The sequence below is a fragment of the Thermomonas sp. genome (genome assembly GCF_020850895.1).
GTDB lineage: Bacteria > Pseudomonadota > Gammaproteobacteria > Xanthomonadales > Xanthomonadaceae > Thermomonas.
Map to the genome: position 1 here is coordinate 1 of NZ_JADZDS010000022.1, position 56,868 is coordinate 56,868.

A 56,868-nucleotide genomic window follows, 5' to 3' on the forward strand; every position below is an offset into this window, starting at 1 on the left:
CCGCTGCAGGCTGGCCCGCCCTGAATGCTTCCGTTTATCGCGAGGAGCACGGAATCGAGGACACCCGCCGAGTTGAGCCGCACCGAGTTGAGCCGCCTGGGCATGCGACGAACCGCCGATCCGGCCAGGTGCTTGCACGGCACGGAGATGGCGGCTTGAACCGGTACGCACTCGGTGCCCGCCCTGCCCAAGCTCATCGGTCATTGGAAGAGGCTGTTCCTTGCCCGCAACCCCGGCGGTTGCTACGCTACCCGGTCTTTGGCAGTGCGGCGGCCCGCCCGCCCGCTGCCCGCGCATTCTGCGCATTCCCCCTCGCCTTCCCCCTATCCGGCGCACGCGTTCATGTTCAAGTTCCTTCGGGGCTACTTTTCCAGCGACCTGTCGATCGACCTCGGCACCGCCAACACCCTCATCTACGTCCGCGGCCAGGGCATCGTCCTCAACGAGCCGTCGGTGGTCGCGGTGCGCCAGGACCGCGGCGGCGGTGGCCGTTCGGTCGCGGCGGTGGGCAGCGAGGCCAAGCAGATGCTGGGCCGCACGCCCGGCCACATGACCACGGTGCGACCGATGAAGGATGGCGTGATCGCCGACTTCAGCTACACCGAGGAGATGCTCAAATACTTCATCCGCAAGGTGCACAAGAGCCGCGTGCTGCGGCCCAGCCCGCGGGTGCTGGTGTGCGTGCCGGCGGGCAGCACCCAGGTCGAGCGCCGCGCGATCAAGGAATCGGCGGAAGAAGCCGGCGCGCGCGAGGTCTACCTGATCGAGGAGCCGATGGCGGCGGCGATCGGTGCCGGCATGCCGGTGACCGAGGCGCGCGGCTCGATGGTGGTCGACATCGGCGGCGGCACCACCGAAGTGGCGGTGATCGCACTCAACGGCATCGTTTACTCGCAGTCGGTGCGGATCGGCGGAGACCGTTTCGACGAGGCGATCATTGCGTATGTGCGTCGCCACCACGGCATGCTGATCGGCGATGCCACTGCCGAGCGGATCAAGCTGGAACTGGGCAACGCCTACAAGCAGGACAACGTCCGCGAAATCGAGATCTCCGGCCGCCACTTGGCCGAGGGCGTGCCCAAGATCATCTCGATCAATTCCAATGAAGTGCTCGAAGCGCTGCGCGAGCCGCTGGCCGGCATCGTGTCGGCGATCCGGCTGGCGCTGGAGCAGACCCCGCCGGAATTGTGCGCCGACGTCGCCGAGCGTGGCATCGTGCTCACCGGCGGCGGCGCACTGCTGCGCGATCTGGACAAGCTGATCAGCGTGGAGACGGGTTTGCACGTGCAGGTGGCCGACGATCCGCTGACCTGCGTCGCGCGCGGCGGCGGGCGGGCACTGGAGTTGGTGGACATGCACGGCAACGAGTTCTTTGCGCCTGATTGAGCCGGCTGCGCTCGCCTGGCTCGGGCGCATGCGGTGCGCGCAATTGTCATTGAGCAGCAGTCAACTGCGGTTGCTGTGCTCCGCCTGCACCCGATCCGGCTTCGCTCTCAACGGCTCGGCAGCTGCGTTGTAAAGTCCTTCCGGTCCTGGGCCAAACTGTCGAAAGTCATGTCCATTCAACCGCCCTGCTGAGCCACTGCCGTGCCCAGTCCCGCCAGCACTTCCTCAGTCCGTCCCGGCGAAGTCGCCGGCGTGCTGCGGCTGCTGGCCTTCATCATCCTGGCCGTTGCCCTGATGGTGCTCGATCATCGCGGTGGTTGGCTGCACGCCACCCGTGCCCGGGCCGAGGCGCTGGTGCAGCCACTGTGGTGGCTGGCGGGGCAACCGGCGCGGATCGGGACCGCGCTGAGCGAAAACGCCACCACCCGCGTGCAGTTGGCGCGGGACAACGAACGCCTGCGCCACGAGCTGCTGCTCGCTTCCGCGCGCTATGCGCGCCTGCGCACGGCGGCTGCCGAGAACGACCGCTTGCGCGGGCTGCTGGATACCGCGCAACGGCGGCGGCTCGACGTCCAGCTGGCAGCCGTCATCGACATCGACCAGGATCCGACCCGCCAGCGCCTGTTGCTGGATCTCGGGAGCAGCAGCGGGGTGCATTCCGGGCAGACCGTGATCGATGCCGGTGGGCTGATGGGGCAGGTCATTGCAACCACGGCCACGACCGCGACCGTGCTGTTGCTGACCGATCCGGACCACGCGGTGCCGGTGCTGGTGGCACGTTCCGGGGTGCGGCTGGTCGTCTATGGCGTCGGTCGCAGCAACGAGCTGAAGGTGGGCGATGTCCCACGCTCCGCCGACGTGCGGGTGGGTGATGAGCTGCTCACGTCGGGATTGGGCGGACGGTTCCCCCCGGGACTCGCCGTGGGGCGGATCGGCGCGTTGCACGTGGGCGAGGCCCATGCGTTCCTCGAGGGCGATGTGATTCCGGCGGCGCAATTCGATCGAGGACTCGACGTGCTCCTGCTGCGCGGCTACCGTGCGCCGGAAAGCCCGCCGGTTGCCACGGTGGCCGGGGTGCCTGCAACTGCGACTGCATCAGGCCAGCAAGGACGCACGCCATGACCCGGTTGCGCAACGGCTGGGTGCTCCCGGTCAGCCTGCTGCTGGCGATCCTGCTGGAGCTGTTGCCGTTGCCCGGCGTGTTGCAGCCGCTGCGGCCTTACTGGCTGGCCTTGGTGCTGGCGTACTGGCTGCTGGAGGCGCCGGAGCGGGTTGGTCCCGGGGTGGCGTTTGCAGTGGGTCTGGCGGGCGATCTTGCCTACGGCAGCCTGCTTGGCGAACAGGCGCTGCGATTGGTGATCCTTGCGTTCATCATCGAACGCTTCCGTGCGCGCATGCGCTTCTTCCCGATGTCACAGCAGGCGCTTTCGATGGGCATCCTGCTGTTCAATGACAAGGTGGTCGTGTCTGCGGTCCACCTCGTTTTGGGTGTCCCGCCACCGCCGTGGGAAGCGTGGTTGGCGCCGTTGGTCGGTCTGTTGCTGTGGCCTCCGCTGCACCTCATGATGGACCTCGTGCGCTTGCGCCGGAGGGCCTGAGGCATGGTCCGCGGCGCGCGCCCGATGCGGGACCAGGCTGCCGAGGCAGCGTTGTTCCGCAATCGAGCTCTGGTGGGATTCCTGATCGCCGCGCTCGGCCTGCTGGCCTTGGCCGGCTGGTATTTCAAGCTGCAGGTGCTGGAGCACGACACCTTCGCGACCCGTTCGGAAGCCAACCGGATGCGACTGGTCCCTGTGGCACCCGCGCGCGGACTGATCTATGACCGCAACGGCAAGATCCTAGCCGACAACGTCGCCGCATGGCGCTTGGAGGCAACCCCGGAACGCGCCGGAGACGGAGTGGTGCTGTTGGCCAGGCTGCGCGGCGTGGTTCAACTTGATCCCGAGCAGCAGCGTCGCTTCCTCAGCGACTACCGTGCTAGCCGGCCGTTCCGCCCGGTGACGATCAAGCTGCGGATTTCCGATGCGGAGGCGGCGAGATTCGTGGTCGACCGTTGGCGCCTGCCCGGCGTCGAACTGGTGCCCTATCTTGAGCGCGTGTATCCCTATGGTGCATTGCTGGCGCACGTGGTTGGCTATGTCGGGCGCGTCGATGAACGCGATCAGTCTGAAATGGGGGATGTGGCAGGCGTCTTCACCCACGCCGGCAAGACCGGGATCGAGCGCTACTACGAGACGCAGCTGCGCGGGCGCCCCGGCTATCGGCGAATGGAGACCAATGTTGCCGGACGCACGGTACGCACGTTGGGCATCGTGCCGGCCGTGGCGGGCACCGATCTGAAGTTGTCGATCGACATTGACCTGCAGCGGGCGATGACCGAGGCCTTTGGTGATCTGGAAGGCTCGGCGGTGGCGATCGATCCACGCACCGGTGAGATCCTGGCCATGGTCAGCCTGCCCAGCTTCGATCCGAACCTGTTCGTCAACGGCATCAGCCACGCCGATTTCAAGGCGCTCAACGACAATCCCTCGCGTCCGCAGTTCAACCGCGTCGTTCTCGGCGGCGTCGCACCCGGATCGACAATCAAGCCGATCCTTGGCCTTGCTGGCCTCGACAGCGGCGTGCGTCGACCCGAGGACCGGACCCTGTCGACCGGAATGTTCTTCTTGCCCGGGCAACGGCGCGGGTATGGTGATTCCCATCGCGGTGGCCACGGTTGGACCGATTTGCGCAAGTCGATCTCGCAGTCGGTCAATACCTACTACTACAAGCTGGCGCTGGACATGGGCATTGGCCGTGTCGATGACTACCTGGGGCGCTATGGGTTCGGTCGTCCGACTGGGGTGGATCTTGCCGGCGAAACCGGGGGCATCCTGCCTTCGCCAGCGTGGAAGGCGAAGAACGCACCCAGCCAGGGCAGGTGGTATCCCGGGGATACGGTCATCACCGGGATCGGCCAGGGGTTCTGGAAGGTGACGCCACTGCAACTGGTGAAGGCCACCGGAGGGCTGGCCACCGGCTGGCTGCGCACTCCGCATCTGGTCATCGACACCCGCGATCGGTTCGATGCCCCATGGCAGCGCGCACCGGTGCGTCCGGCCGAACGCATGAGTACCAATCCGGCGCACTTGCAAGCGGTGCGCGAGGGCATGATCGATACCGTCCACGGGTACGGCACCGCCACCAATATTCGCCCTGGCCTGACCTATCTGATCGCCGGCAAGACCGGCACCGCGCAGGTGGTCAGCCGCCGCGGTGCGGCGGCGATCAATCCGCGCAGCCTGCCGATGCACCTGCGCCATCGCGCGTTGTTCATCGCCTTCGCGCCGGCCGATGCGCCGCGTATAGCAATTGCGGTGTCGATCGAAGGTGGTGGCTACGGCGCTTCGACGGCGGCACCGATCGCGCGCAAGGTGTTTGATGCCTGGCTGGTCGGCAAACCGGTGGAGCCCGCGCAGCCGGGGGCGGCGGAGGTGCGGGTGGATCGCCCGGATTTCTCCGGAGTCCAAGGTAGCCCGGACGCACTGCCAGGGCCGTCGCCGGAGGACGTGCGATGAAGCTTCTGCTGCGGCTGTTCACGGATGTCTTCGAACGCGTGGCGCGCAGCCTCGACCTGCCGTTGCTGGCGGCCTTGCTGGCATTGATGGGGGTTGGTCTGGTGACCCAGTACAGCGCCAGCGGCGAATCGTTGCGTGGCGTCGCCATGCAAGGTGCGTTCTACTGCATCGGCACGGTGGCGCTGTGGCTGGCGTCGCGGACGCCGTCGCACCTGCTCAAGCAGGCGACCCCGGCGCTGTTCCTGCTGTCGCTGGTCCCGATGGTGCTGGTGCTGTTCATCGGTGGCGGCAAGTACGGCAACCACTGGATCAAACTTGGCTTCTTCAACGTCCAGCCAGCCGAACTGTGCAAGCTCAGCCTGCCGCTGATGCTGGCCTGGCATTTCAATCGCCATGCGCTTCCGCCACGGTTCACGGTCTTGCTCAAGGCGCTGGCGATCATCGCGTTGCCGGTCGGCCTGACCCTGCTGCAGCGCGACCTTGGCACTGCGGTCCTGATCCTGGCCACCGGCGTGTTCGTGTTGTTTCTTGCCGGCACCTCATGGTGGTGGTGGTGCAGTGGTGCCGCGATGGGCGGCAGCCTGTTTGCGCTGGTGATGCTGGCGCCGATCGAGTGGTTCTCCTTCCTGCGCCCCTACCAGCAGAACCGCATCCTGACCTTCCGTGACCCGGACAACGACCCGATGGGTGCTGGCTGGAACATCCTGCAATCGCAGATCGCGATCGGTGGCGGCGGCTTGACCGGGAAGGGTTGGGGGCAGGGCACCCAGTCGCACCTGAACTATCTGCCCGAACACACCACCGATTTCGCGTTCTCGGTGCTGTCGGAAGAATTTGGTTGGCTGGGCGTCGCCTTCGTGCTGGCGCTGTACCTGTTTGTCGTTGCACGCTGCCTGTGGATTGCGATGGACGCCCGCGATCCCTTTTCGCGTCTGGCTGCCGGCACGATCGGGCTGTCGTTGTTTGCCTATGTGGTGGTCAACGGCGGCATGATCTCCGGCCTGCTGCCGGTGGTGGGCGTGCCGATGCCACTGCTCAGCTACGGCGGCACCTCGGCAGTCACCTTGCTGCTGGGATTCGGCTTGGTGATGGCGCTCAAGTCGCGGCGCCCCGGGCAGCGCGGTTGAGGCTTCCGGGAAGCCGGAACCTGAATGCAGCAGTCTTACGAACCGCCCGCTGCGTGCTACCCTGCGCGCGGATGATCCGCCGCGCCCTGCCCTGTGTCGCTGCGCTCGCGTTGGTTGCGTGCGCCGCGCCCCCGCCCAAGCCGGCCCCCGTGGCTGCGGCGCGGGGAATCTCGCCTCCTGTGGCCACCGCGCCCGCAGTTGCCGGAACCCAGCAGCCCCCTGCAGCCAGCATGCACATCCGTGAATTGGACGCCGCGCGCGCGGAGTTCATCCGCAATACCTCACAGCGCTTTGGCATTCCGGCGGCACAGATCGAGGTGGTTCTCGCGGGCGCGCAGATTCGCGATTCCATCATCAAGGCGATGTCGCGTCCGGCTGAAGCCAAGCCGTGGCGCGACTATCGCCCGATCTTCCTGCAGCCTGCGCGGATCGACGCCGGACGCGCTTTCCTCGCCGCCCATCGCGAAGATCTGCAACGCGCCGAAGACAAATACGGCGTGCCGAAGGAAATCATCGCCGCCATCCTCGGCGTGGAAACCGGTTACGGCGGCAACAAGGGCAGCTATCCGGTAGTGGATGCCTTGTACACGCTGGCCTTCGCCTATCCGCGCAGCGGCGATCCGGCCAAGCTCGCCTACGAGGATCGACGGGAAGCGTTCTTCCGCGATGAGTTGGCGCAATTGTTTGCGCTGGGCAAGGAAGAACACCTCGACATCACCAGCCTCAAGGGCAGCTATGCCGGCGCGATGGGTTGGGGCCAGTTCATGCCGTCGAGCTATCGCCAATTCGCGGTCGATGGTGATGGCGATGGCAAGCGCGACCTGTTCAATGACCTCGATGACGTGTTCGCGTCGGTGGCCAACTACTTTGCGCAAAAGGGACAGTGGCAGCGTGGTGGGCTGGTGATGGTGCGTGCCGTCCGTGGTGCCGACGCGCAGGATTTCGTCAATCCGGGCAACGCCGTCACCTTGGACCAGACCCTGGCGGGGCTGGCCGCGTTGGATTATCGACCGGCGAGTCCGGTGACCTTGGCGCCGGCCACGCCGCTGACCCTGATCACCCTCGACGGTGCCGCCGGACCCGAATACTGGATCGTCTTCAACGACTTCAAGGCGATCACCACCTACAACATCTCGCGCCACTACGCGACCGCGGTCTACCAACTGTCCGAACTGATCGCCGGCCGCAGCGGAGACGCCGGGTGAGCTTGCGCCGGCTGCTGCTGGCCACGCTGCCGCTGGTGCTGGCGGCCTGCGCCACGACCGGCAACCGGACGGCATCCGCCCCGGCTCCTGCACCGGCCCCGAACGTGCCGGACGCCGCGGCGACAGCGCCGCCAGAGGCGCTCCGGACGTCGCCGTATGCGCCAGCCCAGGAAGACCCGACCAAGCGCGGTGATTATGTGGCAGGTGGTTTGTTCCAGCCGGGCGTGCCGGACACCGTGCCGACCGACATCCCCGATGTCGACGCGATTCCCGAACCGGTGGTACGCGACGAACCGCGGGCGCGCACGGGCAACCGCGACTACGTCGTCCTTGGCAGGAAATATCGGGTGTTGGACGATGCCGAAGGCTATGTCGAGGAAGGCAATGCCTCCTACTACGGCAGGAAGTTCCACGGTCGTCGCACCTCCAGTTCGGAGGTGTACGACATGTACGCCTTCACCGCGGCGCACCGCACCCTGCCGCTGCCAAGTTACGTTCGGGTGACCAATCTCGCCAACGGCCGTTCGGTCATCGTGCGGGTCAATGACCGCGGACCGTTCCATGCCAACCGGATCATCGACTTGAGCTATGCCGCCGCGGTCAAGCTCGGCTATCGCGAACGCGGCACCGCGCGGGTGCGGGTGGAAGCACTGACGCCCGAGGATGGGGAGAGCGTCGAGGCGGCACGCGCGGAAACGCTGGCAACGCCGAGCGGGATGGATCGTTTGGTGGCTGGGTTGCCGCAGGCGTCGGCAACAGGTGCGACATCCCCTCCCCCCATGCCCCCGGGGGCACGGGGTGCCGCCGCCGCAGGTCCTTTGCCGGCCGCATCCCAGGCACCGCGTGCTGCCCCTGCACCCACCGCTGCTGCCAACGGAAATCGGTTTTACATGCAGCAGGGCGGACGCAACATGACCGCCGGCGAATTCGACGCTTGGATGGCCACGCGCGGCATCCGTGTGGCCACCGGCCGACCAGAGTCGGTGCGATCCACGCCTGCTGTCACCGAATCACGGCCTGACGCGCCACCAGCGGTTGCCGGAGTCGCGTTGGCCTCGGCTCCCGCCGCCGCAGTCCAGACTGGCTCCGTCGCCCATGCTGCGACCACGCAAGCCTCCGGACCGGCAACCGTCGCGACCGGCGTGACGTCACCCGCTGCGCCGTTGCCTACGAGCGGAAGCGATGCCGTCGTGCTCCAGGTCGCCAGCTTCAGCAACGAGGACAACGCCCGACAGGCGTTGTCGGTGTTGCAGCACGCGGCGGTCACGCAGGCCCGGCTGCTGGTCGCAGAGGTGGGGGGCCGCCAAGTCTGGCGGCTGCGGGTGGGGCCGGTCGAGCCGGAGTCCGTGTCGGAACTTGCGTCCCGGATCGAAGGTCTAGGCATGGGTCGACCGCAGCGCGTGATCGACTGAGCCATGGTGGGCACGTGTCCCCGCCGGCAGGGACGCATGGCGTTTTGGCTTCCTGCTGCAGTCAGCGGTCGGAGCGATCCGAGGAGATTCAGCCCGGATTCGCTGCAACCATCACTAGAATAGGCCTTCCGTTCGTCGTACCTGCCGGTCTGTCCCCGGCCCCCTGAGGAGAATTCCCGGATGCGGTTGCGTTCGCTGTCGTTGATCGTGCTGGCCAGCGCCGGCCTCGTTATTGGAGCAGGCCTGCTGCCCGCTCCCGGTTTTGCCCAGTCGCCGCCAGCGACCGCCCCCGCGGCGCTCAGCGACAGCCTGCCGATCCCCGCCGCACCGGCACCCAAGTCCAGCAAGGCCTGGCTGGTCATGGATTACCAGACCGGGGAAATCCTTGCAGGCGAGAACATCGATGCCCAACTCGAGCCGGCAAGCATCACCAAGGTGATGACCAGCTATGTGCTCGCAGCCGAGATCGCCGCCGGCAAGATCCATCGCAATGATCCGGTCATGATGAGCGAGCACGCCTGGCGCGCAGGCGGCGCGGGCACCGATGGCAGCTACAGCGGATTCGAGGTCAACAAGACTGCCCCGCTGGAGCAGATGGAGATCGGCATGGTGGTGCAGTCGGGCAATGATGCCGCGATCGCGCTGGCCGAACACGCCGCCGGCAGCGAAGAGGCCTTCGCACAGCTGATGAATGCCTATGCGAAGAGGATCGGCATGGCCCGCTCGCACTTCGTCAATCCGCATGGGCTCTCGGCGCAGGGCCACGTCAGCACCGCGCGCGACCTGGCCTTGCTCGGGCGTGCGCTGATCCATGATTTCCCGGAAGCCTACGCCTACAACAGGATCAAGGAATTCACCGTCGGCCCGATCACCCAGCCCAACCGCAACCTGCTGCTGTGGCGCGATCCTTCCGTGGATGGCATCAAGACCGGACACACCGCGAACGCTGGTTATTGCCTGATGGCCTCGGCCCAGCGCGGTGACCAGCGCCTGATCACCGTGGTGCTGGGGGACACCAGCGAGAACCAGCGCGCGGTGGATTCGTTGGCCCTGCTCAACTGGGGCTTCCGCTTCTACGAAACGCACCGACTCTACGAAGCCAATCGTCCGCTGGCGACGCCGAAGGTATGGAAGGGCGAGGCCGACTTGGTCCGGGTTGGCGTTGCGGCACCACTGCTGGTGACTGCGCAGCGTGGCAAGTACGCGCAACTCAAGGCCAGCATGGACCTGCCGCGTTCGCTCATCGCCCCGATAGCAAAAGGCCAGCGGATCGGCACGGTCAAGGTGATGCTGGACGGCCGGGTGGTTGCGCAGGCGCCGCTGGTGGCGCTGGCTGCGGTGGAGGAAGCGGGCTTCTTCAAGCGCCTCTGGCACGACCTGCTGATGTGGTGGGAAAGCTGATCGCGGTGGCGGCATGCGCGGACAGGTGCTTGCCTGAAGCGCGGGCCATCCCCATTTTCCTGGCATGAACAACATCCATTCCGACAGTCCCGAGCACGGCTTCCAGTTCCCCGGCGTCTTCGAGCTGTCGGCGATGGGCCGTGCCGACAGGCAGCTTGAATCCGAACTGCCGCGGCACCTGCTGGCGGCCGGCATCGAGGTCCTGCACGAAACCGTCAACTGGCGGTATTCCGCCAACGGCAACTATGTCTCCGTGCGTATCTGCTTCCGCGCCGCCTCGCGCGAAGATTACGAGCGTGCCCACCGCGCGCTGCGCGAACACCCGGAAGTGAAGTGGACGCTGTGAGCCCCGTATGCCTGCTCGCCGGTGCGCGGGGGAATGCCGGCGAACGCATGACAGTCCGGAACCCTCGCCCTGCCGTCCTGCGTGATCTCGGCTACCAAGCCTATGCGCCGGTCTGGCATGCGATGCAGGCCTTCACCGATGCGCGTGATGCGGACACAGTCGACGAGTTGTGGCTGGTCGAGCACGAGCCGGTGTTCACCCTCGGCCAGGCCGGGAAACCCGAGCATGTGCTGATGGCGGGCGATATCCCCGTCATCCATGTCGATCGCGGCGGCCAGGTGACCTACCACGGCCCCGGCCAGATCGTCGCCTATCCCTTGCTCGATTTGAAACGTCTGAAGATCGGGGTGCGTGATTACGTCTGCAAGATCGAACAGGCCGTCATCGACACCCTCGCGGAATGGAATGTGGTTGGCGTTCGGCGTGCCGGTGCGCCCGGGGTCTACGTGGGCGATGCCAAGATCGCCGCGCTCGGCATCCGGGTCCGCCGCGGCTGTGCCTTCCACGGTCTTGCCTTCAACATCACCGGCGAGAGCACGCCACCGTTTGCGCGCATCAACCCCTGTGGCTATGCCGGGCTGCAGGTGGTGGCGCTGCAGGACATCGGAGGCCCGACTTCGCTGGACGTGGTGAAACCGGTGCTGGTGGATCAGTTGTCGCGTCAGTTCGGGCTGGCATGGCGGAAAGCCGAGACGCCCCCGGAGGTGCCTGTCTGATGGGGCCGCTGAAGTCCGGGCTTGCCGCCACCTGGGGACGGCGGGTGGCCCCGGGACATGGCCAGCGTTCACATTCGTTGATGCGCGCAAGCTACAGTGAAGGCACGAAGAGGGTGCGGACTTCCGGCACTGGCCGGGCGCCTGCATCTGTTGCAATTTTCCACGATCCCTTGGCAGCGGCGCCCTGCGTCGCGGAGACACGATGATCCACTTCGATTCACGGTCCTTGCGTTCCTTGATGCTTGGTTTGGCTCTTGCCTTGCCGCTGGCACTGACCACTGCTGGAAGTGCTTCCGGTCAGGAATCGGACGTTGGCAACGGTCCGAGCGCGGCGCAGGAGACCACTTCGCGGATGGTCTATGGGCTGCTGTCGGACAGCCGGTATGCCTACCGGCCGCGTGCGCTGGACGCCGCGTTGTCAAGGCAGATCTTCGATGGATACCTGAAGTCACTGGATCCGAACAAGTACTTCCTCACCGCCCAGGACGTGGACGGGTTCCGGCCGTATGTCGGAACGCTGGGCGATGCGATCCGCAGTGGGCAGGTGGAACCGGCCTGGGCGATCTTCGCTGTGTATCGGGATCGGGTCCGCCAACGGGTGGCCTATGCGCGCAACCTGCTGAAGGGTGAATTCGATTTCAGCGGCAACGAAAGCTACGCCTATGACCGCAAGGATGCGCCGTGGGCCGACGCGGCCGGACTGGATGCGCTGTGGCGGAAGTCGGTGATGAACGACTGGTTGCGGCTCAAACTCGCTGGCAAGAAGCCGGACGAGATCCGCAAGACCCTTGACCGGCGCTACGCCAACATGCTCGACAGCGTCAACGAACTCAAGGGCGACGACGTCTTCCAGACCTTCATGAATGCCTATGCGGAGTCCATCGATCCGCACACCGAGTACATGAATCCGCGCAGCGCGGCCAATTTTGCGATCACGATGTCCAATTCGCTCGAGGGTATCGGCGCCGTGCTGTTCCGTCAGGACGACGTCATCGTCGTGCGCGAATTGGTGCCCGGCGGACCGGCTGCGCGCAGTGGCCGGATCAAGTCCGGCGACCGCATCGTCGGCGTCGCGCAGGGTCCGAGAGGTGAAATGAAGGACGTCATCGGCTGGCGTACCGATGATGTCGTGCAGTTGATCCGTGGCAAGTCTGGCACCCAGGTTCGGCTTGACGTGGTCCCGGCCGAAGCGCCGCTGGACAGCAAGCCGGTGGAAATCCTGTTGTCGCGGGCGCGGGTGCGCATCGAGGATGCCCGCGCCCATGCCGAGACCATCGTTGTCCCGGCCAGCGCGGATGCGCCGGCGCGTAAGATCGGCGTGATCAAGCTGCCTGGGTTCTACCAAGACTTCGAAGCGCGCCGGCGCGGTGATGCCAACTACGCGTCGGCAACCCGCGACATTGCCAGAATGCTGGCCGACTTCCGCAACCAGAGGGTCGACGGCGTGGTCCTGGATTTGCGCGGGAACGGTGGTGGTTCGCTCAACGAGGCGGTGGAGTTGACCGGCCTGTTCATTGACCAGGGCCCGGTGGTGCAGGTGCGTGAGGCGGGCGGCAAGGTGACCGTGCAGCACGACCGCAACAGCGGTGTGGCCTGGGATGGCCCACTTGCAGTGCTGATCAATCGTGGCTCGGCCTCGGCATCCGAGATCGTCGCCGGTGCCATCCAGGACTATGGACGTGGCCTGATCATCGGCGAGACCAGTTTCGGCAAGGGCACGGTGCAAACCATGCTCGACCTCGACCGCTGGCCCTCCAAGGATGATGCCAACTTCGGCGAACTCAAACTGACCATTGCCCAGTTCTTCCGGCCCGACGGCAGCAGCACCCAGAACAAGGGCGTGGTGCCGGACGTGAGCTTCCCGGTCAGCGTGGATGCCAACGAGTACGGCGAGAGCACTTATCCGAATGCGCTGCCGTGGAGCCGGATCGTGGCCTCGCCACACGTGCGCTATGGCAATTTCATGCCCAACCTGCTGGCGTCATTGCGGACTCGCCATGAAGCACGCTCGGCGCGTGACGTGGAATACCAGTGGTGGATCGAGGACGTTCGGCAGTTCCGCCAGGAGCAGGCGAAAAAAACGATCTCCCTCAACGAAGCAGAACGCCGCGCCGAACGGGATCGCTTCGACGCCCAGCGCAAGCAGCGCGCCGAGATCCGTGCACGCCTCGGGATCACCCGCGACCCCCTGTTGGAAGGGCGGTCAGACGATGGCCTCACGGCGGACGAGCGCAACGCGGCCGAAGACGTGGCGCGCACCGAAGCGGCGCGCAAGGCCACCGACCCACTGTTGCGCGAATCGGCAGCGATCCTGTCCGACACCGTCAGTCTGCTGGGCCAGAACAGCCGGCTGGCTGCGCAGGTACTGCCGCAGACCCACAACGCGGCAGGACGCTGGACTGACTGAACACGAAACATTCCGATTGATCAGGCGTGACCAAGCGGGTGCCATCGGCACCCGCTTTCGTTCGATGGGCACACGATGGCAACCTCCTCCACATCCACGGCAGCAACCCGCGCGGCGCCCGCCTCCGGCGTTGCCTTGGCGCTGGGCTCGCTGTACCTGATTTGGGGGTCGACCTACCTCGCGATTCGCTTTGCGCTGGAGGGAGGCTTCCCGCCGTTCCTGCTCGGCGGCATCCGCTTCGTGGTCGCCGGTGGCCTGCTGTTCGCTTACCTGCGCTGGCGCGGGGTGCCGACACCCAGCCGCGCGCAGTGGCGCAACCTCGCGGTGATGGGTGCCTTGCTGCTGGGCTGTGGCAATGGTCTGGTCAATTACGGCGAGCTGTCGGTGTCGTCGGGAATGACCGCGGTGATCGTGTCCTCGTCGGCGTTGTGGATGGGCGTGTTCGCCGCGCTGCGTGGTGAGCGACCGACCGCGATGGAGTGGACGGGGTTGATCATCGGCTTCCTTGGCGTGCTCTGGCTCAGCGCGGGCGGGGGTTTCACCGGCACGCCGCTGGGACTGGCGGCGCTGTTGGGCGCTTCACTGGCGTGGTCGTTCGGTTCGATCTGGAGTCGCGGCCGCGATCTGCCTTCGCCGTTCATGGCTGCGGCCGGACAGATGCTCTGCGGTGGCGCGTTGATGTGCGGTGTTGGCCTCGGTGTTGGCGAGCGTTTCGATGGCCTGCCCAGTGCGCAGGGCATCGTCGCATTCTGGTATCTGGTGGTGCTGGGTTCGCTGGCCGGATTCTCGGCCTACGTCTGGCTGCTGCATCACGTGCGCCCGGCGCTGGCGACCAGCTATGCCTACGTCAATCCGGCAATCGCGGTGCTGCTGGGCGCATTGCTGGCGCATGAGCGCTTTGGCTTGCACGAGTTGCTGGCGATGGGCGTGATCCTGTCCGGCGTGGTGGCGATCAACCTCGCCAAGGTGGTCCGGGCCAAAGCCGCATGAGCACCGACCGGCTGGATCGTGGCGGCATGTGGATTGCGGTGGCGTCCTACGTCGCCTGGGGCGTGATGCCCTTGTACTGGCACCTGCTCAAACAGGTGCCCGCGATGCAGATCATGGCGCATCGGGTGGTCTGGAGCGCGCTGTTGGTGTCGGCATGGCTGACATTCAAGTACGGGCGTGGCTGGCTGCGCGAGACGCTGGCGCGGCCGCGTGCGGCCTCGATGCTCGCCATCAGTGGCGTGCTGATCGCCTTCAACTGGGGCCTGTACATCTGGGCGGTGAACGCCGGCCATGTGGTCGAATCCGCGCTCGGCTATTTCATCAACCCGTTGTTCAACGTGATCCTCGGCGTGGTCGTGCTGCGCGAACGCCTCAATCGCGTGCAATGGACGGCGGTGCTCATCGCTGCGCTCGGCGTGCTCTGGCTGACCTTCAACTACGGCCGCTTCCCGTGGATCGCGCTGGCGCTGGCGATCTCGTTCGGGACCTATGGCCTGCTGCGCAAATTGCTCGGCGCTCCGCCGGTGCGTGGGCTGGGCGTGGAAAGCCTGTACCTGCTGTTGCCGGCGCTGCTGTTCCTCGGTTGGGCCGAGGCCAACGGGCAGAGCCATCTGTTCGCCCATGCGGCCGCGCCAGCCTGGGATGTTGGCATCACCGGCCTGCTGGTGTTCGGCGGCGTGCTCACCGCCTTGCCCCTGATCGGATTTGCCGCGGCGGTGCAGCGCATTCCGTTTTCACTGGTGGGCCTGCTGCAATACATCTCGCCGACCCTGCAACTGCTGATCGGCGTGCTGGTGATGCGCGAACCGTTCGACCGTGACCGCGCGATCGGCTTCGCCTTCATCTGGGTCGCGCTGGCGCTGTACGCGCTGGAGGGTTTGCTGCGGGCCCGCCGAAGCGGGCCTGTGCCTGCCTGATTCCGCCGGCCTGAATCAACCTGCCGCGCGCAGCGCCTCGGTCACCGGCAGTCGTGCCGCACGCAATGCCGGGAACAAACCACCCACCAAACCAATCCCCAGCGCCCATTTCAGCCCGGTCCAGGCCAGTTCCGGACTGACCTTGAACTGGAACACCACCTGGCTGAAGTTCTGCCCGAGGGTGCTGACGGTGTAGCCGTTGAACACGGTCCAGGCGATGATGGCGCCAAGCAGGCCGCCCAGCAGCGCCAGCAGCATGGTTTCCAGCATCACCGCGGTCACCACCGGCAGGCCGCGGAAGCCGAGTGCGCGCAAGGTGGCGATTTCACGCGCACGCCCGGCCACCGCCGCGTACATGCTGTTGAGCGCGCCGAACACCGCGCCGATCGCCATGATCGCGCCGATCACGCTGCCGAGGATCCTGATCAGCGTGGTCAGGCCTTCCGATTGTTTGCCGTAGTAGTCGCGGGTGGTATCGACATCGAGCTTGAGCCTCGGATCGGCGGCCAGCGCCGCCTTCAGTTGCTTGAACCCGGCCTTGCCGTCCAGCTTCACCGTCATCGACTGGAAGGCCTGGCGCTGGTAGGCGGGGCCGAGCACGTCGGCATCGGTCCACAGTTCGGAGTCGTGCGAATCCTTGGCCTCGAACACGCCGACCACGGTCCACATCTGGTTCGCGAGTTTCAACTGGCGGCCCACGGCGAGGCCACGGAATTGCCGCAGCGCGCCCTTGCCGACCACCAACTCGCGCAGGCCGGGGTTGAAGCGACGGCCCTCGATGATGCGCACGTTCGGGCGGATCGCCCAGCCTTCGGGGCCGATCCCGCGGAATTGCACGTTGGCATCGGTCCCGTCGGCCGTGGTCGGCAGGTTCACCACCTGCGACAACTCCGGCGACGCCAGCGGCTTGCCGTCCGCTCCCTGTGCGATGCCCGGCAGCGCGGAAATCAGTGGCACCTGGTCGCGGGTGATCACGGAATTGGTTTCCGCCTGCGAGCCGGCGCGCAGGATGATCGCGCTGTCGGTGCTGCCGGTCTGGTCGAGCGTGGCCTTGAAGCCTTCGCCCATCGCCAGCATCGCCACCAGCACGCCGACCACGCCGGCAATCCCGATCACGATCACCAGCGACGCGCCCCAGCGTTGCGGCAGGCTGGCGATGCCGATCTTCGCGGCTTCGCGCGCCAGCCGGCCGCTTCGGGTCAGCGACAGCCACAGCGCGATGACGACGGCCAGACCGAGGACGACATACCAAGGCGCGACGATCCACGCGACCAGCATGATGACCAGCGCCAGGACGGTGAGCAGGCCGAACAGGAATCCCTTGAGACGTTGCATGGTGTTCTCCTCAGCGCCCAGCCAGCGCATCAACGATGTTCAGGCGCATCCCGCGCAGGGCAGGCAGCACGCCCACCAGCAGGCCGATGCCGACCATCAGGGCCAAACCCATTCCCCAGGTCTGCGGCAGCAGGCCGGGCAGGGCGATCATGCCGCCACTGGCGGCACCGACCGCGGGCACGATGGCAGCGGCCAGCAGCATGCCCAGGGTCCCGCCCAACACCACCAGTAGCACCGATTCCGCCAGCACCAGCCACAGCACGCTGCGGTTGGAGAAGCCAATCGTTTTGAGCACCGCAAGTTCCGGGATGCGCTCGCGCACGGCCTGCGCCATGGTGTTGCCGGTGAGCAGCAGCAGGGTGAAGAACACCGCCCCCATGATCGCGGAAACAATCAAGCCGATATCGGCGAATTGCTTGGCGAACGACTGGTTGAACGCGGCTTCGCTTTGGGTCTTGGTCTCGTGGTCGGAGTTCTCGCTGAGCCGGTCGATGGCGCGCGCCACCGCATCGGCCGAGGCGGTCTTGTCGGGTTGCACGATCCACCAGCCCACCCGGCCCTTCACATAGTCATTGGCCTCGTCGAAATAGGTCCAATGGAAGAACAGCACGCGCTCCTGCGCCTTCATCTTCGGATCGTCGACGTGGTAGATGCCGCGCAGGGTGAAGCTCCAGTCGTTGCTGCCGTGGGTCGGGAAGATCGTGGCCTGCAGCGGGATGGTGTCGCCGATCTTCCAGCCGAACTGCCGGGCCAGCGCTTCGCCGACGATCGCGCCTTGGCGGTCGGCCTGCCAGGCCTTGCGCTGCGCCTCCGGCAGCTTGAACTCCGGGTACAGGTCGAGGTAGTTCGGGCTGACGCTGAAATTGGCGAAGAAATTCTTCGGGTCGCGGTAGATGCCGCCGAACCACGCGGCATAGGCCGCCTGCTTCACCCCGGGCACCGCGTGGATCTGCTGGTCGAGGCTGTAGGGCAGCATCTGGGTGATCGACAGGCGTGACATCGTCACCATGCGGTTGGCGCCGGCAACGCTGCCGCCGGAATTGAAGGCGACGCGCACCGAATCCAGCATGCCGAACAGCAGGAACGCAGCCACCACCGACATCAGGGTGAGCAGGGTGCGGGTCTTGCTGCGCACCAGCGCGGCCCAGACCAGATGGAAATATTTCATGGTGCCTCCAGCTTGTCCTTCCCACTCACGGGAAGCTGGCGCGGAGCGCCGGATAGGAGTTCGGGATCGGGGAGTGGCTCGTCAACGAACCCTCACCCCAACCCCTCTCCCGGGGGGAGAGGGGCTTAAATCGCGTGCGCTGCCTGTTCGACCAGCACGCCCTTGTCGAGGTGCAGGGTGTGGCTGGCGTACTCGGCGGCCTTGGGGTCGTGGGTCACCATCACTATGGTCTTGCCGTGCTCACGATTGAGCGTCTGCAGCAGGCCGAGGATCTCCTCCGCCGAGGCACGGTCAAGATCGCCGGTGGGTTCGTCGCAGATCAGCAAGGTCGGGTCGGAGACGATCGCGCGGGCGATCGCCACGCGCTGCTGCTGGCCGCCGGAGAGTTCGTTCGGGCGATGCTTGCCGCGATCCCCCAGGCCCACCAGTTGCAGCGCAACCGCCGCATTCTGCCTGCGTTGCGCCGCCGACAGCCTGGTCAGCAGCAGCGGCAGTTCGACGTTCTTCTGCGCGGTCAGGGTCGGCATCAGGTTGTAGAACTGGAACACGAAGCCGACGTGGTTGCTGCGCCATTGCGCGAGCTGGCCGGAGCCGAGTGTCTCGATGTGCTGGCCGGCGACTTCAATGCTGCCGGCACTTGGCGAATCGAGTCCGCCGATCAGGTTCAGCAGGGTGGTCTTGCCCGAGCCGGAGGGGCCCATCAGGGCGACGAAATCCCCTTTGGCGATGTCGAGGTCGATGCCGCGCAGCACGTCCACTTTTTCCGGGCCACGCTGGTAGGTCTTGTGCAGGCTGCGGATACTGACGAGGGTAGTCATGGGTCGGATTTCCTCTGGTGTGTCGCGTCTTGGTTGCTTCGTCATTCCCGCGTTCGCGGGGGTGACGGCGGTCATTCGTTGCCGGTGTCGGCTTCGGTGGATTCGGGTGCGATGTGGACGCGGGCGCCGTCGGCAAGCTGTTCGGGTGGATCGAGCACGACCTGGTCGCTGGACGACAGGCCGGACACCACTTCGCGGTCATCGCCCAAGGTGCGGCCGAGTTGCAGTGTCCGCATCGAAACGGTGTCGCCGGTCAGCACGAAGGCCACCGACTTGCCGCCGCGTTCGACGATGGCATTGGCGGGAACCAGCACGCCCGGGTGGGTATTGGCCTGCGCCGGCTTGGCCTCGTCGAGGAAGCTCACCCGTGCGCCCATCTCCGGCACCAGCCGCGGATCGCCGAGCGCGCCGAGGCTGACGCGCACCTTCACCGTCGCCTTGCCGCGGTCGGCGGTCGGGATGATCGCGATGACCTTGCCCGGGATTTTCCAATCCTGATAGGCATTGAGCACGGTCTCGGTGCGCATGCCCGGCTTGACCCGGCTGATGTAGGACTCGCCGACTTCGACCTCGACTTCCAGCGAACTCATGTCGACGATGGTGCCGATACCGGTGCGGGTGAAGCCGCCGCCCGCCGACAGCGGCGAAACGATTTCGCCCGGCTGCGCCGCCTTGGCGATGATCACGCCGGCGAACGGTGCGCGCACGATGGTGTTGTCGACGCCGTGGTCGGCGATCCGCAAGCCATCGCGTGCCACCTGCGCATTGCGCTGGGCGGTCACCAGTTGCGCACGCAGGGCATCGCGGGCGGCGATGGCTTGGTCGTACTGCGCGCGCGAAACCAATTGCTGGCGCACCAGCGCGCCCAGCCGGTTGGCATCGGCATCGGCCTGCTTGAGCTGGGCGGCGACGCCGGCGATCTGGCTCTGCGCTGCACCCAATTGCGCGGCCGACAGGGAACGCTGCGCATCGGCATCGACGGGATCGAGGTGGGCGAGAATCTGGCCTTCCTCGACCCGCTGGCCTTCCTCGATCAACACATCGCGGACTTTGCCGGTGACCTTGGCCGAGACCGTGGCCATCCGTCGTGCCACCAGATAGCCGGTGGCATCGAGTACGGCCGCGCCGGACGAGCTGCCGCCGCCAATCGCCGTCACCGGCGCAACCCGCACCTCGATGCCCTTGCCGCCCCGCAGGGCGACCCCCCCGGCGACCGCAAGGACGAAGACCGCGAAGACCGCCAGCCCGATCCACAAGCCCTTGCGTGACTCCGGCGGCGGCGCGGCGTTGCGGTCGATCTTCAGGGATTTGAGCAGGTCGGCGTTGGAGTTCATGGAGGCAGGAAGCTCGTGGAATCGGTCAGGGGGAGCGTGCGCATTGGGGCCTTCGCGATGGCGCGTGGGCACCCTCGCGTATCCGGCACGCCCTGTCAAGTTTACTTGACAGGGCGGCGACATGCCTTGGGCGATCCACGATCAATGGGACGAGTGATGGGGCGCGTGATGGGGCGAGCGTCATGGTGCCGGCAGGTTACGGATGGAGAGGACCGCCGTCAGGTGACGGGTGTCATCTGATTCGGCTGATGGGCGTGCACTGACGTGTCGTCGACGCGCGGTGAGCATGGGCGCCGATCTCCGCGGAGTGTTACCCATGCAAGCGATGAAACATGTACTGGCGCGATTGAATGGTGTGCGTAAACGCTATGGCGCGGTCGAGGCCCTGCACGGCATCGATCTGGAATTGCGCGCAGGCGAATTGCTGGCCTTGCTGGGGCCGAACGGGGCCGGCAAGACCACCGCGATTGGCTTGCTGCTGGGCTTGATCCGTGCCGATGCCGGCGGGGTGGAGCTGTTCGGGCGCGATCCGCAGGACATCATGGCGCGCCGCCACATCGGCGTGATGCTGCAGGACGCAAAACTGCCGCTGACCTTGAAGGTGGGTGAATTGATCCGGCTGACGGCCAGCTACTACCCCAATCCGCGCAGCGTGACCGAAAGTGCCGAGCTGGCGGGTGTGTCGGATTTGCTGAACCGCCATTACGGCAAGCTCTCCGGCGGCCAGCAGCGCCGCGTGCAGTTTGCATTGGCGCTGTGCGGGCGGCCCAGCCTGCTGTTCCTCGATGAGCCCACCGTGGGCATGGACATCGAGGCGCGGCAAAAATTGTGGGCCGCGATCCGCCATCTGGTGGCCGAAGGCAATGGCGTGGTGCTGACCACGCACTATCTGGAAGAGGCCGAAGCCTTGGCCGACCGCGTCTGCGTGATGGCGCGCGGCAGGGTGATCAGCGAAGGCAGCGTGGAGGCCTTGCGTGCGCGCATCGGCATGAAGCGGGTGTGGTGTGCCACCGCCTTGCCGCTGGCCGAGGTGACGCGCTGGCCGGAAGTGGCCGAGGCGCGCAGTGATGGGGAGCGCCTGTGCCTGTCCACCGAACATGCCGAACTGCTGGTACGGCGCCTGCTGGCGCAGGACGCCACGCTGGCGCAACTGGAAGTGCGTGCCGCGGGCTTGGCCGAAGCCTTCACCGAGCTGACCCGTGATGACGACCTCGACCTGCAGGAAGCCGCCTGATGAACGCCATGACCGCCGCCATGCCGCGCCGCCGTGTCATCGGCGCCTACCTGCAGGAAGCGCGCAGCGAGATCCTGCGCTACCTGCGCGAACCCGGCTTCCTGCTGCCGATCATCCTGTTCCCGAACGTGTTCTTCGTGATGTTCGGACTCGTGCTCAATCACGGCAACAGTGAGGCCGCCCGCTACATGCTGGCCAGCTACAGCAGCTTCGGGGTGATGGCGCCGGGCCTGTTCGGTTTCGGCGTGTCGCTGGCGCTCGAGCGCGGCAGCGGCCTGCTCGCCCTCAAACGTGCGCTGCCGATGCCGCCGGGTGCCTATCTGGTCGGCAAGATGCTGATGGCGGTGCTCGTTGCCAGCGTGGTCGGTGCGCTGCTGCTGGCACTGGCGCTGGGCGTTGCGCATGCGCCGCTCACCGGTGCACAAGGCGTGGAACTGCTTGTGGTCGATGCGCTCGGCGTGCTGCCGTTTTGTGCCCTGGGCCTGTGGGTGGGCACCTTGCTGAAAGGCCAAGGCGCCCCGGGCCTGCTCAACATGGTCTACCTGCCAATGGCCTTCCTGTCCGGGCTGTGGTTCCCGCTGAAGATGATGCCGGCCTTCCTGCAACAGCTGGCACCGATCTGGCCCAGCTATCACTTGAACGCGCTGGCCTTGTCGGCGGTTGGCTTCGACATGGGTGCGCGCCTGCCGCATGTGCTGGTCCTGCTGGGCTTCACCGTCGGCTTCCTGTGGATCGCCGCACGCCGCCTGCGGCGCTACGGTTGATCGCTTGGCTTAGGATGCGCGGATGATGATCCCCGTTTGGCTACGTCGCCATTTCATGCCCGCACCGGATTCGTCGGTCGCCGCTGCGATCCGGCGCGGCAAATCGCCGTGGACCGATGGCGTGCACTTGCTGTGGTCGCTGTGGGTGTTCCTGACGCCGCTGATGGGTGATGGCCACTACACCCGGTTGTGGGCTGGCTTGACCGTGGTGTCCTACCCCACCTTCCTTTGGCTGTACGCAAAGACCTTGCTGGCGTCGCGTCGAACCGCATGGCGCTACGCCATTGGCATGGCGGTGATGAGCCTGCTGCTGTTGCGCTGGTACCCCTCGGGCCTGAGCTACTTCGTGTTCGGTTGCGTGATGCTGCGCATCACGGTGCACCGGCTGGCGCTGGGGAAATACATCCTGCAATTGCTGGCGATGAACCTGGTCTACGTGGGCGTTGCGACGTGGCTGGGCTATCCCCGCGAGCTGTGGCTGTGGGTGCCGGCCATGACCCTGGTGATCGGGATCATCGTCAATGTCGAGAACGTCAGTCAGGAGAAAGATGCCGCACTGGCGTTGTCACAGGAAGAGGTGCGCAAGCTTGCCGCCACCGCCGAGCGCGAGCGCATCGGCCGCGACCTGCACGACCTGCTGGGCCACACCCTGTCGTTGATCACCTTGAAACTCGAACTGGCGCGCAAACTGTTCGAACGTGACCCGGCGACATCGCGGCGCGAGCTGGAGGAAGCCGAGGCGGTGGCGCGCGACGCGCTGGCGCAGGTGCGCAGCGCCGTCACCGGGATCCGGGCCACCGACCTTGCCGCGGAGCTGGCGTCGGCAAAGCTGATGCTGGAATCGGCCGGGGTGCAATTGGACTACGGCCCGACACCGGCGGGCTTGCCGCCGGACGTGGAGCGCGGGCTGGCGCTGGTGCTGCGCGAGGCGGTCACCAATATCGGCCGTCACGCCGGGGCCGCGCAGGCGCAGGTGGAATTCGTCCGCGAAGACAAAGCCGTGCAATTGCGCATCAGTGACAACGGCTGCGGCGGCGTCACGGAGGACGGCAATGGCCTGTCCGGCATGCGCGATCGCGTGCGGGCGCTGGGTGGCACCCTCAGCGTCGAGTCGCCGCGCAATGCCGGCACTACGCTGCGGGTGCGGGTGCCGCTGAGCTGGCAGGAGCCGCTGCTGCCCCTGCGCGCGGTGCCCACGGCGGGCGGATTTCCGGGCGCCGCCCAGACCAAGGCGCAGGGATGATCCGCCTGCTGCTCGCCGAAGACCAGGCCATGCTGCGCGGTGCGTTGACGGCGCTGCTGGGGATGGAGTCTGACCTCGACGTGGTGGCCAACGTGGGTGACGGCGAAACCGCCTGGCGCGAGCTGCAACGGCTCAAGCCCGATGTGCTGTTGACCGACATCGAGATGCCCGGCCTGACCGGGCTGGAATTGGCCCAGCGCATCGTCCGACACGAATTGCCGATCAAGGTGGTGATCATCACCACCTTCGCCCGCGCCGGCTTCCTGCGCCGCGCGTTGGAGGCTGGCGTGCGCGGCTACCTGCTCAAGGATGCGCCGGCCGAACAGCTGGCTGCCGCCATTCGCCAGGTGCACCGCGGCGGCCGGTCGGTCGATCCGCAGCTGGCGATGGAGGCCTGGGGCGAGGCCGATCCATTGACCGATCGCGAGCGCCAGGCGTTGCGGCTGGCCGGCGAAGGCCTGTCGGCAGGTGAGATCGCGGACAGGCTCAACCTCTCGCACGGCACCGTGCGCAATTACCTGTCCGAAGCGATCGGAAAACTGGGTGTGGGCAATCGCATCGAAGCCTATCGGCTGGCGCGGCAGAAGGGCTGGTTGTAGTCAAAGCGACTTATCGCCGGCGCATGTCCAGGCAGGATGGCGGGCATTATCGTGGTTCATGGCCGGGGGAGTGCGGACTGATCCAGGCCAAGCGCTCCCGGCAAACGTGGCGCAGTCGCACGCATTGGCGGAAAATTGCCGGGACTGAACAACCCGCGACCTGACTGGAGCATACGTGGTGCAAACTGCGGATGATGTGCTGATCCTCGGCGGTGGCCACAACGCGCTGGTATGCGCGGCCTACCTCGCGGCGGCGAAGCTGAAGGTGCGGGTGCTGGAGCGGCGGGCCATCGTCGGCGGCGCGGCGGTGACGGAGGAGTTCCATCCCGGTTTCCGCAATTCACTGGCGAGCTATACGGTCAGCCTGCTGAACCCGAAGGTGATCCGCGAACTGCGCCTGCACGAGCATGGCCTGCGGATCGTCGAGCGGCCGTATTCCAATTTCCTGCCGCTGCCGAATGGGCGTAATTTCCGCTTCGGCGGCGAGCACACCTTGCCCGAGATCGCGAAATGGTCGAAGCGCGATGCGCAGCGTTTCCCCGACTACACCGCGATGCTCGACCGCATCGTGGTGGTATTGCGCGAGTTGATCCAGCGCACCCCGCCGAACGTGTCCGACCATTTCGTGCTGGCCGACTGGATCCATTCGATCGCGGTCGGCAAGCAATTGCAGTCGCTGGATATGCGCGGGCGGCGCGACCTGCTCGATCTGTTCACCAAGTCGGCAGGTGAATTGCTCGACGACTGGTTCGAGTCCGAACCCCTGAAAGCCGTGCTGGGCTGGGATTCGGTGGTCGGCAATTTCGCCAGTCCCTACACGCCGGGCAGTGCCTATGTGCTGCTGCATCACCTGTTCGGCGAGGTCAACGGCAAGCAGGGCAGCTGGGGCCATGCCATCGGCGGCATGGGGGCGATCACCCAGGCGATGCGCGCCGAGTGCGAAGCGCGCGGGGTGGCGATCGAGACCGGGGCCGAGGTAGCACGCCTGCTCATCGAAGACGGCAAGGCGGTGGGTGCCCAGCTTGTCGATGGTCGCGAATTCCGCGCGCGCACCGTGGTCAGTGGCGTCAACCCGAAATTGCTCTACACGCAACTGGTCGAACCCGGTGCGCTGGATGCCGATACCGCGACCCGGATGCGCCGCTACCGCTGCGGCTCCGGCACCTTCCGCATGAACGTCGCGCTGTCCGAGTTGCCGGACTTCACCGCGCTGCCGGGCAAGAAACTGCAGCCGCACCACCAGAGCGGGATCCTGATCGGGCCGTCGCTGGCCTATTTCGAACAGGCCTATTTCGATGCCAAGTCGAAAGCACACAACCCCGGCTGGGCGCGGCAACCCATCGTCGAAGTGGTCATTTCTTCGACCCTCGACGACACCCTGGCACCGAAGGGCCAGCACGTCGCCAGCCTGTTCTGCCAGCAGGTGAACCCCGAGGTGGATGGCGGCTGGGAGGTGCACCGCGACACCGTGGCCAAGCTGATGATCGACACGGTCAACACCTATGCGCCGAACTTCACCGGCAGCGTGCTCGGCTATGAGGCGCTCTCTCCCATGGATCTTGAGCAGCGGCTGGGCTTGGTCGGCGGCGACATCTTCCACGGTGCGCTCGGGCTGGATCAGATGTTCAGCGCGCGCCCCTTGCTCGGCCAGAGCAACTACCGCGGCGCGTTCAAGGGTCTGTACCTGTGCGGCTCCGGCAGCCATCCCGGCGGCGGCGTCACCGGCTTGCCCGGCCGCAACGCCGCGCGCGAAATCCTGCACGACCTGCGGCGCAGACCGCGGCCGGAATGAACGCGGCCGGATTGAGATGGCCCCCTTCAGCCGTGGACTGCGTAATCGTCCATGGGAACGGGAGAACAGCATGGGATACCAGCCCGCCAGCCGGACCGCACTGGTCCGCCTGCTCCGGCGTGCCGCAGGGATTGCGCGAGTGTCGCTGCATGCGCCGCAACCGCTGGATGAGCTCCTTGAGCTGGCGCATGATCGCCGGATCGACCGCGTTCGGCGCCGCCTGCTGCAAGGTGGGGCCTCGGCCCTGCTGGTGTCCGGCTGCACGACCTTGCCGAACCCGCTGCAGGCCAAACGGGACGAGGTCGCGATCGTCGGTGCCGGCATTGCCGGGCTCACCACGGCGTGGCGGCTGCGCCAACAGGGCGTGCGCGTGCGCGTGTACGAGGCGCAGGCACGCGTCGGCGGGCGCATGTTCAGCCTCGCCAACCATTTCCCCGACGGGCAGGTGGTGGAACTCGGCGGTGAGCTGATCGACACCGGCCATGTGCGTCTGCGCGCCTTGGCCACAGAACTCGCCCTGCCGCTCGATGACCTGCTGGAAGGCGATACGGGGCACGACACCTGGTTCTTCGATGGGCGTGCCATCGCTGAGGATGAAATCGTGCGCGCCTTCGTCCCGATCATCCCCGCGATCGACCGCGATCTTGCCGCCGCAGGCGATGGCGCAATGGACTACCGCGACGGCAACCCGGGATTCCACGCCCTGGATGCGATCAGCGTGTCGCAATGGTTTGATCGCAATGGCATCGATGGTTGGTTGCGAAAACTGCTGGATGTCGCCTACACCACCGAAATGGGGCTGGAATGCGGCGAGCAATCGGCACTCAACTTCCTCACCTTCATCGGCACCGACCGCGAAGCCTTCAAGGTGTTCGGTGAAAGCGACGAGCGCTCGCATGTGCGCGGCGGCAATGACCGGGTGCCCAAGGCGTTGGCCGCGCGCATGGAGGATGCAATCGAAACCGGACAGGTGTTGGAAGCGGTGCGCAGCGACGGTTCCGGCTTCACCCTGACATTCCGCAGCGGCGCGGCGACGCGCGACGTGCGCGCCCAACAGGTGGTGCTGGCCCTGCCGTTCACCCTGTTGCGCCAGGTGCGGCTCGATGTCGAATTGCCACCGGCCAAACGACGCGCGATTGCCGAACTCGGCTACGGCAGCAATGCCAAGCTGATGATCGGCTTCGATCGTCGGCCATGGCGGGACGGTGGTGCCAACGGCGCTTCGATGAGCGATCTCGCGTTCCAGACCACGTGGGAGACGTCGCGCAAGCAACCCGGTGCGGCGGGCATCCTCACCAATTTCACCGGCGGGCGCCATGGCGTCGCGCTTGGCGAAGGGAGTGCTTCCGAACAGGCTGCACGGGCAGTTGCCGAGTTGGAGCGCATGTTCCCGGGCGTGGCAGCGGCGCGCATCGGTGGTCGCGAAGCCCGCATGCATTGGCCCAGCCATCCGTGGACGCTGGGCAGCTACGCCTGCTTCCGACCGGGGCAATGGTCGAGCCTGCGAGGTGCGATCGGGGAGTCGGTCGGGGGCCTGCATTTCGCCGGCGAGCAGTGTGCGCTGGAAACCCAGGGCTTCATGGAAGGCGGTTGCGAATCCGGGGAACAAGCCGCGGCCGCGGTGGCAAGGCAGCTGGGCCTGCCGGTGGCCGCGGCCTCGCGCTCACGCGTGCGCCAAGCATGGAAAGTGGACTCAACGGTCTAGTTTTTGCGCTGCAGCGTGCATCGACCGTAACGAATCCTTCACGATAGCCGCGCATCCCGACGTGGGGGAGGGAGCAGGCCCGCTGAGACTTCGGTCGAAGCGGGCTTTTTTGTTGCTTCGCCCAAGGGAGCGGGCGCCTCGCCCGCAGCTTCCCTCAATCCGCCGGCACGGTCCGCGGCAGCGCCCAGGCGCGCAGTGCTTCCACCTGTTCGGCCATCACCACCGACAGCGGGCGGGTTTCGGCGATGGCTTGCAGCAGCGTCGCGGTGTCGAGCCCGCCTTGGTTGGCGTGCGCCGCGTAAAGGGCGCTGACGATGACCTGTTCGATCTCGGCGCCGGAGAAGCCGTCGCTGGCGGCAGCAAGTGCGTCCAGATCGATGGCATCGCGGGCCAGTTTGCGGTGGTCGAGGTGGAGGGCGAAGATCTCGACGCGGGTGGCGGTGTCGGGCAGGTCGACGAAGAAGATTTCGTCGAAGCGTCCCTTGCGCAGCAATTCAGCGGGCAGTTGCTGGACCTGGTTGGCGGTGGCGACCAGGAACACGCGGGCCTTGCGTTCTGCCATCCAGGTCAGCAGGTAGCCGAGCACGCGCCTGGACAGTCCGCCGTCGGTTTCGCCGGAGTCTGTGGCCAGGCCTTTTTCGATTTCGTCGATCCACAGCACGCAGGGCGCGAGTTGCTCGGTGGAGGCCAATGCCTCGCGCAGGTTCTTCTCGGTCTCGCCCTGGTATTTGTTGTAGAGGGTGCCGAAATCCAGCCGCACCAGCGGCACGCCGAAGCCGCCGGCCACCGCCTTGGCCGCCAGCGATTTGCCGCAACCCTGCACGCCGAGCAACAGGATGCCTTTCGGCGGTTCCAGCCCGGGTGGCGGCGGGTCCTGCACGAACACCGGCTTGCGCAATTCGATCCAGTGCTTGAGCCGGCGCGCTCCGCCGAGGTCGGCGAAGTGCGCGGTGTCGTATTCGTAGTGCAGGTGGCCGCTCTTGTTGAGCAGTTCGAACTTCAGCCGATCCAGCTCCGGCAGGTCATGCGGGCCGAGCGCGCCGTCGCGCCAGATCAGGTGGCGTGCGATCCGACGCGCGTCGGTCAAGCTCATGCCCTGCAGGTTGCGCACGATCTGGCGGACGGCATCGGGATCGGCCTCGACCCGGCGCCCGCTGTTCTGGGTCGTGTAATCGCTCGCTTCCTCCTTCACCATCTTCAGCAGGGTGTTGGCATCCGGCAGTTGCAGGGCGAAGCGCACTGCGAAGGGTTCCAGCGCAGGCGGCAGTTCGAGCTTGGCGCCGACCAGCACGAGCACGTGGGGTTGGCAGTCGCGGCGTTCGATCAGGTCGCGCAGGGCGCGCTGGTAGCTGGCGTAGCCAAGGTAGGGCGTGGCATCCAGCAGCACATAGATGCCGCGCTGGGTGGCAGCGCGGATGTCCTGCAGGGTGGCGCTGAGGTCCGGGGCGATCTGGCTCTCGTCCTCGCTGTCCATGTCCACCCGGCGCAGGCCTTCGGTCACGCTCCAGCGCCACAGCGCGCGCCAAGCGTGCATCAGCGATTGCCGGAACAGCGCCATCACCCGCGCTTCATCGGGGGTTTCGATGACCAGCAGCGGAGTTTCGGCGCGGATCAGCGCCACTAGGTCTTGCAGTTCGCTCATGGGTGGCAACGATAGCGGGCAGTCGGGGATGCCACAATCAAGGCATGGATGCACTGTGCCAAGCGGAACTGGATGCACTCGGCGCGCGTGCGCTGGAACGGCTGCGCACGGCAGGATGTGTGTTTGGATCAGAATCGGACGCGGCGCTGACGAGACTGGCGATCGCCAGTGACTTCGCCATCGACACCTTGGCCAGGCAGCCCGAATTGCTTGGGCAGCTGCAGGCCGATGCGCGATCGCCGATTCCACCACCCAGCTTGGCGCCGGACCAGCGCGACGCGTGGCCACGCCAGTTGCGACACTATCGCCATGCCGAATCGACGCGGCTGACTTGGCGCGATGTGGTTGAAGGTGCCGAGGTGGAGGAAATCCTCGTCGGCAGCTCCGTGCTTGCGGAGACCTGCCTGCAATTGGCGCTGACGGCGCTGGAAGCCGAGTTCACCCAGCGCTTCGGGACAGTGCGCGACGACAAGGGCCAGCCGCAGCGGCTGGTGGTGTTCGGTCTCGGCAAACTGGGCGGCCGCGAGCTGAATTTCAGTTCCGATATCGACTTGGTGTATGCCTACGACAACGAGGGCGAGTCCGATGGCGCGCGCGCACTCGCAGCGCAGGACTACTTCGCGCGCTTGGGCCAGCAGCTGGCCAAATTGCTCGACGAGGTGACCGCCGACGGCTTTTGCCATCGCGTCGACCTGCGTCTGCGGCCGTTCGGCAGTTCCGGGCGGGTGGCCCTGTCGTTCGCGGCGATGGAGCAATATTTCCAGCGTGAAGGCCGGGACTGGGAGCGCTATGCCTGGCAGAAAGCGCGTCCGGTGGCGGGCGACCTGGAGGCGGGCGAGCGCCTGCTGAAGCTCCTGCAGCCCTTCGTCTACCGCCGTTACCTGGACTACGGCGCGCTTGACGGCTTGCGCGCGATGAAGGCCTTGATCGTGGCGGAAGTGGCACGCAAGGAGATGGCGGGCGACATCAAGCGCGGACCGGGCGGGATCCGCGAGATCGAATTCCTTGCGCAAGCTTTGCAGTTGATCCGTGGAGGGCGTGAGCCCGGCCTGCGCCTGCGCGGCTTGCTGACATCGCTGCAGGCGCTGGTGCTGGCCGGGCACATCGAGTCCGCGACCGCACGCGACCTGCGTGCGGCGTATTGCTTCCTGCGTCGGCTGGAAAATCGCCTGCAGATGCTGTCCGATGCGCAGACCTATGCCGTCCCCGAGAGCGCCTTGGCGCGCGAGCGGGTTGCCCGTGGCCTGGGTGCGACGGAATGGTCGTCGCTGGAAATGCAGCTGGCAGGGCATCGTGCGCGCGTGGCAGAGGAGTTTTCGGCCTTGCTGGCACCGCGGCGGCGTGGCGTGGCCGATTCGGGCGGTCTTGCGGCCTACTGGCGCGCTCTGCCGGACCATGGCGAGGCGGCCCAACTCGAAACGGAAGCGTTCGTGCATGCGGTCGAGTTGCATGCGCTGTTGCGCGATTTCGCGCGCAGTCCCGGCGTGCGCGACCTCTCGGACGTTGCGCGTGCACGCCTGGATCGGGTGGTGCCAGCGCTGTTGCAGCATGCTGCCGCGTCCACCGAGCCGGACGTGGTGTTGCGACGCGTGCTGCCGCTGCTGCACAACATCCTGCGCAGGACCAGTTACCTGGCCTTGCTCGACGAGCAGCCAGCGGCAGTGGCGAGGCTGGTCGATGCGCTTGCGCGCAGTGCGCTGCTGGGCGAGCGACTGGCCGCGCATCCACTGTTGCTGGATGAATTTCTGGACGTGCGCGTGAGTGGGGATCTGCCGGATCGTGCGGTGCTGCAGGCGCAAAGCATGGCGGCGCTGGTCGAAGGAGATGCCGAGGCATCGCTCGACGCACTCAATGAGATTCGGCAGGCGTTGAGTTTCCGTTTCGCCTTGGCGCTGCTGGATGCGCGCATCAGCGCCGAGGAGTGCGCGCGGCGGCTGGCATGGTTGGCAGAATCGGTGGTGGCTTGCGTGCTGTCGCTGGCCGATGCCGAACTGCGCGCGGCACATGGTGCTGTCCCGGCGGGGCGTTTCGCGATCCTGGGCTACGGCTCGCTGGGCGGACAGGAGCTGGGCTTCGGCTCCGACCTCGACCTCGTGTTCCTGTTCGATGCGCCGCTGGATGCGCAGTCGGATGGCGCACGGCCGTTGGACGCACCGCGCTGGTACGCGCGACTGGGCCAGAAGATCGTGTCCTTGCTCGGCGTGCGCACGAGCGCGGGGCGCTTGTTCGATGTCGATGTGCGGCTGCGTCCGGATGGGGCCAAGGGTTTGCTGGTGTCGAGCCTAGCCAGCTTCACCGACTACCAGCGCCAGCGGGCGTGGACCTGGGAGCATCAGGCGCTGGTACGGGCGCGCGGGATTGCCGGCGATGCCGAATTGCTGGCCAAATTCGAGGGCCTGCGCAGTGACGTGTTGGCGATGCCGCGCGAGGCCGAGAAGCTGGCCGGTGACGTCGTCACCATGCGCTGCAGGATGCGTGCCGAGTTGGACCGCAGCGATGCTTCCTGGTTCGACCTCAAGCAGGGTGAAGGCGGGCTGGTGGACCTCGAATTCCTGCTGCAATTCCTTGTCCTGCGCGATGCCATGGCGCACCCATCGCTGCGTGCACCCCGCACGACGCCGGCGCTGCTCGACGCCGCGCTTGCGGTTGCCGCCATCGGGCCTGCCGACCATGCCGCGCTGCGTGATGCACATGCGCAGTTGCTGGACGGAGGGTTGCGCTGCACGTTGGATCGCAAGCCGCGACGTGCGCTGGCAGGCGATTCACCAACCTTGCAAGCGCGCAAGGCGATCCGCGAGGCCTTGCAAGTGCAGGGACTGGACCTCGCAGGGGCCTGAACACAAGGTGCAGGAGGAAAGGCAGGGACCGGGAAACCCTGCACGCATCTGGAGTGGCTCGGGCTTCAACACGCCAATCGCGCACGCACCGCAAGGGCGATCCGGGCGGTTTCGCGCAGCGGCTTGACCGGGAAGTCGCTTGTGGTTTCCCCCCAGGCCTTGGCGCGGCCCGAGGCAAGCAGCGAATCCAGGAACGCTCGCGGCCGTCCCTGCACCCGTGACGGTAACCCCAGGAACAGCGGTGCCCAAGTGGCCGCCGCCTCGCTGAGCATGTTCACCGAGTCCGGCGTGCTAACGATCCGATCCGCGTAGGCCAACAAGCCTGCGTAGGGATTGGCGCCATCGCCGGTGTCGCGCCAGCGCACGCCGGGCAGGTCGGCTTCGGTATTGACCAAGGCCTGTCGCCAGTCCGGTGGGGTGCGCCGCGATGCGATCAGGCTCAGGCTGCCTGCTTCGCTGCGAACGCAGGCGGCGACCTGCCGAAGCATCGTGGTGAACTCGGCCAACTGCAGCGGGGCATGCCGGGTCGGGCCACCGACCAGTACCACGGTATGCGGTTCGGGCAGCAGCGCGAGCGCCGGAAAGGCCGAAAGCGCCCGCATCAGGTAATCGTCATCGACCGGATGCAGGCTGCCACGCAAGGCCAGCACATTGTCCCCGCGCAAGGCATCGTGCTCCGGCACGATGACGAGGTCCCACAGCTTCGGGTCCAACCGGGGATTCAGGATTTGCGCAACCTGGGTGCCGCGCTGACGAAGCAGGCGCGTGGCCAGTGCGGCTTGCCGCCCACAACCAATGGCGAATCGCGGCGGCGAGGCCGATAGGGCGTCGAATGCAGCGCCGAACGGACGTTGCATGCGCGGCCAGCGGTGCGGGGCGAACGCCCGCGCCAGCAGGCTGGGCTGCAGGATGCATTCGTCGATTCGGCCCGCCAGCGCATGCGCGAGAGCAGTTGCCTGTCGCGCATTGCCGGCGCGACCGTCGTGGCAGGCGATCAACCGCACCGCGACGTTTGTTGCAAACTGCGTGGGTACGGAATTGATTGTTGCAAAAATGGCATGATCAGTTTCGTTTAAGGCAAATTACTTTCAGCAGCAGAACGATACACTACGCCCATCCCCAACCAACCTCGTGATGATGCCATGCGCGACAGACTTACCGACTCGGCGCTCGATCAACTTTTTCGCACTGCCCGAACCTACAACGCCTTCGATGGTGAGGTGCCGGATGCGACCTTGCACCAACTTTACGATTTGCTGAAGTTCGGCCCGACCGAGGCCAACACCACGCCGGCGCGCATCGTGTTCGTCAAATCCGCCGAGGCCAAGGCCAAGCTTGGCCCGGCGCTGTCGGAAGGCAACTACACCAAGACCATGGACGCGCCAGTCGTTGCCATCGTCGGCTACGACATGCGCTTCTACGACAAGCTGCCGGTGCTGTTCCCGCACACCGACGCCAAGGCCTGGTTCGAGCATCGCGACCCCGACAACCTGGCCTGGGTGGCGATGCGCAGCAGCGCCCTGCAGACCGCCTACCTGATCCTGGCGGCACGTTCGCTGGGCCTGGATTGCGGGCCGATGTCGGGCTTCGACAATGCCAAGGTCGACGCGGCGTTTTTCGCCGGCACCTCGATCCGTTCCAATATCCTCGTCAACCTTGGCGCTGGCGATCCGGCCAGCATCTTCCCGCGCTCGCCGCGGCTCGGCTTTGACGAGGCTTGCCGGATCGAATGATCCTCGTCCAGAACCGGCTACGCCAGTCCGCGCCTGCCTCGCGGCGGTGCAGCCCCATGGAGTGCGACATGATCGCTAACCGTTCCTTGAAGCTTGTCTTCGCCCTGTCGCTGTCGCTTGCACTGGTCGGTTGCAGCCAGCCAGTGGCGCCTGCGACCGCAGCACCGGCCACACCCGTGGCGGCGACCGCCGCGGCGCCTGCAACGGGGGAGATCCACCCGGCGGGCGGCACCTACCAGCTGGATCCCGACCACACCGGCGTGCTGGTGCAATGGACCCACTTCGGCCTGTCGCAGCCCAGCGCGCACTTCCGTGTCGGCAGTGGCACGCTGACTTGGGATGCCGCGGACGTCACCCGTTCGCATGTGGAGGTCACCCTGCCGATCGCCGCGATCGATACGTTCGTGCCGGCGCTGGACGCGCATCTGAAGCAAGCCGATTTCTTCGATGTCGGCAAATACCCGACCGCCACCTTCAAGAGCACCAGCGTACAGGCCGCAGGGCCGAATCGGTTCACCGTGATCGGCGATCTGACCATCAAGGACAAGACCCATCCAGTCACCCTGGAGGTCACCCTCAACGGGGCCGGCAAGCACGGCATGACCGGGCTGGAGTCGTTGGGCTTCTCGGCGACTGGGCAGGTCAAGCGCAGCGACTTCGGCGTAGACGCGTTCGCGCCGGCGGTCAGTGATGTGGTCATGCTGCGCATCACCGGTGAGGGCTCGATCGCAGCGGCGAAGCAGGAGTAACCGTCGTGATCGTCCAGCGCCCGGCCGCAGCACGCGGCAGCGTCAACCTGGGCTGGCTGCGCAGCCGGCACACGTTCTCGTTCGGCCACTACTACGATCCGGACTGGATGGGGTTCGGCGTGTTGCGGGTGATCAACGACGACACCGTGGCACCGGGCGGCGGCTTCACCCCGCACCGGCACGCCAATATGGAGATCATCAGCGTGGTGCTCGACGGCGCGCTGGCGCACAAGGACAGCGCAGGCCATTCGGGTGTGATCCGCGCCGGTGACGTGCAGTGGATGAGTGCAGGACACGGCATCGAGCACAGTGAATTCAACGGCTCGCACGTCGATCCCGTGCACTTCCTGCAGATCTGGCTGGAAACCGACCGCCTGAACGCGCCGCCGGCCTACGACCAGAAACGGTTCGATCCCGACGCCCGGCGGGCACGTTGGGTGGCACTGGCGACACCCGATGGAGACGAGGGCTCGATCGCGATTTGCCAGCAGGCCCGCCTGCTGGCCACGCGGCTGGGCGCGGGCGAGAGCGTGGAGGCCCGCCTCGAAGCCGACCGCCGCTACTGGCTGCATGTGGCCACCGGCGAGGTGCAGCTGGACGGGCGCACGCTGGTCGCCGGTGATGCCATGGGCTTCGTCGAGGAAAGCGGAACCGTCCACTTGGCGGGCATCGGCGCAACCGTCGACGTGTTGGTGTTCGAACTGCCTTGAAATGCTGGGTCCGTGCGGAGGGTCCGCGGAGGCCACGGGCCTTTCGTCACAGGCTCACGGAAGGCCCCGCGTCGGGTGGCCGAGTGTCCAGCGGCGGTGTGCTGAAGTAAACTTGGCGTGTCCCGCAAGATCAGAGTTCCCATGGCCGATCACGCCTCCACCCCCGCGCAGCAGCCCAACGCCGAAATGCGTTACGAGGTGCGCCGCGCCGATTTGCCACTGGGCTGCCCGCTGCCGTCGATGTCGCTGTGGAACGCGCATCCGCGCGTGTATCTGCCGATCGAGACCAATGGCGGCAGCGCGCGCTGTCCGTACTGCAGCGCGTTGTACGTGCTGGTGGATTGATCGAAGCCGGCCCCTTGCGGCGCGTGCGGAGCGTGCCGGCATGACGGCCACCACACGTCCGTTGTGCGTGGTGCAGTTGGTGCCGGCGCTCGATTCGGGTGGCGTCGAGCGCTCAACCCTTGAAATCGCAGCTGCACTGGTCGGCGCAGGCCATCGCGCCATCGTGATTTCGGAAGGCGGCCGCCTGCTGCCTCGCCTGCTGGCGAGCGGCGCCGAGCATGTCGATCTGGCGATCGGTCGCAAGTCGCCGCTGAGTCTGCGCCATGTTCGTGCACTGCGGGCGCGGTTCGCGCAGGCCGACATCGTGCACGCGCGTTCGCGATTCCCGGCGTGGCTCGCCTGGCTGGCGCTGCGCGGGATGCCTGATGGGCAGCGACCACGCTTTGTCACCACCGTGCATGGGCTCAATTCACCATCGCGCTACAGTGCGATCCTGAGCCGTGGCCAGCGGGTGATCTGCGTCTCCGAGACCGTGCGTGCGCATGTGTTGCGACACTATCCACGGGTTGATCCCGCGCGCCTGCAGGTGATCCCGCGTGGGGTCGATGCGCAGGCATTTGCGCGCGTGGCTGCAGTGGATCGTGCGGGACGGGCGGCATGGGCGATGCGGTATCCGGCCTTGGGTGGCGCTGGCCCGCTGCTGCTGTTGCCCGGGCGCGGCACCCGTCTGAAAGGCCATGTCGATGCCATCGACCTGCTCGCACGCTTGCGCAGCCGTGGGCTCGATGCGCGCCTGTGGATGCCGGGCGTGGTGCAGTCGGGGCGTGCGCGCTATCTACGGGAATTGCAGGCACGTGCCAGCGAGGCCGGCGTGGATCAGGCCTTGGCGATGACCGAGGCAACCGTTGACATGGCCGCTGCCTATGCCGCCTCCGATCTGGTCCTGCAACTGTCGCGCAAGCCGGAGGCCTTCGGGCGAACCGTCATCGAGGCGCTGTGTGTCGGTCGATCGGTCGTCGGTTGGGCGCACGGTGGCGTCGGGGACGTGTTGTCGGAATTGGCGCCGGCGGGCGCCGTTGCGCCCTTCGATGCGGAGGCGTTGCTGGCGCGTGCGCATGCCATGCTGGCCCAGCCAGCGCCGCCGCCCGTTACGATGCCGTATTCGCTGCAGGCGATGCAGGAGGCGACCTTGGCGGTGTATGCATCGGTGATGGGGCAAGCATGAGCGGTGCGCAGGCGCCATCGCTGCGCTGGACACCCGTCTGGATCGTCGCGCTGGTGGCGGCATGGCCGCTGCCGGTCGTTGCACAGGCATTGCTCAGCGTGGGCGCGCTGGTGGGGTTGTGCTGGCTGCTGTGGCGGCGCTCGCGTGGCGGCGGCGCCGTGCTCAGTGGCCCTGCATGGGCGCTCACTGGGGTGTTGTTCTGTGCCTATTGGCTGCCCGAGGTGATCGCCGCCGTGGATGCCGAAACGGCGCGATCGGCATGGCGTTGGGTTGCGCTGGACCTTCGCTTGTTGCCGCTGCTGTGCCTGGCTGCCGTGGCGGTGGCCGATGACGCGAGGCGGCGATGGCTGTTCGCGGCGTTGGCGGCGCTGGCACTGGCGTGGACGGTCGACGGTCTGCTCGCGGTGGCGGCGGGGCACAGTCTGCTGCAAGGCTTGTATGCCAATGCAGGGCGCCTGTTGGCGGGCCTTGCGACTCTGATGCCCGGCGTCGCGACGGATGCATCGCATGGAATCGGGGCATTGGGCAGTCCGGGCCATTGGCTGACGCTGGCCTGCCTGTCGCCGTTCGCGTTGGATTGGGCAGCGCGCAGGTCCGTGGTGGCGTGGTGGGTCGCCGCATTGGTGTTCGTCGCCGGCATCGCGCTGTCGAATGCACCGTCGGCATGGATCGCGTTTGCCTGCGTGTTGGTCCTGGAGCTAGTGCGCAGGTTCGACCGCCGGCGCCTGCTGGGGGTGCTGGTGGTTGTCGGGTTCGGCGCGGGGCTGGCGTGGTCGAACATGAGCCGAGCGCCCGAGGGGGGTGCGGCGACCGTGGTCCAGGATCTGGCCGAAACAACGGCCGCTTCGTGGCGAGAGTCGCGGTGCCTCATGCGGACCCATCCGATCAATGGTGTCGGCGTCGGCGCGATGGTCTCCGGGTCCAGCGATTGCGCGCCTGATTCGGGTTCCGATGCAGGCAGCAACGGACTGGGCTTGCTGCTGGAACTTCCGGCCGAAACCGGATTGATCGGCGTGTTGCTGTGGTTGGCCGGGGCGGCGCTGGCGTGGCGGGCCTGGCGTTATGCCGACACGGGCGCAAGGATGAGCGCCTGGCCGGCCTTGCAGGCGTTGGCGGCGATGCTGGTTCCGTTCAATGCCAGCCCGCCGGTGTATGCAGGCGTGTGGGGCAGCGCGGTCCTGTTGATGGCCGGGCTGTACGCGGGTGCACTGTGGGGCCGGCTCGATCCTGAGCCTGCGTCTCAGTCGTAGCGCGAAGCGCCATCCGGTTGGCGCTTGAAGCGGCGATGCAGCCAGAGGTACTGGCTGGGAGCGTCGCGCACCATCGCTTCGATGGCGGCGTTCACGCGGCTGGTGTCCTGCACGGCATCCTCGGTCGGGAAGGGGTCAAGCGGCTGGCCGACGCGCAGGATGTAGCGGCCACCGTCGCGGCGATGGAAGAACGGCACCACCGCGCAGCCGGTCATGCGTGCGAACTGGTGGGTTGCGGTGATGGTGGCGGCCGGAATGCCGAAGAACGGCGCGAACACAGTGTCCTTGCCGAGCATGTCCTGATCCGGCGCGTACCACAGTACGCCGCCGCCCTTGAGGTGGCGCAGTGCGGCGCGGGTGTCGCGGTTGCCGAACATCGCGTAGGCATAACGCAGACGTCCGCGCAATACCGCCCATTCCATCACGGGATCCTTGTAACGGCGATACATCCCGGCCAGTGTGATGTGGTCGCAGAGCAGGCGGCCACACAATTCCAGGGTCATGAAGTGGCCCGAGACCAGCAACACACCACGGCCTTGGTTGCGCAAGCGTTCCAGAATCTCCAATCCCTCGATGCTGGCGCTGGCGCGCAATGGCGAAATTTCGCCCCACCAGGCGCGCGCGAATTCGAACAGGCCGATGCCGACATCGCGAAAATTCGCACGCAACAGCGTCTCGCGCTCGGTTTCGGCAAGCTCCGGCAGGCACAAGCGCAGGTTGGTGCGTGCCGCACGCCTGCGCGAGACGGCAAGCCACAGGGCCAAACGGCCGAGCACCGCGCCCAACGCGCGTTGCAGCGGCCATGGAAGCTGCGCCATCGCCATGTACACGCCCACGCCCAGCCAGGCCAGCCAGTGGCGCGGGGCGAACGAGGGACGAGGCGGTGGCGCAACAGTCATCACGGGGATTCTACCGGGCGCCGCTGCTCCGCTATCCTTTGCGGATGCGGGCCGACTTCATCGAACGCGCGTTGCGTGGCCTGTATTCGGCCACCCTGTACCTATTGGTGCCGATCACCCTGTACCACCTGATCTGGCGTGGGTTCCGTCAGCGTGCCTATTTCCAGCGCTGGGACGAGCGCTACGCCAACTATTCGCCTGCCGGCGTCGCCGCGCCGGTGTGGTTGCACGCGGTCTCGGTCGGTGAAGTGAACGCGGCTGCGCCGCTGGTCAATCGCCTGCGCATGCAGCGGCCGGACCTGCGGGTGGTGGTCACCACGATCACGCCGACGGGGTCCGAGCGCGTGCTTGCACTGTGGGGCGATGCGGTCACCCACGTCTACCTGCCCTATGACCTGCCCGGCGCGGTGGCGCGCTTTCTCGACCAGTTTCGACCCGCCCTGGCGCTGATCGTGGAAACCGAGTTGTGGCCGAACCTGCTGTTCGGTTGCCGTGACCGCGGTATCCCCACCCACATCCTCAATGCGCGGCTATCGGCGCGCTCGCTGCGTGGCTACCGGGTGCTGGCACCGCTGATCCGGCGCGCGCTGGCCAGCGTGCGCTTGGTCGCCGCGCAGTCGCAGGACGATGCCCGCCGCTTCGAACGGCTCGGCGCGGCACCGGAGCGGGTCAAGGTGACCGGCAACCTGAAATTCGATATTCCGCCGCCGCAGACCGCCGGGTTCGTTCAGGCGTTCCGCGGTGCCCTCGGCCAGGACCGGCCAGTGTGGATTGCCGCCAGCACGCACGAGGACGAGGAAGCGCCGGTGCTGGAAGCGCACCGCCTGCTGCGCGTCGCACACCCGGGTGTCTTGCTGCTGTGGGCACCGCGGCACCCGGAGCGCTTCCGCGCGGTGGCCCAACGCGCGCGCGAGGCCGGGCTGAAGGTGGCCAGCCGCAGCGTCGAGACCTGGCCGCAGCCCGACACCGACGTGTTCGTGATCGACACCCTCGGCGAGTTGACCAGTTTCTATGCCTGCGCCCGCGTGGCCTTCGTCGGCGGCAGCCTGCAGTCGATCGGCGGCCACAACTTGCTGGAGCCGGCGGCGACCGGCACCGCGATCCTCAGCGGTCCGCAATTGCACAACTTCGTCGACATCGCCCGCCGTTTGCGCGAGGCGCAGGCGATGCGGGTGGTTGATGATGCGGTCACCCTCGCCGACGCGCTGGGTGCGCTGTTCGGCGACGAAAAAGCGCGAACAGCCATGGCCGCCAATGCAGCACGACTGCTGGAAGAAGGTCGCGGTGCCTTGGACCGGACACTGGATCTGATTGCGCCGGTGCTGCCGGAGGCGGGGTGACCCGGGGAGGAAAACTCAACGCGCTGCGCATCCTCGTCATGCCCGCGTAGGCGGGCATCCATGGACGTTTTTGCTGTGTGAGAAAGCCAACGTCCATGGGTCCCCGCTTTCGCGGGGACGACGATGGAAATCAGCAATCTCCTTGTGATCGGATCAGGGTGAAGCCAGACCTGCCTGGATCGGTTTGTCGGAGGTCAGCAGGCGGTTGATGTCCTCGAGGTCGGCCACGTCGAGGGAGCCAGCGGACTGTTCCAGCAGCAGCCTGCTTTGGAGGAAGCTGTATTTGGCCTGTGCATAGGCTTGCTGGGCCGAGAACAGCGTGCGCTGGTTGTTCAGGACGTCGAGCACGGTGCGGGTGCCGACTTCCAGCCCCACCTGCGAGGCGTCGTAGGCGCTCTGCGCCGACACCACCTCCAGTCGCCGTGCTTCAACTTCACTGATGCCGGTGACCACTGCCTGGTAGGCGCTGCGGGTGCTGCGCTCGATCGCACGCTTGGTTTGTTCGACAGCCTCGGCGGCGCTGTCGCGCTGTGCCAGCGCGCTGCGCACGTTCGACTGGACGGCAAAGCCGGAGAAGATCGGAATGCTGATGCTCAAGCCGACACTGGTGGAGGCGTGGTTGGGGCCGATGAACGCCGGATCGTACAGGCCGGTGATCGCCTTGCCGTAGCTGGCAGACAGCCCGACGGTCGGATAGTGGCCAGCACGGGCGGTGGCGACGCTGGCCTCGGCGGCCTCGAGGCTGGCTTGCTGTGCCTGCAGGGTGGGATTGGACGCCATGGCTTCGGCAACCCAATCGGCGGCGCTGCGTTGCGCCGGCAGGGCCGGCGTGAAGTCGTCAGGCAGGCCCTTGAGCACGCTGACCGGCGCATTGGTGATTTCAAGCAGCGCTTGGTAAGCGTCCTGAACCGCGTTGCGCGCCAGCATGGTGTTGGCGCGGGCACCGTCGTACTGGGCGCGCGCTTCGTGGACGTCGGTGATCGGAGCAAGGCCGACTTCCAGCCGCTTGCTGGCGTAGTCGAACTGCTTCTTGGCCGCCGCTTCCGCCGCCTCTGCTGCCGATAGCGTTTCCATCTGCACCAGCACGTTGAAGTAAGCCGCCGAAGTGCGGGTGATCAGGGTTTGCCCGGCCGCTGCCAGCGTATAGCCGCCAGCGCGGTCCTGTGCCTTGGCACCACGCAGTGCGCTGATGTCGCCGTAGTCGAACAGGGTCTGCGACAGGTTCAGGCCCCAGGACCCGGTGCGGCCGTTGCCGCTGCCGTTGCTGTAACGGGTGGTGCCGATCGAGCCGCTGATGTGGGGCAGCAGCACCGAGCGCGCGATCACCGGCCGTTCGGCGGAGATCAGGCGGGCGGATTCGGCTTGGGCGAATTGCGGGTCACTGTTGCGTGCGTTCTGGTAGCTCTGCATCAGATCGTCCGCCTGCGCCGCGAACGGGGCGAGGGCGAGGACCAGGGCGATGGCAAGGGGATGACGCAGCATGACGCGATTCCTTCGGTTTACAGGGTGAACGCAGGCACCGGCTCGGCACCCGCGAGGTACGGGAGATCGGTTTCGAACAACGATTCGACGCGGCTGCCGTTGACCTCGCGGTGCACCACGACCGCCTCCATTGCCGGTGAATGGCCGCGGACCAGGAACAGACGGCCACCCGGATTGAGCCATTCGACGAACTGTGATGGCAACTCCGCCACGGCGCCAGTGACACATATCACGTCGAAGCGACGATCCGGGGTGCCGGCGAACACGTCGGCGGCGTGGACGGTGGCATTGGCAATGCCCTGGGCCGACAGGCGCACACGCGCCGCATCAGCGAGGTCGGCATGGCGTTCGAGGCTGATGACTTCGCGTGCAAGCCGGGCCAAGCAGGCGGTGAGATAGCCGCTGCCGGTACCGATTTCCAGCACGCTCTCCTCCGCGCCCGGCAGCAGTGCCTGCAGCAAGCGGCCTTCCAGCACCGGCTTCATCATGGTCTCGCCGTGGCCGATGGGAAGCGCGATGTCAGCATAGGCAAGGCTGCGCAGGGCCGGGGCCACGAAGGCTTCGCGTGGCAGGCTGGCGAGCGTGTCGAGCACGCGCCCGTCGACCACATCCCAAGGACGGATCTGCTGTTCCACCATGTTTTCGCGGGCGCGTGCGAGGTCGATGTTCATGTCGGTAGGTCGTTGTATGGCGGGTCGTCAATTCTAATGGGGCCCCGTCAATTGCTCCGCAGTTTGAGCGTGCTGGTACACCAGCACGCGTGCCGGAAGTCATCGCCCCCGGTGCAGGTCGGCTGCCGTTCAGCGCCGGGCATAGGCGCGCAGAAAAAGATCGACCACGCTGGCGACGTGGGCCTTGGGTGTTGGCAGGGTCTTGCAGCAGCTCACGCCGATCAGGGCGCAGGCATGGGGTTCGCCCTTGAGCAGGGTGAAAAAGTGGGTGGCCGCCATCGCCGGGTCGTCGATCTCCAATTCGCCACGGGCGATCCGCCGCTCCAGCAGGGCGGCGAAGGCCTCTTGCACGCGTCGGGGTCCAGCCTCCCACGCCAGTGCCGGCAGGCCGCTGGCCATTGCCTGCGGCGAGCACAGGATGCGGAAGCCGGCGATGGCCTCGGGGCTCATCACCATCGCGCAGAAGGCGGTGCCGATCTCGGTCAGGCGGCGCTTCAGCGGCACGCCCGGTCGGGGGTCGAACAACCTCGTTGGCATGCCGTGTTCGCAGTGCGCGCGCACGGCTTCGGCGAACAGGCCGTCCTTGTCACCGAAATGGCTGTAGACGGTGAGTTTGGAGACGCCGGCTTCGGCTGCGATCTGGTCCATGCTGACCCGTTCGAAGCCCTCCAGCAGGAATAGCCGGGTGGCCGCGACAAGGATGGCCGCGCGCTTGGCGGGGTCCTTCGGTCGACCGGGGGTCGCGCTCTTGGAGGGTGTGGTGCGTTGCATGGCATAAATAGTGGACTACTCAGTTCGGCAATTATAACATACCGGCCGGTTCAATTTTTACGGAGATCAATGGGGTCAGAGTCATTGATTTTTTCTCTGCTGGTAAGCGTACCTTTGCTTTGTGTATCAGGAGATCCTCGATGGCTCGATTGCCCAGGCTCCATCTCCCCGGATGTGCCCAGCATGTGATCCAGCGCGGCAACAACCGCGAGGCCTGTTTCTACGCTGAGGCGGATTACAAGGCTTACCTGGCCTTCCTGAAGGATGCGGCGATCAAGCAGCAGGTGGCCATCCACGCATTCGTGTTGATGACCAATCACGTTCACCTGTTGCTGACGCCCGGCGACGAGTGGGGCGCCAGCCGGATGATGCAGGCCTTGGGCCGGAAGTACGTGCAATACTTCAATTACACCCATGGCCGCAGCGGCACCTTGTGGGAGGGGCGGTACAAGTCGACGCTGGTGGATGCCGACAATTATCTGCTGACGGTGTACCGCTACATCGAGCTGAATCCGGTGCGAGCCAGCATGGTGGAGCATGCGTCGGAATACCCGTGGTCAAGCTACCACGGCAACGCCTTGGGCAAGCCGATTGCATTGCTGACGTCGCATCCGCTGTACTACCGCCTAGGCAAGACCGATGTCGAGCGACAGGCCGCCTACCGCGCGCTGTTTCGTGGGCGGATGCCGGAGCGGGATTTGACGGCGATTCGGGAAGCCACGAACAAGGCTTGGGTGCTGGGAGGTGATCGTTTCAAGGCGCAGATCGAAGCCAGGACGGGCCGTCGACCGGTGCCGTCAGGACGGGGTGGGGATAGAAAGTCGGCGGCGTTCAAAGAGGCCAGAAATCAATGACTCTGACCCTATTGATCTTACCCTATTGATCTCTACAGCACCGTGACTGGCTCACCGCCGACGATCACCACGTCGGCGGCACGACGGGCAAACAGGCCGACGCAGACCACGCCCGGGATCTGGTTGAGTTCGCGTTCCAGCCCAACCGGATCGACGATGCGCAGGTTGTGCACGTCGAGGATGGCATTGCTGTTGTCGGTGACGAAGCCCTCGCGCCAGACCGGCTGACCACCGGTCTGGGCTAGGATCTTGCGGGCGACCAGGCTGCGCGCCATCGGAATCACTTCGACCGGCAGCGGGAAGGTGCCCAGCAGTGGGACCTGTTTGGCTGGGTCGATGATGCAGACGAATTTTGCACTGGCCTCGGCGATGATCTTTTCGCGGGTCAGCGCGCCGCCGCCGCCCTTGATCAGTCGCTTGTGCGGATCGCATTCGTCGGCGCCGTCCACGTACAGCGACAGCGGTCCGGCGGCATTGAGGTCGATGACGTCGATCCCGTGTGCCTTGAGTTGCGCGGTGCTGCGTTCGGAGCTGGAGACTGCCCCGCGGATGCGGCCTTTCCACGCGGCCAGCGCGTCGATGAAGTAGGCCACGGTGGAGCCGGTGCCGACCCCGACGATCATGTCGTCTTCCAGGTAGTCGATGGCTTTCTGGGCGGCGCGTTGCTTGGCTTCGGACATGGGGAAGTTCGCTGGGATCATTCGAGGGAGAGCAGCAGTTTCCACTGTGCAGCGGTGACCGGGAACACCGACAGCCGGCTGCCGCGCGCGGTCAGGGCGAAGCCTTCGCCGAGTGCGTCGCTGTGTTCGCGGATCGTCGCCAGTGGAATCAGGCGTTCCAGTTTGCGTTCGAAGGCGACGTCGACCAGGAACCAGCGCGGCTGTTCGCGGGTGGCCTTGGGGTCGTGGTAGTGCGACTTGGGATCGAATTGGGTTTCGTCGGGATAGGCGTGGCTCGCCACCCGCGCAATCCCGGCGATGCCGGGCATGGTGCAATTGGAGTGGTAGAGCATCACCCCGTCGCCGACACGCATGCCGTCGCGCATGAAGTTGCGCGCCTGGTAATTGCGCACGCCGTTCCATGGCTCGGTGCCGACCCGCGCCAGATCGTCGATCGAGAACGCATCCGGTTCGGATTTCATCATCCAGTAGCGGCGGCGCGTGCTCATTGGGGCTCCTCCGCGATCCAGGTGGCGTCTTCGCTGCAGATAGCGTCCAAGCGCACGTCCCAGGGCTCGACCGGGATCTGTTCGGTGCACTGGGTCGCGTAGGCGGCACCGACCAGCCATGGCGGTGCGGGCCGTTCGCGGCGGAAGGCGAGGCTGCGATCGTACCAACCGCCGCCCATGCCCAGCCTGTTGCCGGCGGCGTCGAAGCCGGTCAGTGGCACCAGAAGCAGGGACAATTCGGCCGCGCTGCGGCAGGCCTCCGGTGCCACGTCGGGTTCGGGAATGCCGAAGCGGTTTTCGACCAGCGGCGCACCGGTGCGCCATTCCGCGAATCGCAAACTGCCGTCCGCGTGCAGCACTGGCAGGCAGTAGGTCAGGGTTGGCGGCAGGTGCAACTGCAAGACATGCAGGCCGATTTCACCATCGACGGCCCAATAGCCGGCGACGCAACCATGCTGCGGGAAGAACGGCAGTTCGAGGATGCGTTCGGCCAGTGCTTCGGCGGCGGCAATGCGTTGTGCCGCAGTCAGCGCACGACGGCGCTCTCGCAACGCAGCGCGCAGGGTCGCGCGATCGGGGCTTGGGTTCACGCGCGGGGTGTCCGGAGATGCCGAGGAAAAGGCCTCCGCCGAGGCGATGCGTACGTAACGACCTTGAACCAACGGTTCAAGTGGGAACGCGCAGCGGCCATCGGGCGTTCCGCTCACGGGCGGACTTGCACTCCCGGCAACTTTTGCATCCCCTGGGTCGTCATCTAGGGACAAGGCAAATGTTGCGCACGCTGTCGCACACGGCAGAGAGCCGCTCCAATATACCTCACTGCGCGGGCTTGTGTGACAGCTCTCGTGCACGGTGCCGGGCGGCGTTCAGGGCGCCGCTGCCAGCAGTGCGTCGAGCTTGTGGTTGGCTGCGTCGATGAGCGCAAGGGCATTGCCGGCGTCCGTGCTCGGTCCGGACTGGGCCTGCTGGAGTTCGTGGGCGAGGTTGAGTGCGGTCAATACAGCGAGACGATCCGGTGCGACCAACTTGTTGCCACCGCGCAAATCGCGCATTCGTGCATCCAACATGCGCGCTGCCGCAGCGAGTCCGGCACGCTCCTCGTCGCTGACGCCAACCGTGTATTCGCGGTCGAGGATGCGAACGGTGACCGGCTCGCTCATGTGTGCTGCTCCAGTGATTTCAGCCGGCTGATCATCGCCTCGACCCGGCTGCGTGCCTGCTCCTGCTTGGCCAGCAACTGGGCGCGCTCGCTACCCATCTGCTCAACCTGCTGGCGCAGGCCGCGATTTTCCTCCTGCAGCCGACGCATGCGCTCCGCCAACAGGTCGATCCGTGCGAGCAGCTTGTGCAGTTCGGTGGGCAGGTCGCGCGTGTCCATCGGGGCACATTAGGCGGGGGTCGTGTCGGGGTCAAGCCGATCGGCCGGGATCACTGCCGGGGCACGGTCGCCGAGCAGGAACCTCAGGCAGGCATCGGCCGGCAGTGGGCGCGAGATCCAGTAGCCTTGGGCAAGGTCGCAGGCGCGTTGCTCCAGGAAAGCCATCTGTTCGGGTGTTTCGACGCCTTCGGCCACCACTTGCAGCCCGAGCGTGCGCGCCATCGCGATGATCGTCGTGGTGATGGTGTCGTCTTCACTGTCTTCGCCGGAGGCCAGGCCGTCGATGAAGGCCTTGTCGATCTTGAGGGTGTTGATCGGCAGGCGGTGGAGATAGGCCAGCGATGAATAGCCGGTTCCGAAGTCGTCGACCGCGATCGATACGCCCATATGCTGGAAGGCCTGCAGACGTTCGCGTGCGAGTTCGGCATTGCTCATCAGCACGCTTTCGGTCAACTCCAGTTCCAGCGACGAGGGCGGCAGGCCGCTTTCATCCAGAGCCTTGCGCACGCTATTCGGGAGGTCGCTTCGCAACAGTTGCATCGCCGAGATGTTGACTGCCATCACCAGACGGTTGTCGATCCCCATGTGCCGCCAGCTGGACAGGGTGCGACAGGCTTCGTCAAGCACCCATTCGCCGATCGGTACGATCAGGCCACTTTCTTCCGCCAGCGGGATGAATTGCGAGGGCGGAATCGTCCCGAATTCCGGGCTGTCCCAACGCAACAATGCTTCCACGGCGCCGACGCGACTGCTTCCGCCGCCGAGAATCAGCTGCGGCTGGTAAACCAAGTGCAGTTCTCCGCGCTCGAGCACGCGCCTCAGCGCAGAGATGAGATTGGCGCGGCGGCGGTTGTCGCTGTCCATCGAGTCGGCGTAGCGGGCGAAAGTGCGCTTGCCGATGGACTTTGCCTGGTACATGGCGGTGTCGGCTTGCTTGAGCAGGTCGCTTGGAACCTGCGCGTGGTCAGGGAACAGGCTGATGCCGATCGATGGCGAGATCGTGAACTCGAACCTATCGTCCAGTCGCAGCGGTTCGTCGAATGCATCGATCACGTCCTGGGCGATGTCATCGAGTTGTTCGGGTTCGAGGATGTTCTCGACCACCACGGTGAATTCGTCACCACCGATGCGTGCGACGGTCCGCTCCGCGCCTACCGCGTCCAGGATCCGCTGGGCAGCGGCGCGCAGGACGCGATCGCCTATGGCGTGGCCCAAGGAATCGTTGACGTCCTTGAAATTGTCGAGGTCGAGGAACAGCAGGCCAACCCGGGTCTCGTACTGGCGCGCCTGCATGATTGCGCGCGCAAGGCGGTCGGAAAGCTGGGTGCGGTTGGGGAGATTGGTCAATGGATCGAAGTTGGCGAGAAAGCGCAGTTCGTGCTCGAGACGGCGTTTCTCGGTGATGTCGCTTGCCACCATCACGTAGCGGCGTTCGCGGGTTCCCGGATCCTCGATCGTGGTGCACTGCATTGAGCACAGGAAGTCGACACCGTCCTTGCGGCGTTGCCACATTTCCCCTGTCCAGTGGCTGCGGGTGCGGATTTCCTCCCGCACGCGATCGTGGAACTCCGGTTCGTGCTGGCTTCCGTTGAGCAGGCTGGCATCCCTGCCTTCGACTTCGTGGGCGTCGTATCCGCTCATGCGTGTGAAGGCCGGATTGACCGTGATGAAGTGGAAGTCAGAGTCCATTACCGCCACTGATTCGGCCATGTTGCGCAAGACCCCCGCGGCGATCTCGCGCTGGCTTTCCAGCTCGCGCATGGTGCCGATGTTGCGTGCAGTCCCGGCGACCCGGATGGCGTGCCCGTTGCCGTCGTGTGCGATTGCGCGGCCATGTGCGCGCATCCACTGCCACTGGTTGCCTTCGCCGCGAAACCGCACTTCCAGCTGGATCATCGGCGCATGCCCGCGCAGGTAGGAGCGCAATTGGTCGAGTACCCGCGGCAGGTCTTCTGGATGGATCTGGGTGTCGCGGTCCAGATCGAAGCGCGCCTCCAGTTCGTTGTCGCCAACGGAAACGATCCGAACACGTTCCAGATGCTTGCTGCGCAGATCGTATTGCCAATACATCTCATCCGACGCCCACAGCGCAAGCCGAAGCTGCCGATCACGTCCCTCCAGTTCATCGTTGAACCGGCGGAGGTCGGATTCGCGGCGTCGATGGCTGGCGATCGCCAGCCATGCCAGCGCAAGGACAAGCGATGACAGCAACAGGACCAGCAGCGAGGCGATTGAGACGTTCAAGGTGGTGGCGTGGGCGGTCGGTTGGCCTGACTGTCGGTGCGCAGCGGGCACCGGGGGCGGGAAGCCGATCCCCTGGCCCGAGTGTAGGCGCAGGCGCATTGCGGCAACAAGGTGCGGGATCGATTGCTACACTTGGAAAGGAGTTCGAGGAGGCTTGGGGTGGACGTCGATGGATTGCCGGACTGGTCGGAAGTCGCTGCGGCCATCGAACAGCTGGCGCTGGCCAACACGCCAGCAGAACTGCATGGGGCCTTGTGCGGCTGGCTGGCTGGTGGCGGCGGGAGCGCGGACGACTGGCTGCGTTCGGTCATGGCGGATGCCGATTTGCCACTGACGACTGACGGCGACGTGCTCGATCGCCTGCGCAAGGCCAGCGCGGACCAGTTGGAAGATCCGCAATTCGGCTTCCAACTGCTTCTCCCTGAGGATGCTCGGATTTCCGTGCGCGCGGAGGCATTGTTTTCATGGTGCCGCGGATTCCTGGGCGGATTTGGCTTGGCTGCGGGTAATCCGGCGTTGTCGGATGAAGGACAGGAGGCGCTTCGCGACGTCGGCAATCTTGCGTCCTCGCAAATGGAGGATGAGGGCGATCGGGACGATGCAGAAGCACTCGGAGAGATCGAGGAATACCTCCGGGTCGCGGTGTTGCTCCTGCATGCGGATTGCACGATGGCTTCGCATCAGCGCCACCGGTTGCACTGAGTCGGGTCTGGCGTGCAGGCCTTGAATGCCCGATGGCAGCGGATCCACGCGGCTCGGCGCGCGCAACTGATGGGCTCAACCGGCGATGGAGCCATCGTGGTGATCTCCGCCGCACCCGAGCGCGTGCGCAGTCGTGACACCCTGCATCCCTATCGGCAGGATTCGGATTTCTACTACCTGACCGGCTTCCTCGAGCCGGAGTCGGTGTTGGCGTTGGTGCCTGGGCGCAAGCACGGCGAGGCGATCCTGTTCTGCCGCGATCGGGACCCCGCGCGCGAGGGCTGGGACGGGCCACGGCTGGGGCCGGAACGTGCCGGTGAGGCGTTGGGTGTCGATGATGCCTATCCGATCTCCGACATCGACGACATCCTGCCCGGCCTGCTGGAAGGGCGGGCGCGGGTGTATTACCAGTTGGGCCTCGATGCCGGTTTCGACCTCAAGCTGATCGGCTGGGTCAATCGCTTGCGCGGGCGTTCAAGCGGCAGCGCACCGCAGGAATTCCTGCAACTGGGCCACCTGCTCGACGAGCAGCGGCTGTTCAAGTCGGAGGCCGAAATCCGTTTGCTTCAGCACGCGGTGGACATCACGGTTGCGGCGCATCGCGCGGCGATGGCCGCGGTGCGGCCGGGCCAACACGAATACACCCTGCAGGCCGAGATCGAGCGCGAATTCCGCCGCAGCGGTGCGCAACCGGCCTACGCCAGTATCGTGGGCACCGGTGCCAATGGTTGCGTCCTCCATTACGGCGCCAACGTCAGCCGCATCCATGCGGGGGATCTGGTGCTGATCGACGCCGGTGCGGAATACCGCGGCTATGCGGCCGATGTGTCGCGCACGTTCCCGGCCAACGGACGCTTCAGCAAGGAGCAGCGCGCCTTGCACGACCTGGTCTGCAAGGCGCAGGCAGCGGCGCTTGCGCAGGCACGGCCGGGGAAACCCTTTGCGGCGATGCACGAGGCAGCCGTGGTCACGCTCTGTGACGGCCTGCTGTCGCTGGGCTTGCTCCAGGGCCGTCTGGAGGCTGTGGTTTCGAGCGAGGCGTACACGCGTTTCTATCCGCACAAGACCGGGCACTGGCTGGGCCTCGATGTGCACGACGTGGGCGAGTACCGGATCGATGGTGCATCGCGGCTGCTGGAGCCGGGCATGGTGTTCACCGTCGAACCGGGGCTCTACATTCCCGTTGACGCCACCGACGTGCCGGCGAAATGGCGTGGCATCGGCATTCGCATCGAGGACGACGTGCTGGTGACCCGCAGCGGTCACCGGGTACTGAGCGCGGCATTGGAGCGCAGTGCCGACGAGGTGGAGGCCTGCATGGCCTCCGCCCGTGCGACGGCCTGAGTTGGCCGCGTCAGCCGGTCGCGTCAGGCGGCTGCAAACGCCTCGCGGGTGAGGTTGCGTGGTGCATCCTCGGTGCACACCACGTCGTCCTCGATGCGGATGCCGCCGAATGGCTTGAACGCGTCGATTCGATCCCAATCGACGGTGTCGCCAAGGCCATTGGCCTTGAGCTCGTCCAGCAGCATGTCGATGAAATAGAGGCCTGGCTCAATGGTGACCACCATGCCCGGGGCGAGGGTGCGGGTCAGGCGCAGGTAGGGGTGCCGGTCGGGCTTGTCCAGCGTGCCGCCGGCATCCGACGCCGCAAAGCCGGCGACATCGTGGACCTGCAAGCCGATGCCGTGGCCCAGCCCGTGCGGGAAGAACGCGCGTGATACGCCGCGTGCGACCGCCTCCTCGGCGTCGATGCGCAGCACGCCGGCATCACCGAGCACGCCGGCCAGCGCGAGGTGCGCGTCGAGGTGCAGCTGGCGGTAATCAAGGCCGGGACGCACGCGTGCCGCCAGCGCCTGCTGGGCGTCATCAACGGCACGCACCAAGGCTGCGAAATCGTCGCCTTCGTGCGCCGAATAGGTGCGGGTGACATCCGCCGCGTAGCCGCCGTGGTCGGCGCCGGCGTCGATCAGGAAGCTGCGCAGTGGGCTCGGCGGCAAACGATCCTGCGTCATGTAGTGGAGCACCGCGGCATGTTCGTTGAGCGCGATGATGTTGCCGTAGGGCAGCCGGGTGCTGTCCTGCCCGGCGGCCTGGCAGTACGCCATGTGGATGCCGAATTCGCTGGAACCTGCTCGGAATGCGCGTAGCGCGGCGTGGTGGCCGCGCACCGCGGTGCGGTTGGCGGCGGCCATCATTTCGATTTCGTACGGCGTCTTGAAGGCGCGGTGGTAATCGAGATAGGCCATCGCCGCAGGCGGGTTGTCTGGGCTGAAGCCACCGAGCGCGCTGTGCGGTTCGCCGAGGATGGCGCAGCGGGCTGGATCGCCGGGCAGGTGCGCCAGTGCTTCCTCGGCGGTGCGGATCACGATGATGTCGAAATGCGCCGCCCAATAGCCGGAAGGCGATGCAGGTACGACGTGCCAGTAGTCGTGCGGTTGCAGGAACAGCAGTTTCGGTCGCTGCCCCGGCGTGATCACCAGCCAACTGCCGGGCGCATTGGTCAGCGGCAGCCAGGCCTTGAACTGGGGATTGGTCGCGTAGGGATATTCGAGGTCATCGAACGCCCGCAGGTGCAGGTTGCCGCTGGGGATGACCAGGTGGTCGCGCTGGCAGCGCTGCAGCGCCTCATCGGCACGCGTTGCGAGGACGGCCAAGTGGGCCGGGTAGAGCGATGCGAGATCGGACCGGGTCATGGGCGGGCGCCTGCTGGGATTGCCCATTTTGCCGCAGGAAGCTGCAATGGCGCGTCAAGCCGTGTTTGTCGAACCTGGAACGGCAGCCCGTCAGAGGCCCGTCTCCGACCACTGTTTCAGCATGCGTGCCACCGAAGGCTCCAGGCCGATGAACCGCATTCCTGCGTAATGCTGCCCCGGAGCGCCTGCAGGCGCCTGCCACAGCACGTGTGCACCCACTTCGACCGTCGGCAGCATGCGGCCACCGTCCGGAAGGCTGAAACGGAACTGGAACAAGGCGTCGTCGGGCAAGGGACTGCTGGCGATCAGGAGCATGCCGCCGGAGGAAACATCGCCCAGGATACCCGCCGAACATTCGGCGATGGTGTCGTAGACATCGATGCGGCCTTCGACGACGCGACGGGGATTGCGGCGCTGTTCAATGCCCATCGTTCATGTCCTCGCCCTGGGCCTTGTCGTGACCGTGCGCCAGTGGTTGCAGGCCCTCCAGGGTGGACTCCCAGGCCGATTTCGCCGGCGTGACATCGCCCTCGAGCAATTGCGCATCGCCGGTGGCCAACTTGCGCGCCAACCCGACCAGGGTGGCGTCCTCCGCACGCATGCCCCGGCGATTGACCAGCAGCGCCTGGCCGGACGCCTCGCCGATCCACGCCAGGCGCCTCCGGAGCGGATGCTCGGGATCGTTGGTGAATTCGATCCACGCCGGCATTTCGGCATTGCGCAGCCTGTCGTAGGCCTGCTGCACCGCAGGATGCTGCAGGTCTTGCTCTTCTTCACTGCGGCTGAGGCTGTCTTCGCCAAGGCGCGCGCGTGAGCCGAGTTTTCCAAGCAGTTGTGCCCGATCGGAATCAAGCTCGCCTGCATGCGATCCTGCATTGAGCACGCGGGAGATCGCAGCTGCTTCCTCGTCGTGGTAGCCAACTTGCGCCAGCGCTGCCGAGATTCTCGCTAGGCTGGCGTTGGGCAGCGAATTGGGGATGCTGGCGAGCCCGGTCTCGATGATGTTGCGGGTGCTTTCCAGCAGATCGCGCCAGGCATCTGACTCATCGCCGCTGCGCAGATACGCCAGCGACAGGACGTCGGCCCATGCGTGGTGGATGAACACGTCGTGGAACTCGGGAAGCGTGCGTCCATCCAGCAGCGCGGTGATGGCATCACCGGCGCACATGCGGGCGATGGCAAGGCGTTCGCGCCCACGCGCGGCATCAACCTGCCGGCGCTCGGCCATCTCGGCCTTGCGCAACAGGGTCTGCAGGCCGGATTGCAGGGTCCGGTTGGACTCCGCGATCGACTCCGGGCTGCCCTCGCGATCATTCTGCACCGAAGCGACCGCGCGTTGCAGCAGGCCGAGCCATTGCGAATCGAGGTCGTCTTCGGCAAGCCAGCGCGCGCCCGATAGCGACACCGCATCCAGCAATTCCCGCGCAGGATGCTTGCCGTCGGTGAAGAAGTTTGGGTCGCGGACCGCGGACAGCACCATCGGCAAGAACAACTTGTCCATCAATGCATGGCCGGGGCTGGTGCGTCGCAGGCCCTTCTTGAGTTGAGCGAGGAACAGCGCCAGCAAGTCGAAACTGTCCTCGTCTGACTCCGACAACGCCACCCCACGACCATGTTGCTGGCGCGCCTGGGCCAGCAGGATCTGGCGGTACTCCTGCACGTTCTCGGCGCGGGTATTGCTGGCGCGCAGGCGTTTGAGCGCATCCACCACGTCTTCATGGGCGAGTGGGGTGAAGGTTTTTTCGCGCTCCGCGGTCGCCTGCGATGATGGGCGAAGCTTCGCCAGGACCGCTCGCCTGCGCTGCAGCAGCGATTGCAGGGTGGCGAAACTGGCATCGATCGGCGCGCGCTGGGCGGAGCGGACGCGCGCCACGGTCTTTGCGGTGATGTCCTCGATTGCGGGTGGCGGGACCGGTGCAGCCAGCACGTTTGTTTCTTCGTCCGTCACCCAACTTCCCGAACTCGTGGCTGGCGGTCGGCGCATCGGCACAAAGCTCAGGAAAGGAAGGATTCCCGAGTGCGCCAGGTTGGTGTTGCAGTCGTCCAGTAGGCTGGGATAGGCATCGATCATGGCCTTGCAGAATTGCTGGAACAACTGCATTCGCGCCGGGGGGGAGAGATCCAATGCCTCCGCCGCATCGACGAGCCCTTCGCGCAGGACGGTCGGCCCCAGCGGCAGGCTTTCGGGCTCGAACGCTGGCGTGCGCGCCAGTACACCGAAGCGCTGTCCCAGCAATTGCAAGGCAAGTCCGTTGCGCAACACCAGGCGATTGGCCGTGGATTCCATCAGTTCGGTTTCAAGAGCGGCATCGCTGTCCTCGTCCTTGAGGCTCAGGGTTGCAAACGCCCTGACCAGATCATCGGCTTCCTGTGCGGCGCTGCTGCGGGGTGACTGGAACGCGCGCTCGACATGGGCGAGGAAGCGTTGGACAAAAGCCGGGCTGCCTGTGCCAAGGTTGCGCAGTGAAACCAGTCGAGCCGCTTCCAAGGCCGGGTCTTCGTTGGTCACCCGTTCGGTCAGCGCGATCTCGGTACTTTCGACCACCCGTTGCAGGCGGTAGTCCAGCCATGCATGCACCTCCACGTGCAGGTGGTCCAACACGCTGCGCGCCCGGCGTGAAAGTGGCGGCGAGGCTGCCTTGCCATCCATGGAGCCAGTGCCTGTCGCCGCCATCAACGCCCCCCAGCGTCTGTCATGCCGATGCCATGATCAAAAACGGATCCTGCACCCATCGGGGCAGATATTCAATCCAAGTCGGCTCGTGGCCACGCTGATCCGGTCCATCGGCGACGTGTCAGCGCATGCCATGTCCTAACAGAGTCGGCCGGGAATACTGAACAAGCGTAACCTCAGTCAAGGAACAGCCCGATCACATCGTTGGCGAAGCGCAGCCCCAGCGGGGTGGGGCGCAACCAGTCCGGGTCATCGGCAAGCCAGCCGCGTTCGCGGGCAACGGCAAGCCGATCATCAAGGACGGTACGCGGCAGCCCGGTGCGGGCCTCGAAGCTGGCCAGCGAGACGCCATCGTTCAGCCGCAGGGCGTTGAGCATGAAGTCGAACGGCAACCGCTGCGGGCTGAGGGTTTCCTCGCCGTCGATCGCTGCGGCGCTCCCGGCATTGGCGAGATAGGTATTGGGGAGCTTCTGCTTCCAGCGCCGCAGCACGCGCCCTTCGGCGGGCAGGCTCAGCTTGCCGTGGGCGCCGGCGCCGATGCCGAGGTAATCGCCGAAGCCCCAGTAGTTCAGGTTGTGCTCGCAGCGGCGCCCTGCGCGGGCGTAGGCACTGATCTCGTACTGGTCGAAGCCGGCCTGTGCCAGCCGGGCCTGGCAGGCCTCCTGCATATCCCAGGCGTGGTCCTCGTCGGGGATGTCGGTGGGTGGACGGGCGCCGAAGGCGGTGCCGGCTTCCAGGGTGAGCTGGTAGTGGCTGAGGTGGGTGGGAGCAAGCGCGAGCGCCTGTTCGAGATCGGACAGCGCCATCGGCAGGGATTGCCCCGGCAGCGCATACATCAGGTCGAGGTTGATGTTGTCGAAACCTGCATCCTGCGCCGCCTTGACCGCTGCGGCGGCGTCACCACGCGTATGGATGCGGCCCAGCCGCTGCAGGCAATCGTCATCGAAACTCTGCACCCCGATGCTGAGCCGATTGACGCCGGCCTTGCGATAACCCGGGAAGGGACCATGTTCCAGCGTGCCCGGATTGGCTTCGAGGGTGATCTCGGCGCCGGGCGCGAAGCGCAGGCGGGCGCTGGCCAGTTGCAGGAAACGGTCGATCGCTTCGGGCGGGAACAGCGATGGCGTGCCGCCCCCGAAGAACACGCTATGGACCACCCGGCCCCACACCAGAGGCAGGTCGAATTCGAGGTCGGCGATCAGGGCATCGACATAGGCTTCGAACGGCAGCGCGCCACGCCGCTGGTGCGAGTTGAAATCGCAATACGGGCACTTGCGCACGCACCACGGCAGGTGGACGTAGAGCGACAGCGGCGGGAGGGTGAGCATGCGCCATTGTAGGAGTGCGCAGCAGGCAGGCGCGGCGTCGGGCGTGGCGTGCCGCTAGGCCAATAGGTCGCGCAGGCGTGCTAGTGCGATGCCGCGATGGGAATCCCGATTCTTGACCGCCGCCGGCAATTCCGCCGCGCTGCAGCCGTGCGTCGGTGAGAAGAACACCGGGTCGTAGCCGAATCCGCCCTCGCCGTGGCGTGTGCGCAGGATGCGGCCTTCCCACACGCCTTGGGCGATCAGCGGCATCGGGTCATCCGGCTGATGCAGCAGGGCCAGCACGCAGACGAAGCGGGCGCTGCGAGCGTCATCCGGGGTCGAATCGAGATCGCGCAGCAGCTTGTCGATGTTCGCCGCGCTGTCGCCATGGGTGCCAGCGTAGCGGGCGGAATACAGGCCTGGCGCACCGTCGAGGGCGTCCACGCACAGGCCGGAATCATCGCCCATAGCGGGCAAGCCGCTGATCCGGGCGGCATGGCGGGCCTTGAGGATGGCGTTCTCGATGAAGCTTGCGCCGGTTTCCTCGGCGTCGGTCACGCCGAATTCGGATTGCGCGTGCAGGGTGAAGCCGCTGCCCAGCAGGTCGCGCAGTTCGGTGAGCTTGCCTTGGTTGGAGGAGGCCAGGACCAGTTTCATGAGATGGTTCTATCGTTACCGTAGGAGCGCACCGCAAGGGCGCGATACGCGCTTTGATCGCGCCCCTGCGGTGCGTTCCTACATCGACAGCGCCGCCTGCTGCGCCGCAAACAATTCGCCGCAGCCCTTTTCCGCCAGCGC

The 56,868-nt window shown here is 66.2% G+C and carries 51 protein-coding genes, 1 other RNA gene and 1 pseudogene (1 of these 53 only partly in view); 30 read left to right on the top strand and 23 right to left on the bottom strand.

Going from position 1 to position 56,868, the window contains the following annotated elements:
• The first annotated feature begins 342 nt into the window (after window positions 1-342).
• The 13 genes and pseudogenes from IT472_RS01955 to rarD all read left to right on the top strand — a co-directional run bounded on the left by IT472_RS01955 (window position 343) and on the right by rarD (window position 15,464).
• Window positions 343-1,386 (top strand): rod shape-determining protein, encoded by a 1,044-nt coding sequence (locus tag IT472_RS01955; protein ID WP_297177572.1) that lies wholly within the window; start codon window positions 343-345, stop codon window positions 1,384-1,386.
• Between the two features lie 201 nt (window positions 1,387-1,587).
• The gene (gene mreC / locus IT472_RS01960) at window positions 1,588-2,508 is read left to right on the top strand and encodes a rod shape-determining protein MreC (RefSeq protein ID WP_343231798.1); all 921 of its coding nucleotides are present in this window, start codon (window positions 1,588-1,590) and stop codon (window positions 2,506-2,508) included.
• Window positions 2,505-2,984, top strand: coding sequence for a rod shape-determining protein MreD (gene mreD / locus IT472_RS01965; protein ID WP_297177575.1), 480 nt, complete (start codon window positions 2,505-2,507; stop codon window positions 2,982-2,984). Before mreC ends, mreD begins: the two co-directional genes overlap by 4 nt.
• Before the next feature lie 3 nt (window positions 2,985-2,987).
• Window positions 2,988-4,874 (top strand): annotated as a pseudogene (gene mrdA, locus IT472_RS01970) (penicillin-binding protein 2); the annotation flags it as partial.
• A 65-nt stretch (window positions 4,875-4,939) separates the two neighbouring features.
• Window positions 4,940-6,070, top strand: a complete 1,131-nt coding sequence (gene rodA / locus IT472_RS01975; protein ID WP_297177578.1) for a rod shape-determining protein RodA — start codon at window positions 4,940-4,942, stop codon at window positions 6,068-6,070.
• Between the two features lie 71 nt (window positions 6,071-6,141).
• Window positions 6,142-7,275 carry a lytic murein transglycosylase B gene (gene mltB, locus IT472_RS01980; RefSeq protein ID WP_297177581.1) on the top strand — a complete coding sequence of 378 codons (1,134 nt, stop codon included), beginning with the start codon at window positions 6,142-6,144 and terminating at the stop codon, window positions 7,273-7,275.
• Window positions 7,272-8,687 (top strand): septal ring lytic transglycosylase RlpA family protein, encoded by a 1,416-nt coding sequence (locus IT472_RS01985; protein WP_297177584.1) that lies wholly within the window; start codon window positions 7,272-7,274, stop codon window positions 8,685-8,687. Before mltB ends, IT472_RS01985 begins: the two co-directional genes overlap by 4 nt.
• Window positions 8,688-8,867: 180 nt before the next feature.
• Window positions 8,868-10,088: a D-alanyl-D-alanine carboxypeptidase family protein gene (locus IT472_RS01990; RefSeq protein ID WP_297177587.1), complete on the top strand. Its 1,221-nt coding sequence runs from the start codon at window positions 8,868-8,870 to the stop codon at window positions 10,086-10,088.
• 64 nt (window positions 10,089-10,152) lie between these two features.
• On the top strand, window positions 10,153-10,434 hold the full coding sequence (locus IT472_RS01995) for a DUF493 family protein (RefSeq protein WP_297177590.1): 282 nt from the start codon (window positions 10,153-10,155) through the stop codon (window positions 10,432-10,434).
• Window positions 10,435-10,481: 47 nt separating this feature from the next.
• Window positions 10,482-11,150: a lipoyl(octanoyl) transferase LipB gene (gene lipB, locus IT472_RS02000; RefSeq protein ID WP_297177593.1), complete on the top strand. Its 669-nt coding sequence runs from the start codon at window positions 10,482-10,484 to the stop codon at window positions 11,148-11,150.
• 202 nt (window positions 11,151-11,352) lie between these two features.
• Entirely contained in the window at window positions 11,353-13,557 is a 2,205-nt protein-coding gene (locus IT472_RS02005; protein WP_297177596.1) for a carboxy terminal-processing peptidase, read from the top strand.
• Window positions 13,558-13,632: 75 nt separating this feature from the next.
• A complete protein-coding gene (gene yedA, locus IT472_RS02010) occupies window positions 13,633-14,547 on the top strand; it encodes a drug/metabolite exporter YedA (RefSeq protein WP_297177599.1) in 915 nt (304 codons plus the stop codon).
• Complete coding sequence (gene rarD / locus IT472_RS02015) at window positions 14,544-15,464, top strand: EamA family transporter RarD (RefSeq protein ID WP_297177602.1); 921 nt, start codon at window positions 14,544-14,546, stop codon at window positions 15,462-15,464. The genes yedA and rarD overlap by 4 nt, the downstream gene beginning before the upstream one ends.
• Before the next feature lie 15 nt (window positions 15,465-15,479).
• On the opposite strand, the gene IT472_RS02020 is transcribed toward rarD, so the two are convergent.
• From IT472_RS02020 to IT472_RS02035, 4 genes are all read right to left on the bottom strand, one after another.
• Complete coding sequence (locus tag IT472_RS02020; protein ID WP_297177605.1) at window positions 15,480-16,799, bottom strand: ABC transporter permease; 1,320 nt, start codon at window positions 16,797-16,799, stop codon at window positions 15,480-15,482.
• A 10-nt stretch (window positions 16,800-16,809) separates the two neighbouring features.
• Window positions 16,810-17,967 (bottom strand): ABC transporter permease, encoded by a 1,158-nt coding sequence (locus tag IT472_RS02025; protein WP_297177608.1) that lies wholly within the window; start codon window positions 17,965-17,967, stop codon window positions 16,810-16,812.
• A gap of 125 nt (window positions 17,968-18,092) precedes the next feature.
• Window positions 18,093-18,785 (bottom strand): ABC transporter ATP-binding protein, encoded by a 693-nt coding sequence (locus IT472_RS02030; RefSeq protein ID WP_297177611.1) that lies wholly within the window; start codon window positions 18,783-18,785, stop codon window positions 18,093-18,095.
• Between the two features lie 71 nt (window positions 18,786-18,856).
• Window positions 18,857-20,119, bottom strand: coding sequence for an efflux RND transporter periplasmic adaptor subunit (locus tag IT472_RS02035; RefSeq protein ID WP_297177613.1), 1,263 nt, complete (start codon window positions 20,117-20,119; stop codon window positions 18,857-18,859).
• 316 nt (window positions 20,120-20,435) lie between these two features.
• Here IT472_RS02035 and IT472_RS02040 point away from each other — a divergent pair, with 316 nt between their 5' ends.
• The 6 genes from IT472_RS02040 (at window position 20,436) to IT472_RS02065 (ending at window position 27,456) form a co-directional block, all read left to right on the top strand.
• Window positions 20,436-21,353 (top strand): ABC transporter ATP-binding protein, encoded by a 918-nt coding sequence (locus IT472_RS02040; RefSeq protein WP_297177616.1) that lies wholly within the window; start codon window positions 20,436-20,438, stop codon window positions 21,351-21,353.
• Complete coding sequence (locus IT472_RS02045) at window positions 21,353-22,117, top strand: ABC transporter permease (RefSeq protein WP_297177619.1); 765 nt, start codon at window positions 21,353-21,355, stop codon at window positions 22,115-22,117. The genes IT472_RS02040 and IT472_RS02045 overlap by 1 nt, the downstream gene beginning before the upstream one ends.
• Window positions 22,118-22,142: 25 nt before the next feature.
• Window positions 22,143-23,360, top strand: a complete 1,218-nt coding sequence (locus IT472_RS02050; protein ID WP_297177792.1) for a sensor histidine kinase — start codon at window positions 22,143-22,145, stop codon at window positions 23,358-23,360.
• Window positions 23,357-23,959, top strand: a complete 603-nt coding sequence (locus IT472_RS02055) for a response regulator transcription factor (RefSeq protein WP_297177622.1) — start codon at window positions 23,357-23,359, stop codon at window positions 23,957-23,959. Before IT472_RS02050 ends, IT472_RS02055 begins: the two co-directional genes overlap by 4 nt.
• A gap of 178 nt (window positions 23,960-24,137) precedes the next feature.
• Window positions 24,138-25,751 carry an NAD(P)/FAD-dependent oxidoreductase gene (locus IT472_RS02060; protein WP_297177625.1) on the top strand — a complete coding sequence of 538 codons (1,614 nt, stop codon included), beginning with the start codon at window positions 24,138-24,140 and terminating at the stop codon, window positions 25,749-25,751.
• 70 nt (window positions 25,752-25,821) lie between these two features.
• Complete coding sequence (locus tag IT472_RS02065; protein ID WP_297177628.1) at window positions 25,822-27,456, top strand: NAD(P)/FAD-dependent oxidoreductase; 1,635 nt, start codon at window positions 25,822-25,824, stop codon at window positions 27,454-27,456.
• Window positions 27,457-27,610: 154 nt separating this feature from the next.
• Here IT472_RS02065 and IT472_RS02070 read toward each other — a convergent pair whose 3' ends face one another.
• Entirely contained in the window at window positions 27,611-29,098 is a 1,488-nt protein-coding gene (locus tag IT472_RS02070; RefSeq protein WP_297177632.1) for an AAA family ATPase, read from the bottom strand.
• Between the two features lie 44 nt (window positions 29,099-29,142).
• Between IT472_RS02070 and glnE the strand changes: the two genes are divergently transcribed.
• Window positions 29,143-31,935, top strand: a complete 2,793-nt coding sequence (gene glnE, locus IT472_RS02075) for a bifunctional [glutamate--ammonia ligase]-adenylyl-L-tyrosine phosphorylase/[glutamate--ammonia-ligase] adenylyltransferase (RefSeq protein WP_297177635.1) — start codon at window positions 29,143-29,145, stop codon at window positions 31,933-31,935.
• Between the two features lie 65 nt (window positions 31,936-32,000).
• Here the strand turns inward: glnE and IT472_RS02080 are convergent, their stop codons facing one another.
• Window positions 32,001-32,939 (bottom strand): mitochondrial fission ELM1 family protein, encoded by a 939-nt coding sequence (locus tag IT472_RS02080; RefSeq protein WP_297177638.1) that lies wholly within the window; start codon window positions 32,937-32,939, stop codon window positions 32,001-32,003.
• 138 nt (window positions 32,940-33,077) lie between these two features.
• Between IT472_RS02080 and IT472_RS02085 the strand changes: the two genes are divergently transcribed.
• The 6 genes from IT472_RS02085 (at window position 33,078) to IT472_RS02110 (ending at window position 37,887) form a co-directional block, all read left to right on the top strand.
• Entirely contained in the window at window positions 33,078-33,668 is a 591-nt protein-coding gene (locus IT472_RS02085) for a malonic semialdehyde reductase (RefSeq protein WP_297177641.1), read from the top strand.
• Between the two features lie 68 nt (window positions 33,669-33,736).
• Complete coding sequence (locus tag IT472_RS02090; RefSeq protein ID WP_297177643.1) at window positions 33,737-34,417, top strand: YceI family protein; 681 nt, start codon at window positions 33,737-33,739, stop codon at window positions 34,415-34,417.
• A 5-nt stretch (window positions 34,418-34,422) separates the two neighbouring features.
• On the top strand, window positions 34,423-35,127 hold the full coding sequence (locus tag IT472_RS02095) for a pirin family protein (protein ID WP_297177646.1): 705 nt from the start codon (window positions 34,423-34,425) through the stop codon (window positions 35,125-35,127).
• A 141-nt stretch (window positions 35,128-35,268) separates the two neighbouring features.
• Window positions 35,269-35,472: a zinc-finger domain-containing protein gene (locus IT472_RS02100; protein ID WP_297177649.1), complete on the top strand. Its 204-nt coding sequence runs from the start codon at window positions 35,269-35,271 to the stop codon at window positions 35,470-35,472.
• Window positions 35,473-35,512: 40 nt separating this feature from the next.
• Window positions 35,513-36,637 carry a glycosyltransferase gene (locus IT472_RS02105; protein ID WP_297177651.1) on the top strand — a complete coding sequence of 375 codons (1,125 nt, stop codon included), beginning with the start codon at window positions 35,513-35,515 and terminating at the stop codon, window positions 36,635-36,637.
• A complete protein-coding gene (locus IT472_RS02110; RefSeq protein ID WP_297177654.1) occupies window positions 36,634-37,887 on the top strand; it encodes an O-antigen ligase family protein in 1,254 nt (417 codons plus the stop codon). The genes IT472_RS02105 and IT472_RS02110 overlap by 4 nt, the downstream gene beginning before the upstream one ends.
• Here the strand turns inward: IT472_RS02110 and lpxL are convergent.
• Window positions 37,878-38,786 (bottom strand): LpxL/LpxP family Kdo(2)-lipid IV(A) lauroyl/palmitoleoyl acyltransferase, encoded by a 909-nt coding sequence (gene lpxL / locus IT472_RS02115; protein ID WP_297177657.1) that lies wholly within the window; start codon window positions 38,784-38,786, stop codon window positions 37,878-37,880. The two genes, IT472_RS02110 and lpxL, sit on opposite strands and share 10 nt — an antisense overlap.
• A 44-nt stretch (window positions 38,787-38,830) precedes the next feature.
• Between lpxL and waaA the strand changes: the two genes are divergently transcribed.
• Window positions 38,831-40,126 carry a lipid IV(A) 3-deoxy-D-manno-octulosonic acid transferase gene (gene waaA / locus IT472_RS02120; RefSeq protein ID WP_297177660.1) on the top strand — a complete coding sequence of 432 codons (1,296 nt, stop codon included), beginning with the start codon at window positions 38,831-38,833 and terminating at the stop codon, window positions 40,124-40,126.
• 153 nt (window positions 40,127-40,279) lie between these two features.
• Here the strand turns inward: waaA and IT472_RS02125 are convergent, their stop codons facing one another.
• From IT472_RS02125 to IT472_RS02135, 3 genes are all read right to left on the bottom strand, one after another.
• Window positions 40,280-41,608, bottom strand: coding sequence for a TolC family outer membrane protein (locus tag IT472_RS02125; protein WP_297177665.1), 1,329 nt, complete (start codon window positions 41,606-41,608; stop codon window positions 40,280-40,282).
• A gap of 17 nt (window positions 41,609-41,625) precedes the next feature.
• Entirely contained in the window at window positions 41,626-42,279 is a 654-nt protein-coding gene (locus IT472_RS02130) for a protein-L-isoaspartate O-methyltransferase (protein WP_297177667.1), read from the bottom strand.
• 129 nt (window positions 42,280-42,408) lie between these two features.
• Window positions 42,409-43,050, bottom strand: coding sequence for a TetR/AcrR family transcriptional regulator (locus tag IT472_RS02135; protein WP_297177669.1), 642 nt, complete (start codon window positions 43,048-43,050; stop codon window positions 42,409-42,411).
• A 140-nt stretch (window positions 43,051-43,190) separates the two neighbouring features.
• Here IT472_RS02135 and IT472_RS02140 point away from each other — a divergent pair, with 140 nt between their 5' ends.
• Complete coding sequence (locus IT472_RS02140; protein WP_297177671.1) at window positions 43,191-43,904, top strand: transposase; 714 nt, start codon at window positions 43,191-43,193, stop codon at window positions 43,902-43,904.
• 32 nt (window positions 43,905-43,936) lie between these two features.
• Here IT472_RS02140 and rpiA read toward each other — a convergent pair whose 3' ends face one another.
• From rpiA to IT472_RS02175, 7 genes are all read right to left on the bottom strand, one after another.
• Window positions 43,937-44,584: a ribose-5-phosphate isomerase RpiA gene (rpiA, locus tag IT472_RS02145; RefSeq protein ID WP_297177674.1), complete on the bottom strand. Its 648-nt coding sequence runs from the start codon at window positions 44,582-44,584 to the stop codon at window positions 43,937-43,939.
• 17 nt (window positions 44,585-44,601) lie between these two features.
• Window positions 44,602-45,072 carry an EVE domain-containing protein gene (locus tag IT472_RS02150; protein ID WP_297177676.1) on the bottom strand — a complete coding sequence of 157 codons (471 nt, stop codon included), beginning with the start codon at window positions 45,070-45,072 and terminating at the stop codon, window positions 44,602-44,604.
• Window positions 45,069-45,662: a 5-formyltetrahydrofolate cyclo-ligase gene (locus IT472_RS02155; protein ID WP_297177679.1), complete on the bottom strand. Its 594-nt coding sequence runs from the start codon at window positions 45,660-45,662 to the stop codon at window positions 45,069-45,071. The genes IT472_RS02150 and IT472_RS02155 overlap by 4 nt, the downstream gene beginning before the upstream one ends.
• A gap of 29 nt (window positions 45,663-45,691) precedes the next feature.
• A non-coding RNA gene (ssrS, locus tag IT472_RS02160) (6S RNA) lies at window positions 45,692-45,875 on the bottom strand.
• A 63-nt stretch (window positions 45,876-45,938) separates the two neighbouring features.
• On the bottom strand, window positions 45,939-46,232 hold the full coding sequence (locus IT472_RS02165) for a cell division protein ZapA (protein ID WP_297177682.1): 294 nt from the start codon (window positions 46,230-46,232) through the stop codon (window positions 45,939-45,941).
• Window positions 46,229-46,450, bottom strand: coding sequence for a TIGR02449 family protein (locus IT472_RS02170; RefSeq protein WP_297177685.1), 222 nt, complete (start codon window positions 46,448-46,450; stop codon window positions 46,229-46,231). The genes IT472_RS02165 and IT472_RS02170 overlap by 4 nt, the downstream gene beginning before the upstream one ends.
• Window positions 46,451-46,459: 9 nt before the next feature.
• Window positions 46,460-48,694, bottom strand: coding sequence for an EAL domain-containing protein (locus IT472_RS02175; protein WP_297177688.1), 2,235 nt, complete (start codon window positions 48,692-48,694; stop codon window positions 46,460-46,462).
• Window positions 48,695-48,868: 174 nt separating this feature from the next.
• Here IT472_RS02175 and IT472_RS02180 point away from each other — a divergent pair, with 174 nt between their 5' ends.
• Together IT472_RS02180 and IT472_RS02185 are read left to right on the top strand one after the other, a co-directional pair.
• Entirely contained in the window at window positions 48,869-49,396 is a 528-nt protein-coding gene (locus tag IT472_RS02180; RefSeq protein WP_297177795.1) for a UPF0149 family protein, read from the top strand.
• Between the two features lie 12 nt (window positions 49,397-49,408).
• Window positions 49,409-50,740 (top strand): aminopeptidase P N-terminal domain-containing protein, encoded by a 1,332-nt coding sequence (locus tag IT472_RS02185; protein WP_297177691.1) that lies wholly within the window; start codon window positions 49,409-49,411, stop codon window positions 50,738-50,740.
• Window positions 50,741-50,763: 23 nt separating this feature from the next.
• Here the strand turns inward: IT472_RS02185 and pepQ are convergent, their stop codons facing one another.
• The 6 genes from pepQ to rph form a co-directional block, all read right to left on the bottom strand.
• On the bottom strand, window positions 50,764-52,089 hold the full coding sequence (pepQ, locus tag IT472_RS02190; protein ID WP_297177694.1) for a Xaa-Pro dipeptidase: 1,326 nt from the start codon (window positions 52,087-52,089) through the stop codon (window positions 50,764-50,766).
• A gap of 90 nt (window positions 52,090-52,179) precedes the next feature.
• Entirely contained in the window at window positions 52,180-52,518 is a 339-nt protein-coding gene (locus IT472_RS02195; protein WP_297177696.1) for a PilZ domain-containing protein, read from the bottom strand.
• On the bottom strand, window positions 52,508-54,739 hold the full coding sequence (locus IT472_RS02200) for a DUF1631 family protein (RefSeq protein ID WP_297177699.1): 2,232 nt from the start codon (window positions 54,737-54,739) through the stop codon (window positions 52,508-52,510). The genes IT472_RS02195 and IT472_RS02200 overlap by 11 nt, the downstream gene beginning before the upstream one ends.
• Window positions 54,740-54,939: 200 nt before the next feature.
• A complete protein-coding gene (gene hemW / locus IT472_RS02205) occupies window positions 54,940-56,091 on the bottom strand; it encodes a radical SAM family heme chaperone HemW (RefSeq protein ID WP_297177702.1) in 1,152 nt (383 codons plus the stop codon).
• A 54-nt stretch (window positions 56,092-56,145) separates the two neighbouring features.
• Complete coding sequence (rdgB, locus tag IT472_RS02210; RefSeq protein ID WP_297177705.1) at window positions 56,146-56,727, bottom strand: RdgB/HAM1 family non-canonical purine NTP pyrophosphatase; 582 nt, start codon at window positions 56,725-56,727, stop codon at window positions 56,146-56,148.
• A gap of 78 nt (window positions 56,728-56,805) precedes the next feature.
• Window positions 56,806-56,868: the 3' portion of a ribonuclease PH gene (gene rph, locus IT472_RS02215; RefSeq protein WP_297177708.1), read on the bottom strand. Its footprint extends 678 nt past the window's final position; the window shows 63 of its 741 coding nt (coding positions 679-741); its start codon lies beyond the right edge, outside the window; its stop codon occupies window positions 56,806-56,808.

Excerpts from the sequence above, each read along its gene's own strand:
- mltB (WP_297177581.1), top strand. The coding sequence starts at position 6,142 with ATGATCCGCCGCGCCCTGCCCTGTGTCGCTGCGCTCGCGTTGGTTGCG.
- IT472_RS01955 (WP_297177572.1), top strand. The coding sequence starts at position 343 with ATGTTCAAGTTCCTTCGGGGCTACTTTTCCAGCGACCTGTCGATCGAC.
- IT472_RS02100 (WP_297177649.1), top strand. The coding sequence starts at position 35,269 with ATGGCCGATCACGCCTCCACCCCCGCGCAGCAGCCCAACGCCGAAATG.
- IT472_RS02135 (WP_297177669.1), bottom strand. The coding sequence starts at position 43,050 with ATGCAACGCACCACACCCTCCAAGAGCGCGACCCCCGGTCGACCGAAG.
- rdgB (WP_297177705.1), bottom strand. The coding sequence starts at position 56,727 with ATGAAACTGGTCCTGGCCTCCTCCAACCAAGGCAAGCTCACCGAACTG.
- IT472_RS02170 (WP_297177685.1), bottom strand. The coding sequence starts at position 46,450 with ATGGACACGCGCGACCTGCCCACCGAACTGCACAAGCTGCTCGCACGG.
- glnE (WP_297177635.1), top strand. The coding sequence starts at position 29,143 with ATGGATGCACTGTGCCAAGCGGAACTGGATGCACTCGGCGCGCGTGCG.
- IT472_RS02065 (WP_297177628.1), top strand. The coding sequence starts at position 25,822 with ATGGGATACCAGCCCGCCAGCCGGACCGCACTGGTCCGCCTGCTCCGG.
- IT472_RS02130 (WP_297177667.1), bottom strand. The coding sequence starts at position 42,279 with ATGAACATCGACCTCGCACGCGCCCGCGAAAACATGGTGGAACAGCAG.
- pepQ (WP_297177694.1), bottom strand. The coding sequence starts at position 52,089 with ATGACCCGGTCCGATCTCGCATCGCTCTACCCGGCCCACTTGGCCGTC.
- IT472_RS02105 (WP_297177651.1), top strand. The coding sequence starts at position 35,513 with ATGACGGCCACCACACGTCCGTTGTGCGTGGTGCAGTTGGTGCCGGCG.
- IT472_RS02005 (WP_297177596.1), top strand. The coding sequence starts at position 11,353 with ATGATCCACTTCGATTCACGGTCCTTGCGTTCCTTGATGCTTGGTTTG.
- IT472_RS02110 (WP_297177654.1), top strand. The coding sequence starts at position 36,634 with ATGAGCGGTGCGCAGGCGCCATCGCTGCGCTGGACACCCGTCTGGATC.
- IT472_RS02150 (WP_297177676.1), bottom strand. The coding sequence starts at position 45,072 with ATGAGCACGCGCCGCCGCTACTGGATGATGAAATCCGAACCGGATGCG.
- IT472_RS02125 (WP_297177665.1), bottom strand. The coding sequence starts at position 41,608 with ATGCTGCGTCATCCCCTTGCCATCGCCCTGGTCCTCGCCCTCGCCCCG.
- IT472_RS02200 (WP_297177699.1), bottom strand. The coding sequence starts at position 54,739 with ATGGATGGCAAGGCAGCCTCGCCGCCACTTTCACGCCGGGCGCGCAGC.
- lipB (WP_297177593.1), top strand. The coding sequence starts at position 10,482 with ATGACAGTCCGGAACCCTCGCCCTGCCGTCCTGCGTGATCTCGGCTAC.
- hemW (WP_297177702.1), bottom strand. The coding sequence starts at position 56,091 with ATGCTCACCCTCCCGCCGCTGTCGCTCTACGTCCACCTGCCGTGGTGC.
- IT472_RS02140 (WP_297177671.1), top strand. The coding sequence starts at position 43,191 with ATGGCTCGATTGCCCAGGCTCCATCTCCCCGGATGTGCCCAGCATGTG.
- IT472_RS02090 (WP_297177643.1), top strand. The coding sequence starts at position 33,737 with ATGATCGCTAACCGTTCCTTGAAGCTTGTCTTCGCCCTGTCGCTGTCG.
- IT472_RS02025 (WP_297177608.1), bottom strand. The coding sequence starts at position 17,967 with ATGAAATATTTCCATCTGGTCTGGGCCGCGCTGGTGCGCAGCAAGACC.
- waaA (WP_297177660.1), top strand. The coding sequence starts at position 38,831 with ATGCGGGCCGACTTCATCGAACGCGCGTTGCGTGGCCTGTATTCGGCC.
- IT472_RS02040 (WP_297177616.1), top strand. The coding sequence starts at position 20,436 with ATGCAAGCGATGAAACATGTACTGGCGCGATTGAATGGTGTGCGTAAA.
- IT472_RS02050 (WP_297177792.1), top strand. The coding sequence starts at position 22,143 with ATGATCCCCGTTTGGCTACGTCGCCATTTCATGCCCGCACCGGATTCG.
- yedA (WP_297177599.1), top strand. The coding sequence starts at position 13,633 with ATGGCAACCTCCTCCACATCCACGGCAGCAACCCGCGCGGCGCCCGCC.
- lpxL (WP_297177657.1), bottom strand. The coding sequence starts at position 38,786 with ATGACTGTTGCGCCACCGCCTCGTCCCTCGTTCGCCCCGCGCCACTGG.
- IT472_RS02035 (WP_297177613.1), bottom strand. The coding sequence starts at position 20,119 with ATGAACTCCAACGCCGACCTGCTCAAATCCCTGAAGATCGACCGCAAC.
- IT472_RS01995 (WP_297177590.1), top strand. The coding sequence starts at position 10,153 with ATGAACAACATCCATTCCGACAGTCCCGAGCACGGCTTCCAGTTCCCC.
- IT472_RS02195 (WP_297177696.1), bottom strand. The coding sequence starts at position 52,518 with ATGGGCATTGAACAGCGCCGCAATCCCCGTCGCGTCGTCGAAGGCCGC.
- IT472_RS02085 (WP_297177641.1), top strand. The coding sequence starts at position 33,078 with ATGCGCGACAGACTTACCGACTCGGCGCTCGATCAACTTTTTCGCACT.
- rarD (WP_297177602.1), top strand. The coding sequence starts at position 14,544 with ATGAGCACCGACCGGCTGGATCGTGGCGGCATGTGGATTGCGGTGGCG.
- rpiA (WP_297177674.1), bottom strand. The coding sequence starts at position 44,584 with ATGTCCGAAGCCAAGCAACGCGCCGCCCAGAAAGCCATCGACTACCTG.
- IT472_RS02020 (WP_297177605.1), bottom strand. The coding sequence starts at position 16,799 with ATGCAACGTCTCAAGGGATTCCTGTTCGGCCTGCTCACCGTCCTGGCG.
- IT472_RS02165 (WP_297177682.1), bottom strand. The coding sequence starts at position 46,232 with ATGAGCGAGCCGGTCACCGTTCGCATCCTCGACCGCGAATACACGGTT.
- rodA (WP_297177578.1), top strand. The coding sequence starts at position 4,940 with ATGAAGCTTCTGCTGCGGCTGTTCACGGATGTCTTCGAACGCGTGGCG.
- IT472_RS02045 (WP_297177619.1), top strand. The coding sequence starts at position 21,353 with ATGAACGCCATGACCGCCGCCATGCCGCGCCGCCGTGTCATCGGCGCC.
- IT472_RS02070 (WP_297177632.1), bottom strand. The coding sequence starts at position 29,098 with ATGAGCGAACTGCAAGACCTAGTGGCGCTGATCCGCGCCGAAACTCCG.
- mreD (WP_297177575.1), top strand. The coding sequence starts at position 2,505 with ATGACCCGGTTGCGCAACGGCTGGGTGCTCCCGGTCAGCCTGCTGCTG.
- IT472_RS01990 (WP_297177587.1), top strand. The coding sequence starts at position 8,868 with ATGCGGTTGCGTTCGCTGTCGTTGATCGTGCTGGCCAGCGCCGGCCTC.
- IT472_RS02055 (WP_297177622.1), top strand. The coding sequence starts at position 23,357 with ATGATCCGCCTGCTGCTCGCCGAAGACCAGGCCATGCTGCGCGGTGCG.
- IT472_RS02030 (WP_297177611.1), bottom strand. The coding sequence starts at position 18,785 with ATGACTACCCTCGTCAGTATCCGCAGCCTGCACAAGACCTACCAGCGT.